Here is a 56250-nt window from a genome sequence, read left to right as displayed (position 1 = left end):
CATCTTCTGCTTGAACAGATCGGCGAAGGTGCCCAGTCCCTTCTTGCCACCACCGACGGGCTGCTGGCTCTTCGTCCACGCCTCGACCTCCGCGCGCTCCTCGGCCCGCTCGGCGGCGGTGATGGAGAGGCGGATCTTCCCGGAGGCGTCGATGTCCACGAGGGCCACCTTCAGCTCCTGGCCGAGCGAGAACTTCTTGCGCAGATCCGTGCCACGCTCGGTGCCCGTCTCGGAGGCGGGAATGAGACCCTTGCCGCCCGGGAACACGAGGAACACGCCGTAGGGCTCGATGCGATCCACCTTGCCCACCACCACCTGGCCCACCTTCGGGCGAGGCGCCGCGGGCTCGGCGGGCTTCTTCTCCTCGGCGGCGGCGGCCGGACGCTCCTCGGCGGGGCGCTGGGCCTCCTCCTCGGTGATGCGGCGCAGGCCGATGCGCTTGTCGTTGGCGTCGATCTTCTCCACCTGCACCCAGATGGTCTCGCCCACCTGCACCACGTCGCGCGGGTGCGCGATGCGGCGCTCGGACAGCGCGGAGATGTGCACCAGGCCGTCCACGCCCGGACGCAGCTCCACGAAGGCGCCGAAGGGCTGCAACCGCACCACCTTGCCCTGCAGACGGTCGCCCTCCTTGATCTCCGCGAGCGCCGTCTTGAAGGGATCCTCCTGACGGGCGCGCATGGAGAGGGTGATCCGCTCCTTCTGCTTGGACTTGTCCGGCGAGTTGGGCTGCGCGGGCTCCATGCGGAGGATCTCCACCTCCACCTCGTCGCCCTGCTTCACCACGTCGCTCGGGTGGGCCACGCGCATGTAGGACATCTCGGAGACGGGGATCATGCCCTCGACTCCACCCAGGTCCACGAAGGCGCCGAAGTCACGCACGCCGGTGACCCTGCCCTTGACCACCTTGCCCTCGGAGAGCGTCTCGCGCGTCTTGGCGGCCAGCTGGCGCTGCTCCTCCTCGAGCAGGGAGCGGCGCGAGAGCACCACGTTGCGATCCCGCACCTCGGTGACGCGGAACGTGAGCTTCTCGCCGATGAACTGATCCGGCTTCTCCACGAAGCGGATGTCGAGCTGGCTGATGGGGCAGAACGCGCGCACGTCGCCGATCGCCACCTCCACGCCGCCCTTGTTCACGGAGAGGACCATGCCCTCCACCGGCATGCCGGAGGCGCGGGCCTCGGCCAGCATCGCCATGTTGGCGCTGCCCTTGGCCAGCGCGCGGCTGAGCAGGATGCCCCGAGCGCCCGCCTCGATGACGTGCGCCTCGATGGTGTCACCCACTCCGTAGCGCAGCACGCCCTCGTCGTCCTTGAGCTCGCGCAGCTCGATCATCGCCTCGCTCTTGGCGTTGGACAGCGACACGAAGGCCGTGTCCGCGCCGAGCTGGAAGATCGTGCCCGTCACCTTCTCGCCGATGCGCACCGAGCGCCGGGCCGGCACGCCGCCCTCCTTCTGCTGCGCCTCGAACATCTCCGCGAAGGACTGGGACTCGGGGACCTCCTCATAGAGCGCGCTGCTGGGAGCCGGCGCGGGAGGAGCCTTGGGAGCCGGGGTCGCCGAGGCAACCGGAGCGGCCGTCTCGGCCGGGGCCTCGGTCGGGGCCTCGGTGGTCACCGCGGTCTCGGCCGGAGCGGTCGACGACGGAGCCGGAGTCACCGGGCCACGCGTCTCCACCGCGCCCGAGGCGCGCTTCACGACCACCATGGGGCCCTGGGGCCGACGCTCGCCGCCCCTGCCACCGCGGTCGCCGCCACGGCCACCCCGATCGCCACCACCGCGCGGCCGGCGCTCCTCACGGGGCGCGCCCTGACCCTGCTGGGCACCCGCCTCGCCCTCCGGCTTCGCCGGACGGGCCTCGCGCTCGCCTCCCCGCTCACCGCGCGGGCGATCCGAACCGCGGTCCCGGTCACGGCCACCGCGCTCCTCGCGCTCGCCGCCACGGCCCGCCGGGATGCCGAGCATCACGTCGCCAAAGGTGGCCTTGGGCTTCTTGGGACCGAAGCCCCCCGCACCACCGCCACCAGAACCCACGGAACCGTTCTTCTCGTCGCTCACTGCCGGGACCTTCCTGAACGAATCAACGAAATCCAGCGCCGGGAGACCGTGCCCCCTGCTGGGGAAAAAGGCGGCGCACTCTATACACGCGCAGTGCTTGGACGGAAGACGCATGTGGTCATCTTCCGCAAGTCCCGCCCGCAACCCCTCCATAACGCGACACGTTGGAGGCGCCATCCCCCACGTCTGGCGGTGGGCATGCCCGCCTGCTCCCGGGAGACAAGGGTCAAACTGACAACGGTGGGGTGTAGGGAAAAACCCTCACCCCGTGCTTTCTCACGCGCGGAGACGAAGCCCGCCACGGACCCGGCCTGGGGAGGCGAAATACCCTCACCCCGACCCTCTCCCGGAGGGAGAGGGAGGGGATGCCCGGTTAGCGGGCCCTGCGACGGAGGACCCTCTGGAGGACGGACTTCGCCTCGGGGATGCCCAGGGCGCCCGTGATTCCGAAGTAGACCGCCCCGAAGGGCAGCACGACCGCCAGGAACACGAGCAGGGGGTGGAGGTTCGGCGGGGGGAGGAGGCTCCCTCCCCACTCCGTCACCCCGGGCATGGGCCCCAGCACCTTCGTCAGCGCCACCTTGACGCCCAGCCCCGTCAGCCCCGCCGCGATGGCCGCCCCCCACAGCTTCGGCATTCCCTCTGGCATCCGGACGTGTCCGATCCGCGGGGCGAGCGTCCGGCGCAGCATCTGCGCCTCGAACCAGGCCATCAGCCCGCCCGCGAGGGGAAGGAAGGCCGTCCCGAGGTACTCCGGAAGCCCCACCAGCCCTGGCAGCCGCAGCGCCAGGAACCAGGCCAGCGCCGCACCCACCACCACCCGAATCACCGCGAAGCGCAGCGGCGTGCGCGTGTCCTTCAGCGCGTAGAACGTCGAGGCATACAGGCGCCCGAGCGCGGAGGCCACCAGGCCCACCGACGAGCCCATCAGCACGTACCAGAGATAGCGCGTGTCCGAGGCGGTGAACCGGCCCGTCTGCAGCAGGGCCCCCGCGACCACGTCCCCGATGAGGAGCAACGCCGCCGACGAGGGCACCACGAAGAAGGCGATCCGGCGCGCCCCCGCCTCGAGCCGCGCGCGCAGCTTGCCAGCCACCTCCTCCCCTGCCCCGGCCGCGCGCGACATCTCCGGCAGCTCGGCCGCGGAGATCGCCATGCCGAAGAGGCTCACCGGGATGAGGTAGATCGTCTGCGCGTACGTCAGCGTGGACAGCGCCCGGTCCGCGATGAGCGACGCGTACGACGTGTCCACATAGGCGCTGATCTGCACCACACCGCGCCCGAGCACCACCGTCGTGAAGCTGCGCAGCACCTGGCGCACGGACTCGCTGGCCGTGGACAAGGTGGGTCGGAAGTGCCCGAGCACCTTCATCACCGAGGGCACCTGCACCAGGAACTGCAGCAGGCAGCCCGCCACCACGCCATAGGCGAGCACCTCCGCCAGCGGCGCCCCGGTCAGCCCACGCATGCCCGCCACCACCAGGGTGGTGATGATGGCCGCGTTCCACACCACCGGCGCCAGGTAGGACAGGAGGAACTTCCGGTGGCTGTTGAGCACTCCCAGACACCACGCGGACATCACCAGCATGCCCGTGCCCGGGAAGAGGATGCGCACCAGCTGGATGGCCATGCTCCGCGCCTCGCCCTCGAAGCCCGGAGCGATGGTGTCCACGAAGAGTGGCGTGGCCAACAGGCCCACCGCCACCATCACGCTGGTGGCCAGCGCGAGCAGCCCGAAGACCGCTCCCGCGACCCGATCCGCCTCCTTCGAGTCCCCCTTCCCCAGCAGCCCCGCGTATACGGGAATGAACGAACCGGAGAGCACGCCCTCCCCGAAGAGGTTCTGCAGGAAGTTGGGGATGCGCAGTGCGGCCTTGAACACCGCGGCGACGATGCCATTGCCCAGGTAGTGCGCGAAGACGCGCTCGCGCACCAGGCCCACCAACTTCGATGCGAGGATGCCCGCCGCCACGAACAGCGCCCCGCTGCCTCTCGCCGCGGGGCGCGCGGACACGGGGCGGGTTTCGGGCGTGGGAGGGACGTCGGAACGAGGGGCGGGGACGGTCAAGCGTCCGGGACTCTACGCGGAGCGTTCACCCGCTAGAAGCATGAACTCGGCCACCATGGTTTCCCTTGACGGTTCCCCCTGCAGGCCGCAATGGTCAGCCCTCCCATGGCTGGTCCCCCTACCAACGACCTCTCGACCGATGTCGCGCTCGTGCGCCGTGTACTGGCGCGCGAGCTGGAGACCATCAATGAGTACGAGACCCACGCCCGTGCTTCCTCCAGCCCCGAGGTGCGGGACTTCTTCCTGCACCTGGCCGCAGAGGAGAAGGAGCACGTCGCCGAGGCCGTCCACATGCTGCGCCTGCTGGATGCCGGTCAGGAGGCGCACTTCAACAAGCCCGTCGTCGCGGGTCACTTCCAGGGAGCCATCGAGGGCCAGCCGTCCGCCCCTCCCGCTGCCACTCCCATCCCGGCGGCTCCGGCCGAGCCGGCCCAGCCCGCGCGCAATGGGCGCAATGGCCAGGCCGAATCGCCGACCCTGCTTCCTCCTCAGCGCATCGTGTACGGCGTGCCCGCGCCGCCGCCCAGCCCGGGCACCCATCCCTTGACCGTCGGCTCGCTGCGACGCAGCCGCTGAACGCGTACCTCCCTGGAGCATCCTCATGCCTGACTTCCTTGGACATGCCGAGAACCCATTGCGCGAGGACGAGTGGGCTCGCCTCAACGAGACCGTGATCCAGGTCGCCCGCCGCGCGCTCGTAGGCCGCCGCATCCTGGACATCTATGGCCCGCTGGGCGCCGGTGTGCAGAGCGTCCCCCATGACGAGTACACCGGCGTCAGCCCGGGCGCGGTGGACATCGTCGGCGAGCAGGAGACGGCCTCCGTCTTCACCGACGCGCGCAAGTTCAAGACGATCCCCATCATCTACAAGGACTTCCTGCTGCACTGGCGCGACATCGAGGCGGCCCGTCTGCACAACATGCCGCTCGACGTGTCCGCCGCCGCCGGCGCCGCCGCCCTCTGCGCCCAGCAGGAGGACGAGCTCATCTTCTACGGTGATCCCAAGCTCGGCCACGAGGGTTTGATGAACGCCACGGGCCGCCTCACCGTGCCGCTCGGGGACTGGACCACGCCCGGCGCCGGCTACATGGCCATCGTCGAGGCCACCCGCAGGCTCAACGAGTCCGGCCACTACGGCCCCTACGCCGTCGTCCTCTCTCCCCGCCTCTTCTCGCTGCTGCACCGCATCTTCGAGAAGACGGGCGTGCTGGAGATCGAGACCATCCGTCAGCTCGCCGCCGACGGCGTCTTCCAGTCCAACCGGCTGCGCGGTGACTCGGGCGTGGTCGTCTCCACCGGCCGCGAGAACATGGACCTCACGATCGGCATGGACATGGTCACCGCCTACCTGGGGGCCTCCCGGATGAACCACCCCTTCCGGGTGCTCGAATCGCTCATCCTGCGCATCAAGCACCCCGACTCCATCTGCACCCTGGAAAGCGAGCCGAACCGCGGTTAGCTCCCCCCGGAGCGCCCCACCGCCAGCCCCCATGGCGAAGATCCTGGTCATCGACGACGAGGCGAACCTCCGCAAGGTGCTCGCCACCATCCTGCGCCGTGACGGCTACGACGTCACCGTCGCGGCCGATGGCGAGCAGGGTCTCGCCGAGTTCAACAAGAACGGCGCGGACATCGTGGTCACCGACCTCGTCATGCCCAGGGCGGGAGGCATGGAAGTGCTGCGCTCCGTCAACGCCGCCAACCCCGACGTGCCGGTCATCATCATCACCGCGCACGGAACCGTGGACTCCGCCGTCGAGGCCATCAAGGCCGGGGCCTTCGACTACATCACCAAGCCCTTCGATCAGGCGGAGCTCTCGGCCGTCATCGCCAAGGCCGCCAAGGCCCACGATGTCGCCCAGCGCTCGGTGCGCGCCGACGCCAAGGCCCGGGCCGCCATCATCGGCGAGTCGCCCCAGCTCCACGAGGTCTTCAAGATCATCGACAAGGTGGCCGACACCCCGTCCACCGTGCTGATCACCGGCGAGAGCGGCACCGGCAAGGAGCTCGTCGCCTCGGCGCTGCACGGCGCCTCCAGCCGCCGCGACAAGCCCTTCATCAAGATCAACTGCGCCGCCATCCCCCACAACCTCCTCGAGTCCGAGCTCTTCGGCTACGAGCGCGGGGCCTTCACCGGCGCGGTGACATCCAAGCCCGGCCGCTTCGAGCTGGCCGACGGTGGCACCCTCTTCCTGGACGAGATCGGTGAGATCCCCGTCGAGATGCAGGTGAAGCTGCTGCGCGCGCTCCAGGAGGGAGAGTTCGAGCGCGTGGGCGGCATCAAGACGACGCGCGTGGACGTGCGCCTCGTGGCCGCCACCAACCGGGATCTGCAGGCGGAGATCGAGACCGGGCGCTTCCGCAAGGATCTGTACTACCGGCTGGCGGTGGTGCCCATCGTCCTCCCGCCGCTGCGCGAGCGCCGGGGGGACATCCCCATGCTCGCGGGGCACTTCGTGGAGAAGTACAACCGCAAGCTCAACAAGAAGATCGAGGGCATCACCGACGACGCGATGGCGCTGCTGCAGGGCTACAACTGGCCCGGCAACATCCGCGAGTTGGAGAACCTCATCGAGCGCGTGCTGCTCTTCGCGGACGGGCCCTCCATCACCGCGAAGGATCTGCCGGAGTCCATCCGCCAGGGCTCCACGCCAGCACCTGTCCTCTCGGTTGCTCCCCTCGAGGCCTCCACCGGAGAGGGAGGCCTCAAGGACATCGTCCGCATGAAGGCGGCCGAGCTGGAGAAGGACCTCATCACCAAGGCCCTGGAGGAGACGGGCGGCAACGTCACGCGAGCAGCCAGGCTGCTGCAGATCAGCCGCAAGTCCCTCCAGACGAAGATGAAGGAGTTTGGCCTGCGTGACACGACCGCCCAGGACGGGCGTGACGAAGGCATCGACGACTGAAACCGGACGGCGAAATATCGCCGCGAAACCATCGGTTCGGTCCCGGCGCACAACCCCTTTCTACTCTGGGAGCCTGAATGCGGCCGCCTCTTCCCACCCTCGGACCTCAACCGAAAAAGAGCCCCGTGGGGCCGGTGATGGTCGTTTCCCTGCTTCTCGGCCTGAGCGCCGGAGGCGTGTGGTGGTGGAAGCAACGACTTGCCTCCGAGACGCCCGCCACCGCGGCGGCCGGGTCAAATGACACCGCCCCCGTGGCCCAGGGCGCCGTGGACGCCGCGACCGCCTCCGCCCCAACGGCGGTCGCCGCTCCCTCCTCCGATCCGCTCAAGGCCGCCGGGCTGTCCCGCGCCGTCATCCGCGTCGAGGGACCCCTGGAGACGGCCGTCACCGCGGCCGCCGGCCCCGAGGTGGGCCCCGCGCTCGCCCAGGTGGTGACGCGTACGCTGGTGTGGTGGGTGGACGTTCCGGGCGACATCCGCCGCGGTGACACCCTGGACGTGCTCTACGAGGTGCGCCCCAACGAGGAGCCCCTCGTGCACGCGGTGCGCTTCACCAGCAACAAGACGGGCCAGACGCACAAGGCCTACCGCTTCCAGGCCGAGGGCGACAAGAACCCCCGCTACTACCTGCCCAGCGGCGAGGAGTTGGAGCTGCGCCTGGAGAACTCGCCCCTGGACGACTACGAGCAGGTGACGTCACTGCTGCGCGATGGCCGCCGGCACAAGGGCGTGGACTTCAAGACGCCCGTGGGCACCCCCGTGAAGGCGCCCTTCACCGGCATCGTCCGCCGCAAGAACTGGAGCTTCCGCTTCAACGGCAACTGCATCGAGCTGGAGGAGGTGGGTGGCAAGCGCCGCCGCGCCCTCTTCCTGCACATGGACGAGCTGCCGCGCTCGCTGAAGGTGGGAGACCGTATCGCCGCGGGCGCCGTGCTGGGCCGTAGCGGCAACAGTGGCCGCTCCTTCGCGCCCCACCTGCACTACCAGCTCGAGGCCGCCAACGAGCGCATCCTGGACCCCTACGAGAGCCACCGCACCTACCGGCGCTCACTGGCGCCCGCCCAGCGCGCGGCCTTCGAGGCCGAGATGCGTCGGCAGGACGCGCTGCTCGGCACCACGGTGGCGGGCGGCTGAGTCCATCCGTTTCTTGACACCCCTCCCTGCGGCGGCTAGCGTCCCCGGACAATTTTTCTCAACATTTCTCGGGGGTTAGGCGGTATCGGCCGGACGCCCGAGGATGTGGTTCCGGAGGTCGGATGTCCAGGCTTCGCGCCGTTGTCGCCGCGCTGACGCTGGGTGCGCCGTTCGTCGCCACCGCGGCGGATATCACCCGCGTCGCATCGTCCTTCGAGGACGATGATCCGTTCGGGATGTTCATCGACGTGGGCTTCGAGCACACGCAGCGGCGCACGAAGATCCTCCGCGAGGTCCTCCCGTTGGGGGAGGCGCGTCAGCTCACTCCCGAGCTCTGGTACAAGAGTCACGACACCCGGCTGAACCTGGACCTGGCCTTCGGCATCTACCAGGACGTGGAGCTGTCGTTCGGGCTGCCCATCATCCTCGCCTGGAACGAGGACTGGAGCTACGTCTCGGGCCGGAACGCGGGCAACTCCTCCATCCCCAGCAACACCGTCCGCAACAACTGTGAGGACGGCAGGCCCTGCGTGGCCGACAGCCCGGAGCCGCTCTTCGCCGTGCCCCTGGAGTCGTTCCGCGGCGGCCTGGGCAACATGCGCTTCGGGCTGGCGTGGTCCGTCTTCAACCAGCGCAAGGACGACACCAAGCCCACGTGGGTGGTGGGGCTGGACTACGAGGCGCCCACGGCGGCGCAGCTCAACCCGAGCATGGTGACGGCTTCGGACGACCGGGGAGCCGTCGGCGACCGGGTGCACAAGTACACGCTGTACACGGCGCTCTCGCGGAAGATCGGCCTGGCGGATCCGTACTTCAAGATGCACTACACCATCCCGGTGCGGGGCCCGGGCTTCTACTCCAACTGCGACAACCGCAACGTGGAGCCGCAGAACCTCGGCCACCCGGACAACTGCGGCACCCCGGGATGGGATCGCAAGACGACGGGCATCCTGCCGGCGCACGTGGCTGGAGTGACGTTCGGCTCCGAGTTCCAGGTCTATGACCAGCCCCGTCGCAAGTTCAAGATGGACCTGCGCGCCATCACCAACTACGTGTCCGAGGGCCGCTACTACAACGAGCTGAGCGGCGCGCTGCGCAAGCTGCTCTACACCGGGGACTACGTACAGATTGGCGGCCAGCTCGCCCTGACGGCACAACTCTCCGACGTGGTGTCCGTCCGGGGCTCGGGCATGCTCCTGTACAACACGGACCATGTCCTCACCGACGAGAAGATCGGCAAGGACATCAACGCGAACGGTTCGGTGGACATCACGGACGAACCCGCGGAGCTCAACCCCAATTTCGATTACCGCACGGACTTCGTCTCGCGGCGCTTCTACGCCTCCGAGAGCAAGGACTTCCGCGTGGACATCACCGCCACCTTCCGGTTCTAGGGTGACGGCCCTTCCTCCCTCTCCCCCTGGGAGAGGGTCGGGGTGAGGGTCTTCACTGCTTCTTGAGTCCCAGTCCCAGCCGGTACACGTCCTGACCAGACCAACCGGCGCGACGGGCCAGCTCGGTGCTCAGAGGTTTGAGCTTCTCCCCTCGCCCGAGCCCCGCCTCCAGCGCACGCCGCAGCTCCTCCTCGGACCAGCGGCGCTCGCCGGTCCGCCCCTCCACCAGCACCACCACCTCGCCCCGGGGCTCCTCGGTGGCGTAGCGCTCGGCCAGAGTGGCCAGTGAGCCGCGCACGAACTCCTCGTGCACCTTGGTCAGCTCCCGGGCCACCACCGCGCGCCGGTCCCCCAGCGCGTCCTTCAAGTCCACCAGCGTCTCCGCCAGCCGGCGCGGTGACTCGTAGAGGGCGATCGTGGCCGACAGCGGGGCCACCTCCTCGAGCATGGCCTGACGCTCGGGGCCCTTGCGCGGCAGGAAGCCGAGGAAGTGGAAGCGCCCGGTGGGCAGCCCCGAGGCACTCAGCGCCGCCACCAGCGCCGTGGGCCCCGGCACCGGCACCACCGTCACTCCGCGCTCGAGCGCCTCGGCCACCAGCTTCTCGCCGGGGTCGCTGATGCCCGGACTGCCCGCGTCCGTCACCAGCGCACAGTCCTCCCCGGCCTCGAGCCGATCCAGGATGCGGCCGGCGCGCTGGCCCTCGGCGAAGGCCGGAAGGCTCACCGTGTCCGCGGAGATGCCAAAATGGTCCAACAGCACGCGCGAGTGCCGCGTGTCCTCGCAGGCCACGAAGGCCACCTGCCGCAGCGTCTCCAGGGCGCGCGTGGAGATGTCCCCCAGGTTCCCAATGGGCGTCGCCACCAGGTAGAGCGTTCCGGGCATCCGTGCCTCACATGCCAGCGTCGAAGGCGCCCGGCAGATGCTCCACCGTCGCGCGCTCGCCGCGGCCCACCACCGAGATGACGTCGAAGCGGAGCATCCTGTCCCGCAGCCGATGGACCGCGAGGTAATGCAACGCGGCCTTTACCACCTTGCGCTGCTTGCTGAAGGACACCGTGTGGGAAGGATCCCCCCACACCGCCGTGGAGCGCATCCGCACCTCCACGAAGCAGAGGGTCTCCCCGTGCTCGGCCACCACGTCCAGCTCCCCGTGGCGGCAGGAGTAGTTGCGCGCGCGCACCCGGTAGCCCTGCTGCTCCAGGAAGCGCACCGCCACCTCTTCTCCCTCGTCCCCGTACTCCTTGCGATCCACCGCCGCCCCTCCCCGTCCCATCCCAACCTCCCGGACCTCCGACACGGAGGCCCCGCGCTACAGAGTGACAGTCCCGTCCGACATCTGCGCGAAGCCGGCGTGCGGGGTGACGTGCAGCACCTGCGTCAGCGTGCCCAGGTGCTTGAGCATCCGCGCCAGCAGCGGCATCCGGGTCTCGTCCACCCCCACCAGCGCGTCCTCCACGAGCAGCGGCAGCTTCACCCGGGCGCTCACCTTCTCCACCACCGTCAGCCGGAGGCTGAGGAAGAAGAGGTCCACCTCGCGCGGAGCCAGCTCGCCCACGGGCATGCGCCGGCCCGAGGCGGCCACCACCATCGTCCGCCCGTCCCTGTCCCACTCCACGCCGACGTAGCGGCGCTCGGTGAGCGCGCTGAAGTACTGCACGCACCGCTCCCGCATCATCCCCACCACCGCGTGCACGTCCGTGGCGAGCAGATCACCCGTCAGACCGAGCAGCAGGGGCGACGGATCCTCCAGGGGCTCCATGCCCGTGCCCATCTCGGCGCCGGGCATCAGCCCCGCTCCGGCCAGCTGCGGGTTGCGGGCGAGCGCGATGGATTCCTTGAGCCGGAGGATCTCCCGCTCCACCTCGCGCACGTCGCGCACGAAGGAGCCCTTCTCCGCGATCTTCGCGTTGAGCAGCTCGATCTGCTGGCGGATCACCGGCAGCTGCTCGACGGCCTCGACGAGCTCCGGATGCCGCTCCATGGCGACGAGCTCGGCGCGCAACTGGGCCACCTCGGCGCCGAGTTGCTCGCGCCGCTGGAGCCGGGGGGCGATCTCCCTGGGCGTGTCCACGTCGAACACTTCGAGAGCCTTGCGCACCGGCCCCGCCTCAGCCTCGAACTCCTCGAGGATCTTCTTCTCGCGCACGACGAACATCTCGCCGCGGCGGAGGATCTTGTCCTTGTACTGCAGCTCGTCCACGTAGCGCAGGGCCAGCACGGCCGCGAAGCCGAACGCGGGGATGTCCAGCAGCGCCACGTACCGGCCCGCGTTGGTGAAGAAGAAGCCGGCGATGAAGCACGCCACGCCCGCGGCCACGGCGATCCAGAAGTTGCGGTTGCGCACGAGCGGCTCCACGTCTGGCAGACGCGCCGCCTCCTCCTCGGCCACCTCGCGCTCGGAGTTGAGCCGCGCGAGCGCCTCGTCTCGCCGGGCGAGGGTCCGCGAGTAGCGCTCCGCGCGGGCCACGATGTCCTGGGGCAGACCAAAGGACTCGGGCGTGGGCTCGGCGGACCAGGCCGCCTCCGTCTCGCGCAGCTTCTCCTTCAATCCGTCGGTGCTCCGCAGCTTCGACTCCAGATCGAAGACCTGCGAGTTGAGCCCGTCCACCTCGAACTGGAGGTTGTCGACCTCCTTGCAGAAGACGAGCTCCTTCTCGAGCTCACGCAGCTTCGCCTCGGCGGCGGGGATGTCCGACGCGGGCAGCACCGTCTGCAGGCCCAGCCCCGAAGCGGAGATCGCCATGCCTCCGGACGACGGCGAGCGCAGGGCCGGCATGCCGGGAGAAGACGGCGAATGCAGGGCGGGCAGGCCCGGAGACGATCCCGCCGAGCGAAGACCCAGGCCCGAGGTCGAGGCCGGACGGCCCGCCCCCCGGGGCCGGCGCGAGGGCAGCTGCGCCGACTGGAGACAGAAGAGCTGCTCGAAGGTGGTGCGCGGCGGCAGCCCCACCTGGCCCCGGAGGAACTGATTGGCCTCGGCGGTGTCCTGCGTCACCAACTCCGGCTGCTTCGTGCTGGGATTGAGCCGATGCAGCGAACCACCACCGCCCAGCTCGCGCAGCACGCGGTAGGTGACGGAGTCCTGCCCCACCAGGGTGAGGGCGGCCTTGCCCGGCTTCTGCGCGGAGGCGGCGAAGGAGGCATCACCCCCGCGCCCGTCCGCGTAGAGCAGCGCGAGCGCCAGACCGGCCAACGGGCTCACGTCCGCGGGCGGCTTGAGCACCAGATATCCGGGCTTCAGGGCGAAACGGCCCGCTGGGGCGAACCCGCGGACGTTCTGGACGGCGACTTCGACGAAGTGCATGCGCCCCCCATTCTATCGCGCATGGGCATGAAAAAAGGGAGCGCCCTTGGAAAAGGAACGCTCCCCTGGAAGGAACCGGCCAACGAGGGCCGGAGCCGGATCAGGCCCTCGCCTGCTCGGCGGCCTTGCCGGCCGAGGTGGCGCGGCGCATCTCGGCGTCCTCCTGGCTCTCCACGCGGGAGGCCTTGCCCTTGAGGGCGCGGAGGTAGAAGAGGCGGTTGCGGTTCACGTTACCGCGGGTGAGGACCTCGATCTTCTCGTAGCGCGGGCTGTGCACGGGGAAGATGCGCTCCACGCCCACGCCGAAGGAGACCTTGCGGACGGTGAAGGTGGCGCGGTTGTGGCCCTTCGTCTTGCGGATGACCACTCCCTCGAAGGCCTGCACGCGCTCCTTGTCGCCCTCCTTGATCTTCCAGTGGACGCGAACGGAGTCACCGGTGCGGAACTCGGTAACGTCCTTGCGGAGGTTCTTGGCCTCCACGTACTCGATGGCGCTGCGACGCATGACTTGACTCCAGTACTCCCCTGATGCTCGGACTCGGGGTATACGAAACTTGAGAGCGGGCCGTACTACCAGAGAGCCGGGGGTCGGACAAGCCCGCAGAACACCGACCATTGTCCGGAAACCATTGGAGGGGCTACAACTCCTCCTCTTTCTTCTGCAGCAGCTTCGTGTCCGCCTTGCCGAGCTCCAGGCGGGCGAACAGATCCGGACGCCGTTCCCGGGTGAGCTGCAGGGCCTTCCAGCGGCGCCAGCGTGCGATGCGCGCGTGGTCGCCAGACTGAAGGACGGCGGGCACCTCGGCGCCGCGGAAGACGGGCGGCCGGGTGTAGTGGGGGTGCTCCAGGAGCCCTTCCTCGAAGCTCTCGGTAACACTGGAGGACTCGTTGCCCAGCACCCCGGGTAGCAGCCGGGCCACCGCGTCCACCACGGCCAGGGCGGCCACCTCACCCCCGGTGAGGATGAAGTCCCCCAGGGACAGTTCCCCGTCCAGATAGGGCATGACGCGCTCGTCCACGCCCTCGTAGCGGCCGCAGACGAGGATCAGGCCGGGCTCCTTGGCCAGCTCGCGCGCCTTCGCCTGGGTGAAGGCGGGGCCGCGAGGGCTCATCAGCAGCACCTTCGCCCCGGCGGGAGCGCGGGCCCGGGCGGCCTCGATGGCGGCCACCAGGGGCTCGGGCTTCATCACCATGCCGGCGCCGCCCCCGTAGGGCGTGTCGTCGGTGACGCGGTGCTTGCCCTCGGCGAAGTCCCGCACGTAGGTGACGGTGACGCCGAGCAGCCCCTTCTCCCGGGCCTTCCCGAGGATGCTCGCGCTCAGGTAGCCCGAGACGCTGTCCGGGAAGAGGGTCAGCACCTCCACGGGATACATCAGTCCTCGCCCCCTTCCCGCTCCTCCCCGCCGACCTCCAGGTACTCCGGGGGCTTCACCACGAGCCGCCCACCCGCGATGTCCACGGTGGAGACGAAATCGTCGGCGAAGGGCACCACCAGCTCTTCCTTGCCTTCGGCGCGGATGACGAGGTTGGGCACCTCGCCGGTGCTCCAGAGCTCCTCCACGCGGCCGAGCACGTTGCCGGACTCGTCCACGGCGGTGAGCCCCACCAGGTCGCCCTGGAAGTACTCGTCCTCGGCGGGAGGCTCGAGGTCCTCACGGAAGGCGAGCACCGTGGCCCCCACCAGCGCCTCGGCGTCGTTGCGGCCCTCCACCTCCTCGAAAACGACGAGGACTTCCTTGGGGGTGGGGCGGACGGACTCGATGCGCAGGACGCGCTCCACGCCAGCACGCGTGCGCACGAGCACACGCTCGACGTAGTCGAGCGTCTCGGACTCCGGATCGAAGGGGCGAACGGCCACTTCTCCCCGGAGACCATGGGCGCGGGCCACATAGCCCAGCTCGAGATGGGGTTTGAGCGTCACTGGCCTTGAGGGGCGGTGGCGGGCGCGGGGGCCGCGGCCTGGGGCTGCTGGCGCCGGTCGTCCTGGATCTCCAGGCGGACCTTCTGGCCCTGCTTCTGGGCCGCGGCACCGAGCAACGTCCGGAGGGCACCCACAGTGCGCCCATCGCGGCCGATGACCTTGCCCACGTCCTCGGGGGCGACCTTCAGCTCATAGAGCCGGGCCCCCTCCACGTCGGACGCGCGCAGGCTCACCTGATCGGGTTGATCGACCAGGGCCCGCGCGAGATAGATGATGAGTTGCTCCACGCTGTCCGCTCAGCCCTGCGAGGGACTAGGCCGTGGGCTTGGCGGCGGCGGCGCGCTTGTGGCGCTTGATGAGCTCGCCCACCGTCTCGGAGGGGGTCGCGCCGGCCTTCAGCCAGTGCTCCAGGCGATCCGCGTCGAACTCCACCTTGGCCGGGTTGTGGTTGGGGTCGTAGGCGCCGACGGCCTCGATGAACTTGCCGTCCCGGGGGTTCCGGGAGTCGGTGGCCACCACGTGGTAGTACGGCTTCTTCTTGGCGCCCGCGCGGGCAAGACGGAGAACAACGGCCATTTCTGATGCTCCAGGTGAAAACTAAAGGTGAAACGAAGGTGATCAGCTTGGAGGGGGGCGCTCTTAACGCCGCCCCAACCGGATTGTCAAGGAAGCTCGGGGTTTTGCGCCGTTTCTGACGCATTTTCTCCGCCCCGATTGGCCAGCTGCCCACAGGCCCCGGCGATGTCCCGGCCCCGGTTCTGCCGGATGAAGGCGGCGATATGCCCCTCGGTGAGCAGTTCCCGGAAGCGCTCGGCCCGCTCGTCCATGGTCGTCTTGAAGCCGAGCCCGGGGTTCTCGTTGTAGGGGATGAGGTTGACCTTGGCGGGGATGTCCTTGAGCAGCTCGATGAGGCGGTAGGCATCCTCGTCGCTGTCGTTGAAGTCCCGCAGGAGGACGTACTCGAAGGTGATGCGACGGCCCTGGCGCAGGGGGAACTTGCGGCAGGCGTCGAGCAGCGCCGCGATGTTCCACTTGCGATTGACGGGCATCGTCTTGGAGCGCTGCTCGTCGGTGCTCGCGTTGAGCGAGATGGCGAGCTTCACGTCCGTCTCCTGGCCGAAGCGCTCGATCATCGGCACCAGGCCCACGGTGGAGACGGTGATGTGGCGGTGGCTGAAGTTGGGCCCGTCCTCGGACTGGAGGATGGAGAGCGCCGTCTTCAGGTTCTCGAAGTTGTGCAGGGGCTCGCCCATGCCCATGAAGACCAGGTTGGAGAGCGGGCGCAGGGTCTCCAGCTTCTCGTTCTTGCGCACCTCGCGGTTGACCGCGTGCACCTGGGCGACGATCTCCCCCGGGGTGAGGTTGCGCTTGAGACCCAGGGTGCCCGTCATGCAGAAGCTGCACGCCATGGCGCAGCCCACCTGGGTGGACACGCACAGCGTCTTGCGGTCCTCCGAGGGCATGTAGACGGACTCGATGTAGCGACCATCCCGGGTCTTCCACCGGTACTTGATGGTGCCGTCCACCGAGCGCTGCTCGGCGTCCTTCACCAGGGGGACGATCTCCGCGCGCTGCTTGAGCTTCTCGCGCAGGACCTTGGAGAGGTCCGTCATCTCGTCGAAGGACGTGGCGCCGCGCTGGTGGATCCACCGGTAGAGCTGGCCGGCACGGAACGCACGCTCGCCCAATTCCTCGGTGAGGAAGCGGGTGAGGCCCTCCAGCGTGAGACTGGAGACCTCCACGAGCTTCGCGGGCGCGGGGGCCTGCGCGGGCACGGAGGTGGCCGTGATGTCGGCGTTGGCGCTGGTGGGCTCGGGCTGCATCATCATGATTCCAACGAGGGGAGTGTGGGCGTGACTTCCCACAGGATGGGACGCGGAGTCAAAGGAGCGCCCGTCCCCTTCCCTGCTTTTCGTGGGCTGCCGGAAAAGACGACCGGCCCGGCCACCCGCGGAGGAGCGCGGGAGCCGGGCCGGGGTCCTGGGCTCGAGGCCCTACTGCCTACTTCTTGGCCGTCCAGTCGTAGCCGTGGATCTCGGTCTCGCGGAAGAAGTACGCGATCTCGATCTTCGCGTTCTCCAGGCTGTCCGAACCGTGCACCGTGTTCTGGTCGATGCTGGTGGCGAAGTCGCGGCGGATGGTGCCCGGGGCGGCGTTGGCCGGGTTGGTGGCGCCCATGATGTCGCGGTTGGCCAGGACGGCGTTCTCACCCTCCAGCACCATCAGCACCACGGGGCCGGAGATCATGAAGTTCACCAGGTCCTTGAAGAAGGGCCGCTCCTTGTGGACGGCGTAGAAGCCCTCGGCCTGGGCCTGGGACAGCTGCTGCAGGCGGATGGCGACCGGCTTGAGACCCTTCTCCTCGAAGCGGGAGATGATCTTGCCGATGACGCCCTTCTGGAGCCCGTCGGGCTTGATGATGGACAGCGTACGCTCGATGGCCATTGTCGTGGTCCTCGTGTGACGTGTGAGAGGTGGGACTAGCGCTTCTTGTTGGGAGCGCCGCGCTTGACGGCCTCCTGCAGCGTGGTGCCGAGCTCGGCGGGGCTGGCGGACATGAGGATGCCCGCGGACTCCATGGCCTTGATCTTCTCCGAGGCCGTGCCCTTGCCACCGGAGATGATGGCGCCGGCGTGGCCCATGCGCTTGCCCGGAGGAGCCGACTGGCCGGCGATGAAACCGGCGATGGGCTTGGTGAACTCGCGCGCCACGTACTCGGCGCCGCGCTCCTCGGCGTCGCCGCCGATCTCGCCGATCATGATGACGGCGTCGGTCTCCGGGTCCTCGTTGAACAGCTTCAGCACGTCCACGAAGTCCGTGCCGTTGACCGGGTCACCGCCGATGCCCACCGCGGTGGACTGGCCCAGGCCCAGCTGGGTGAGCTGGAACACGGCCTCGTAGGTGAGCGTACCGGAGCGGGACACCACGCCGATGCGACCCGGCTTGTGGATGTGGCCCGGCATGATGCCGATCTTGCACTGGGCGCCCGGGGTGATGACGCCGGGGCAGTTGGGGCCGATCAGGCGCACGCCCGGCCTACCCTGCAGGTAGCGCTTGGCCTTGATCATGTCGTTGACGGGGATGCCCTCGGTGATGGCGATGATGAGGGAGATGCCCGCGTCGGCGGCCTCCATGATGGAGTCGGCGGCGAAGGGAGGCGGAACGAAGACGACCGAGGTGTTGGCGCCGGTCTGCTTCACCGCGTCGGCCACCGTGTTGAACACGGGGACCTTGCCCTCGAAGTCGGTACCGCCCTTGCCCGGCGTGACGCCGGCGACCAGCTTCGTGCCGTACTCCAGCATCTGCTTGGAGTGGAACGAGCCCGCCGAGCCGGTGATGCCCTGGCAGAGGACCTTCGTGTTCTCGTTGACGAGGATGCTCATGGCTTGAACCTTTCTCTGCCCTACTTCAGCGCGGCGACGGCCTTCTCGGCGGCCTGGCGGAGGTTGTCGGCGGGGGTGATGGCGAGGCCGGAGTTGCGCAGCAGATCCTTGCCCTTCTCCACGTTGGTGCCCTCGAGCCGCACCACGAGCGGAACCTTGAGCTGCACTTCCTTCGCCGCGGCGATGATGCCCTCGGCGATGACATCGCACTTCATGATGCCGCCGAAGATGTTGACGAGCACCGCCTTCACGGCCGGGTCGGCGAGGATCAGCTTGAAGGCGGCAGTCACCTTCTCCTTGCTCGCGCCGCCACCCACGTCGAGGAAGTTGGCCGGAGCGCCGCCCACCAGCTTGATGGTGTCCATGGTGGCCATGGCCAGACCCGCGCCGTTCACCATGCAGCCGATGTTGCCCTCCAGCGCGATGTAGGCCAGGTCCCACTCCTTGGCCTGGGTCTCGCGCGGATCCTCCTCGGCGATGTCGCGGTACTCGAGCAGATCCTTGTGCCGGTAGAGCGCGTTCTCGTCGAAGTTCACCTTCGCGTCGAGCGCCACCACGCCGCCATCCTTGAGGATGACCAGCGGGTTGATCTCCACCAGGGAGGAGTCCGTCTCCACGTACATCTTGTAGAGCGCGGCGCAGAACTGGACGAACTTGTTCACCGTGGGACCGGTGAGGCCCAGGCCGAAGGCCAGCTTGCGGCCCTGGAAGTCCTGGAAGCCCACCGCCGGGTCCACCGACTCGCGGAGGATCTTCTCCGGGCTGTGGGCGGCCACTTCCTCGATCTCCACGCCGCCCTCACGGGAGGCCATGAAGGTGATGCGCGAGGTGGCGCGATCCAGCGTCACGCCGAGGTACAGCTCCTGACCGATGGCCAGGCCCTCCTCGATGTAGACCTTGTGGACCGTCTGCCCCTCGGGCCCGGTCTGGATCGTCTTGAGCTTCATGCCCAGCATCTGCTTGGCGAGGTCCTTCGCCTCGGCGGGGCTCTTGGCGAGCTTCACGCCGCCGCCCTTGCCGCGACCGCCCGCGTGGATCTGCGCCTTCACGACGACGACCGGGGTCGCCAGCTCCTTGGCGGCCGCCTCGGCCTCATTGGGCGAAAGCGCGAGGATTCCCCTCGGCGTGGGGACGCCATACTTCCGGAAGAGTTCCTTGCCCTGGTACTCGTGGATCTTCATCGAGGCTCCGGGTGACGCGAGTGACGCGAGACTGGCACCCGGGAATCAGCCCCGGGGCGGGACGATGCGGGTGCCTCTCTCGCGCAGAATGGCCCGCTTGGCAAGGCCCTATTGTCAAGGGCCAAACCCGCGGACCGGAAAGAACCGAGGCCCCGGCCCGGCGAGGAACAGCCGGACGCGGGGCCTCGTGAAACGACCATGTGACTGACACCTACTACCCTGCTGCTAGCCCGGCCCGCTCGTCGACTTCTTCTCCTCGCCCTGGTCGAAGAAGATGTCCTTGACGATCTGCTTGGTCACCTCGCGGTTCATCACCGCGATGGAGGTGGTGAGCGGGATCTCCTTCGGGCACACCTTCACGCAGTTCTGCGCCTTGCCGCAGTCCTGGATACCGCCCGGCCCCATGAGACCCCGGACGCGCTCCTCGGCGTTCATCTTGCCGGTGGGGTTCATGTTGAAGAGCCGGGCCTGGCTGATGGCGGCGGCGCCGATGAAGCCGTTGTCGATCGTCACCTGCGGGCACGCCTCGAGGCAGCTGCCGCACGTGATGCACGTGGACAGCTTGTACATCACCGAGTGGTCCCCCTGGGACTGGCGCGGACCGGGGCCCAGGTTGTGCGTGCCGTCGATGTTGATCCACGCCTTCACGCGCTTGAGCGCGTCGAACATGCGGTCACGGTTGACCGCCAGGTCGCGCGTGACCGGGAACTTCTTCATCGGCTCCAGGGTGATGATGGGCTCCCCGTCACCGATGATGCGGTCGATCAGCGCCGAGCAGGCCATGCGGACCCGCCCGTTGATGTTCATGGCGCAGCTGCCGCACACCTCCTCGAGGCAGGCGGCGTCCCAGATCACCGGGGAGACCTTGCGGCCGTCGGTGGTGACCGGGTTGCGCTGGATCTCCATCAGACAGGAGACGACGTTCGCGCCCTTGCTGTACGGGACGCGGAACTCGTCGAAGTGCCCCGCCCCATCCGGACCGTTCTGCCGCCAGATGCGGAAGGTGACGTGCTTCGTGGTGGTGCTGACAGGTGCCTGCGCGGTCGCGGTGTCCATGTCGTTCCCTCCTTACTCAGGCGTACCAGCGCGGCTCGGGGTCGAGCACGGGCGTGGGAAGGTCTTCGTAGCTGATCTGCGGGCCCTCGGCCGAGTACCTGGCCATGGTCGTCTTCGCCCACTTCTCGTGGCGCTTCTTCCACAGCGCCATCCAGTTGGGATCCTTCGTCGGATCCTTCGTCTCCGGCTCGGGCAGCGAGAACTCCGGCTTGTAGTGGGCGCCGCGGCTCTCGTCGCGCAGCAGCGCGCTCTTGGCGATGACCTCGGCCAGCTCGAACATGTTCCAGAGCTGGTTGGCGTACGAGATGCTCCGGTTGCCCACGTTGCCGGTGTCGAGCGCGTTGAGGTTCTTCCAGCGCTCCTTGAAGTCGCGGATCTTCTCCACGGTCTTCTTCAGGCGATCGTTGTAGCGGACGACGGTGCAGTTCTCCGTCATCAGATCGCCCAGCTCGCGGGAGAGCCCGTACGCGTTCTCCTTGCCGTCCATCTTCTTGATGGTGGCGAAGCGGTCCTCCCAGAACTTCTTCGACTCGGCGAAGTACTTCTGGTTGTCCGCGTCGGTGGCACTCTTGGCGTTGTTCTTGGAGAAGGCCACCATGGCCGGGCCGCCGATCATGCCGCTGTAGATGCAGGAGAGCAGCGAGTTGGCGCCCAGGCGGTTCGCGCCGTGGTAGGCGAAGTCCGCCTCGCCCGCGGCATAGAGGCCGGGGATGTTCGTGGACTGGTTGACGGGGCTGCCGACCAGCGGCGTCTGCGTCTGCGGATCCGCCTCGAAGCGCACGTACAGACCGCCCATCGAGTAGTGCATGCCCGGGAAGATCTTCATGGGCACGTGGCGCGGGTCATCACCCACGAACTTCTCGTAGATCTCCATCACGCCGCCCAGCTTGGCGGTGAGCACGTGGGCCGGGATGTGCGTGACGTCCAGGTACACGGCGTCCTGGCCGCCCAGACCCATGCCCAGCTCGCGGCACACGCTGAAGATCTCGCGGGTGGCCACGTCGCGCGGCACGAGGTTCTTGTACTTGGGGTACTTCTCCTCGAGGAAGTACCAGCGCTCGCTCTCGGGGATGTCCTTCGGGTCGCGGGTGTCGCCCTTCTTCTTGGGCACCCAGACGCGGCCACCCTCGCCACGCACCGACTCGCTCATCAGGCGCAGCTTGTCCTCACCCGGGATGGAGGTGGGGTGCACCTGGATGAACTCGCCGTTGGAGTAGATGGCGCCCTCCATGAAGGCGCGACCCGCGGCGGTTCCGGTGTTGATGATGGAGTTGGTGGAGCGCCCGAAGACGATGCCCGGGCCACCCGTGGCGAGGCACACGGCCTCGGCCGGGAAGGTGCGGATCTCGTTGGTCCGCAGATCCATGGCCACGCTGCCGATGCACCGGCCCGTGCCGTCCTTCACCATGCCGAGCCACTCCCAGTACTCGTACTTGGTGACGCGGCCCTCTGACTCCCAGCGGCGCACCTGCTCGTCCAGCGCGTACAGCAGCTGCTGGCCGGTGGTGGCACCCGCGAAGGCCGTGCGGTGGTGCAGCGTGCCGCCGAAACGGCGGAAGTCCAGGAGACCCTCGGACGTCCGGTTGAAGGTCACGCCCATGCGGTCGAGCAGGTAGATGATGCCCGGGGCCGCGTAGCACATGCCCTTCACGGAGACCTGCTCGGCGAGGAAGTCTCCGCCGCGCAGCGTGTCCTTCACGTGGATGTCCGGGGAGTCACCCTCGCCCTTGGTATTCACCGCGCCGTTGATGCCGCCCTGGGCGCAGACCGAGTGGGAACGCTTCACCGGCACGAGCGACAGGATATCGACCTGATAGCCGGCCTCGGCGAGCTTGATGGTGGTCATCAGTCCGGCGAGTCCGCCGCCCACCACCGTGAACCGCGCTGCTGCTGCCATGCTGCGTCTCCTTGGTGACCGGAGGGCCGGACGCCCTCGGGCATGGACGGCGCCGCAACCCGACTTCGCGAGCGAACGCGCCGCCCAGACCTCCGGTTCAATACACTTTCTAGTTAACTGGCGAATTCAGCGAGCCGCAAAGATTACCGGAGCGAAGGGATAAGAGCGCTCCATCTCCGGCATCAGCCCCGCTCAGTCCGGCCCGCGCGGCGGCTCGCACCGCGCGGGACCGGGCCGGCTCGCGGCGGGAAGGACTACAGCTTCACGCCCTCGACGGTCTTCTTCACCGAATCGAAGGACTTGTTGAGCTCGGCCTTCTCGGCCTCGTTGAGCTCCACCTCGACGATCTTCTCCACGCCGCCGGCGCCGATCTGCACCGGGACGCCGAAGAAGTAGCCGTTGATGCCGTACTGGCCCTCGAGCAGGGCGGCGGCCGGCAGGACGCGCTTGCGGTCGAGCAGGTAGCTCTCGGCCATGGCGATGGAGCTGGCGGCGGGAGCGAAGTAGGCGCTGCCCGTCTTGTAGAGGGCCACCAGCTCGGCGCCGCCCTTGCGGGTGCGGTCGATGATGGCGTCCAGCTTGTCCTTGGCGATGAGCTGGGTGAGGGGCACGCCGCCCACGGTGCTGTGACGCACGAGCGGAACCATGTCGTCACCGTGGCCGCCGAGCACCAGGGCCTCGACGTCGCGGATGGAGCTGCCGAGCGCCTCGGCGACGAAGCACTTGAAGCGGCTGGTGTCGAGCACGCCCGCCATGCCGACGACCATGTTCTTGGGCAGACCGGAGATCTTCTGGAGCGCGAACACCATGGCGTCCAGCGGGTTGGCCACGTTGATGACGAAGGCGTTGGGGCAGTGCTGCTTGATGTTGCCCGCCACGTCCCGCATGATCTTCAGGTTGACGTCGAGCAGGTCCTCGCGGCTCATGCCCGGCTTGCGGGGCACGCCCGCGGTGATGATCACCACGTCCGAGCCGGCCACGTCCTTCCAGTCGGTGGTGCCGGTCACGCGGCAGTCGTAGCCGTCCACGGCGGAGAGCTGATTGATGTCCAGCGCCTTGCCCTTGACCAGGCCCTCGGCCGCCGGGATGTCGTAGAGGACGACGTCGCCGAGCTGCTTCTGCACCGCGAGCAGGGCCAGGTTGCCGCCAATCTGACCGCCGCCGATGAGGCCAATCTTCTTCTTGGTGTGAGCCATGTGGATTGTCTCTCCGTGACGACTACATGTTCTTGATGATGGCCTGCCCGAACTCCGAGCACTTCACCTCGGTCACGCTGCCCTGCCCCTCCTGACGCATCAGGCGGGCGAAGTCGTAGGTGACCGTCTTGTTAGCGATGGCCTTGTCCATGCCCGTGATGATGAGGTCGGCGGCCTCGTTCCAGCCCATGTGGCGCAGCATCATCTCGCCGGAGAGGATGACCGAGCCCGGGTTCACCTTGTCCTGGTCCGCGTACTTGGGCGCGGTGCCGTGGGTGGCCTCGAAGACGGCGTGGCCGGTGACGTAGTTGATGTTGCCGCCCGGCGCGATACCGATGCCGCCCACCTGCGCGGCCAGCGCGTCCGACAGGTAGTCACCGTTGAGGTTGAGCGTGGCGATGACGTCGAACTCGTCCGGACGCGTCAGCACCTGCTGCAGGGTGATGTCCGCGATGGAGTCCTTGATGAGGATCTTCCCACCGGCCAGCGCGGCCTTCTGCTCGGCGTTGGCGGCGTCCTCACCCTTGGCGGCCTTGGTGGCCTCCCACTGATCCCAGGTGTAGACCTTGTCGCCGAACTCGCGGGCGGCCAGCTCGTAGCCCCACTTGCGGAAGGCGCCCTCCGTGAACTTCATGATGTTGCCCTTGTGCACGAAGGTCACGCTCTTGCGCTTCTCGCGGATGGCGTACTCGATCGCGGCGCGGATGAGCCGGTCGCTGCCCTCCTTCGACACGGGCTTCACGCCCAGGCCCACGTTCTCCGGGAAGCGGATCTTCCCGAACTCCTTCGGGAACTCCTTCTTCAGGATCTCGAGGAACTTCGCCGCGTTCGGCGTACCCGCCTCGAACTCGATACCGGCGTAGATGTCCTCGGTGTTCTCCCGGAAGATGACCATGTCGACCTTCTCGGGGGTCTTCACGGGGCTCGGCACGCCCTTGAAGTAGCGCACGGGCCGCAGGCAGACGTACAGGTCCAGCAGCTGGCGCAGCGCCACGTTCAGCGAGCGGATGCCACCGCCCACGGGCGTGGTCAGCGGGCCCTTGATGCCCACCAGGTACTCGCGGAAGGCGGCGACCGTCTCGTCGGGCAGCCAGTTGTTGACCGTCTTGAACGCCTTCTCGCCGGCCAGCACCTCGAACCAGGAGATCTTCTTCTTCCCCTTGTAGGCCTTCTCCACGGCCGCATCGAACACGGCCTGCGAGGCGCGCCAGATGTCGCGGCCGGTGCCGTCACCCTCGATGAAGGGGACAATGGGGTGATCCGGCACGAACAGCTTGCCGTTCTGCAGGGTGATCTTCTCGCCGCTCGGAGGGGCCATGAAGGAAGCTCCTGACTTGGGGATGGGGGTGACCTATCGGGCCGCGGATGCTTTGCAACACTGGCCCCCCGCGTCAAGGATGTTCGGCTGCCGAGCGTGCGGCCTGACTTATCGGATCCAATCCCCATAGGGCCTTCCGCCTGGAGCTCCGCCGCGGCCCCTCCCCGCTTCGACCCTACCTCCCAGAACAGGTGCGCCCGCGCTCAGCACCGCTCCACGTCCCACCAGCCGAAGTACATCGTCCGTTGCCCGGTGAGCTGCACCCAGCCGGGCGCATGGGTGTAGGCACGGGGAAGGAGCTTCGAGGCCTCCAGGGCCCGGGCTGTCTCCTCGAAGGACTCGAAGTACAGCGTCACCTCCGTGTCCGCGGTCTGGACCTGTCGCCGGGCGTCCTCGTGCCCCTCCAGCCCCGGGCGGCGCTCGAGCACCGTGAAGAGGAAGCGCCCTCCAGGCTTCAATGCTTCGGACACGTGGCGCAGCGTTCGCGGCAGATCGTCGCAGAAGTCGAGGCACCCCACCGCCAGCGCCACGTCGAAATGGCCGAGCTCCTCCGGGATGGGGTCGCGGTAGCTGTGCACCCGGTACTCGCCCGTGGGCCGACCCCTCCGCGCCAGGTCGATCATCTCGGGTGAGAGATCCAGGCCCACGACCTGTACGGTCGGGTCCAGCGCCCTCGTCAGGTGCCCCGGGCCACACCCCACGTCCAGCACCCGACAGCCGGGTACCACCGCCTCCGCGAGAAACCCCTCCACCCTCCCCTCGTACCGGTGCAGCGAGGGGAAGAAGGCCTCGTAGGCCTTGGCTATCTCTCCGTAGACCTGACGGACGCGCTGTTCCTGTGTGTCGCTCGACATGTCCAAGGTTTATCAGGAGGTCTACGGCCCCGGTTCCCACGAGGGTCATCGCAAGCGCCAGTGAGCAACACAGGGCGGGAAATACCCTCACCCTCGCCCTCTCCCAGGGGGAGAGGGGACTTCCACGGGGCCGCGGATCACCGGGTCATTCCGCTCCTCCCAGAACCGGGACACACACACCGGCGCGAACCGCGTGGACCGCCCGCTCACTCGAATTCGAGCGCGCGCTGGAAGTCCGCCGGGTTGGTCGCCGCGCTCTGCGCCGTCTCCAGGGTGATGATGCCCTGGCGGTAGAGCTGGCTCAGGTGTTGATCGAAGGACTGCATGCCGAACATGTCCCGGCCCTTCTCGATTACGTCCTTGAGCTCACTGGTCCGATCCTCGCGGATGTACTGCTCCACCGACTTGGTCTGGACCATGATCTCCAGCGCCACCGTGCGACCCTTGCCGTCCGCCTTCGGCAGCAGCCGCTGCGAGATGGTCGCCTTGAGGCTGTCGGCCAGGCGCATGCGCACCATCGCCTGCTCCTCGGCGGGGAACACCGACACGAGGCGGTTGATGGTGCGCGAGGCGTCCGTCGTGTGCACCGTCGAGAGCACCAGGTGGCCCGTCTCCGAGGCCTTGAGCGCGATGTCGATCGTCTCCGTGTCGCGCATCTCGCCCACCAGGATGACGTCCGGGTCCTGGCGCAGCGCGGCGCGCAGCGCGATGGCGAAGTTCTCCGTGTCCGGGCCGATCTCCCGCTGCGAGATGGAGGACTTGTGGTTCTTGTAGATGAACTCGACCGGATCCTCGATGGTGAGGATGTGCAGGTTCTCGGTGCGGTTGATGTGATCGATCATCGCCGCGAGTGTCGAGCTCTTGCCCGAGCCCGTCGCTCCCGTCACCAGCACCAGTCCGCGATCATTGCCGGCGATCGTCTTGAGCACCTGTGGCAGCCCCAGCCCGTCGATGGTGGGGATCTCGTCCGGGATGATGCGCAGGATGCACGCCAGCGTGCCCCTCTGCCGGTAGATGTTCACCCGGAACCGCGCCACCCCCGGCAAGCCGTAGGAGGTGTCGTACTCCTGCAGGTTGTCCACCTGGGTCTTCGTCAGCGGATCCTGGATGATGTGAAGCGCTACCTGCTTGGTGTGATCCGGATGCAGCTTCTCCATCTTCAGCGGCCGCAGCACGCCATTGACCCGGTAGATGGGCGGATCGCCAGGCCGGAAGTGGATGTCCGAAGCGCCATTCTGGACGCCGACCGTGAGCAGCTTGTTGAGTGTTGCCTGATCCAGGGGGAGTACCTCTCTCGTCGCGCGGGGATTCTAGGCGAAAGCCCCCCGGGCCAGCCAGGAACCTGACCGGATTCCCCCTCTCGGGTTTCACCGCGCCGTCACAGCGGGGGCCTCTGGCATGAGGTATGAAATCCAGGTAGAAAACTCCGCTGCCCGCGCCCCGCTCCGCAGAGGTTCCCCTGTTCCAGGTCAAGATCGATCAGTCGAAATCAATCGTGGAAGTCACCCTGGAAGGCACCGTTCGCGCCGATGAGATGCAGCAGTTCGTCGAGCAGTCCCTGAACGCGGTGCGCTCGCTCGCCCAACAGGGGCGCGTCGTCGTCGCCCTGGCCGACCTGCGCCACCTCCGGACCACCTCTCCCGAGGCCGCGGAGCTCCTCCGCCAGGGCCAGGAGGCCGCGATGAAGGCGGGCATGAGGCGCATCGCCGAGCTCGTCAACAGTGAGCTCACCACGCTCCAGCTCAACCGCATCGCGCGCGCCAGCGGCATGGACAGCATCCTCCGCCGCTTCCAGGACGAGGAGGAGGCCCGGCACTGGCTCCTCGAGGCCCGCGACGAGCTCGACGCGGCCTGACTCAGGCCGCTCGAGCCCGCTGGCGCAGCACCGTGCGCTCCACCTTGCCCATGGCGTTGCGCGGCAGCGCCTCGATGTTCAGGAAGCGCGCGGGCACCTTGAAGCCCGCCAGGGACTCGCGACACCACGCCCCCAGATCCTCCGGCAGGGGGGCTCCGTCCCGTGTCGCCACGAAGGCCACCGGCACCTCGCCCCAGCGTCCGTCCGGCACTCCCACCACCGCGGCCTCCCGCACCACCGGGTGCGAGGCCAGCACCGCCTCCAGTTCCGCCGGGTAGATGTTCTCCCCTCCCCGGATGATCAGGTCCGTCCGCCTGGAGAGCACCGTGAGCCGCCCCCGCTCGTCCAACACCCCCATGTCCTTCGTCCGCAGCCAGCCGTCCCGCAGGGTCTCGCTCGTGGCCTCCGGCCGGTTCCAGTAACCGGCCATCACCGTGGGGCCTCGCACCTCGATGTCCCCTTCCCTTCCCGGGCCCAACGCCTCGCCCCCGGGCCCCACGATGCGAAGCTCCAGGCCCGGCAGCGGGCGGCCCGCCGTTCGTCCATCCGCCTCGTCCGGGTGCTCCGTGGTCACCTGCGAACACGCCTCCGTCAGTCCGTAGGTCTGCAGCGACAGGATGCCCGCCGCCCTCGCTCGCTCCAGCAGCGGCGCGGGCACGGGCCCTCCGCCGATCAGCGCCAACCGGAACGTGGATGGCACGGGGCGGTCCTTCCGTGCGTCCAGCACCCGCTCCAGCGTCGTGGCCACGAAGCTCGCGTGGGTGACCCCCTCCTCGTCGATGGCCCGGTTGGTGTCGTTCTCCTCGAAGCGCTCCCTCAGGACGAGGCAGCCTCCGTCGTACGCGGTGCGCGTGAGCATCGCCAGGCCCCCCACGTGGAAGAGCGGGAGCGTTCCCAGCCAGCGCGGCGCGGGGTGTGGGCCCAGGTTCGCCTCGGAGAAGCGCGCCGACGCCCGGAAGTTCCCCTCCGTCAGCACCGCGCCCTTCGGCCGGCCCGTCGTCCCCGAGGTGAAGAGGATCACCCGTGGCGTCTTCGTCTCCAGGGGCTCGCAGTGGGCATCGGGAGCACCCAGGGCGTCCGCGAAGGACTCCAGTGGCTCGGCGCCGGGAAGGCGCTCGGCAAGGCTCGTGAGTGCCAGGGTGAGCCGCGGGGACACGTCCTCGGCCAGGGGCTGGAGCTCCGCACGCGTGAGCCGCGCGTTGAGTGGGGCCAGCACCGCTCCCAGTCTCCCGAGCGCCAGGAAGAGGTGCACTCCCGCCGCGTGGTTCGTCGCCAGCAGCGCCACCCGCTCTCCCGCCGCGACACCTCGGGACCTGAGCGCCCCCACCCACCGGCCCACCTCGAGGTCCAGCGCCCGGTACGTCCACCTCCGCCCCGCGAACGTGAGCGCCGGTGCGTCCGGTCGCGTCTCCGAGCCGGCTCGGATGGGGCATGTCCACTGCATCAGTTCACTCCCTGGCCCGGCGTCCGCGGCAGCTCGATGCGGCCCCGCACCGGGCGGAATGGATGGCTCCCGGGCTCATCCTTGAAGAGGTGTCCCACCCCCAGCCCCGACGCGTACCTCCCCGACGGCAACGCCGCCGCCAGGTGCGCCGCTCCCGCTCGCGCGATCACCCCGTCCAACGAACTCGTCACGTACGCCTCCAGGCCCTTCTTCGCCGCCTCGCGCGCCAGTGACAGCGCCGGCAACAGGCCTCCCAGCACCATGGGTTTGAGGACCAGGATGCCCACCGTACGCGGGTAGTCCAGGAGCGCTCGGAGCACCTCCGGCAGCGCCAGGGACTCGTCCGCCGCGAGAGGGCACGGTGCGTGTTCACTCAGGCGCGCGAGGGCTTCGTGATCCTCGGCCGCCACGGGCTGCTCGCACAGCTCGAGGTGGTATTCGCCCAGCCGAAACAGCGCCGGTCCCGCCTCCGACTCCGTCCACCCTCCGTTCGCGTCCACTCGCAGGCGGATGTCCCGGCCCACCGCATCCCTCACCGCCGAGAGTCTCGCTACGTCCTCCGCCAGCGGCCGGCCCGCGACCTTGAGCTTCAGCGTCTCGTAGCCCTCCGCGACCGCTCGCCTTGATTCCTCCGCGAGCGCCTCCGGCGATGAGGCTCCCAGCAGCGCGTTGACCCGCACTTCTTCTCGGGCTTCGGCCGAGAGGAGTCGGCACAGTGGAACGCCCTGGCGCTGGGCGAGGAGATCCAGCAGGGCTTGTTCCACCGCGTGTCTGGCCGCCGGGGTCCTCAGGGTCAGGCCCAGGGGGTGGCACATACCCTCACCCCGACCCTCTCCCAGAGGGAGAGGGAGTTGATTGATCGACTTCAGGGCTCGTTCGCAGTCGCTCGGTGATTCCGTTCCGAACTCCCGTAGCGGCATCGCCTCGCCCTGTCCAACCCGCCCCTCCTCGTCCCGCAAGCGCACCACGAAGCCCTCTCGTGCCGCGTAGGTGCCCCTCGCCGTCTTCAAGGGGTTCACCATCTCCAGCCGCAAAGGCTCGAGGGTCACCTCCGTGATGCGCATTTGGCCTACCTCAGCAGCAGCCCCGCCGAGAACAACACCCCGAACACCAGTTGCAGTCTCGCCGTCCCGCCCAGCGCCGGGTTCAGCGCCGCTCCCTCCGCCCCCAACACCCGCTTCAGCGGCGGCACCGCCACCGGCACGCTCAACAGCGCCAGCAGCACCCACGGGCTCGCCAGCCCCAGGCCCCACATCGCCAGCGGCGTCGCGAAGGCCGCCACGAGCAGCAGCACGTACTCGACCTTGCCCATCATCGTGCCGAAGCGCACCACCAGCGTCCTCTTGCCCGCCTTCACGTCCGTCGACGCGTCACGCAGGTTGTTCACCACCAGCAGCGCCGTGCCGATCGCCCCCACCGGGATCGCCGCCCACCACGCCGCCGGGCCCACCGTCAGCGCCTGCACGTAGAACGTCCCCGGCACCGCCACCAGCCCGAAGAAGATGAAGACGAACACGTCCCCCAGCCCGTTGTACCCCAACGGAAACGGGCCTCCCGTGTACGCGTAGCCCGCCAGCACCGACGCCAGCCCGATCGCCACGATCGGCCACCCTCCCTCCACCACCAGGTAGATGCCCGTCACCACCGCCAGCCCGAAGCACAAGAGCGCGCTCGCCAGCACCGTCCCCGGCGCGATCAGCCCGCTCTGCGTCACCCGCGTCGGCCCCAGCCGCTCCGCCGTGTCCGCGCCCTTCTTGAAGTCGTAGTAGTCGTTCGTCAGGTTCGTGCCGATCTGGATGAGCATCGCGCCCACCAGCGCCGCCAACGCCGGCAACCACCGGCCCACGCCCAGCCCGTAGGCGAGCGCAGTGCCCACCATCACCGGCACCAGCGCCGCCGTCAGCGTCTTCGGCCTCGCGGCCATCAACCACGTCTTCAAGGTGGGGCGAGGTGCCTCCACCGCGGGAGCTATCGCGTTCATGGGATGAATCACTTTCGGCAACTAGCCGTGGCCCCCGGCCGCGCTCTTGTCGGGCGTGGAGCTCTCGAATTCGGGCGCTTCGTACCAGGGGGTCTGCAGGAAGGAGAGCACCTCGCGGGCGTACTCCTCCGGCGCTTCCAGATGCGGGGCATGGGTGCAGTCCTCGAACGTGCGCCGCCACACCACCGGCAGATCCTCCGCCATCCGACGGGCGATCTGCGTGAACTTCTCGTCCAGCGCTCCCGTCAGCAACAGCGTGGGCAGCCGCTGGCGCTGCAGCTCCGGCCAATAGTCCGGCTGCACCGCCAGGCCCAGGCACTCCAGTGCCCCCACCAATCCATCCGCCGTGCACTCGAGGCGCCGGGCCCGGACGGATTCCTGCTGCTCGGCGGGCAACTTGCGCACGCCCGCGAAGAGCGGCAGCGACTCCCAATACGCCACGAAGGCCGGCACGCCCTTCTGCCGGATCATGGCCGCCAGCTGCGCGTCACTCACGCGCCGCTCCGTGCGGTGCTGGCGGCGGTGCAATCCCGGCGAGCCGCTCTCCATGATGAGCCGCCCGAAGCGCTCGGGCCGGGTCAGCGCCGCGGCCAACGCGAAACGCGCGCCCTGCGAATAGCCCAGCAGGTTCGTCCTGGCCACGCCCACCTCGTCCATCACCCCGAACAGCGCCTCGATCGTCTCGAGGAAGCCATCGCGGCCGGTGCGCGTGGGCAGCGGCGTCTGGCCGTGGCCCGGCAGGTCCACCGAGATGACCCGCACCTTGTCGCTCATCAGCGGGCGCAGGTGCTCGAACGAGGAGCGGTTGCCCGTGAATCCATGCAGGAGGAGGAGCGGGTGCGGACCCTCTCCCCACGTCTCGTACGCCATCTTCAGAGCCATGGGCCTTCTCCCAGTGCGGTGGCCATCCTCGCGAAGAGTTGCCGGTGCAGATCCACGTTCCTCGCGCGCTCCGCCACCTGGACCTCGACCAGGTGGAGACCGCCCTTGAGTCCCTCGGCCACGGCCGAGCGCAGCGAAGCGGGCGAGTCCGGGCGCCGGAAGCGGGCCTGGTAGAGCGCGGCGGCGTGCGACAGGTCCACGCCATGCGGCGTGCCCCACAGGGTCTCGTACTGCGAGCGCGCCTGCTCGGCCTGCGCGATGGGAAGGAAGGAGAAGATGCCTCCACCGTCGTTGTTCACCACCACCACCGTCAAGGGCACCCCGCTTCGGCGCGCCGTGAGCAGCCCGCCCACGTCGTGCAGGAAGGCCAGGTCTCCCGTGAGCAACACGGTGGGACGCCCCGAGGCCGCCGCCACCCCGAGTGCGCTCGACACGATGCCGTCGATGCCGTTGGTGCCCCGGTTGGCCAGCACCCGCAGCCTCCGGCCCGTCGAGGGCGCGAAGGCATCCACGTCACGGATGGGCATGCTGCTGGACACGAAGAGGTTCGCCCCGTCCGGCAGCGCCGTCACCACCTCGTGGGCCACGCGCATCTCCGTGAGCGACGGGTCCTCCGAGAAGGCCGACTCCAACGCCGCCCGCGTCCACTGCTCGGCCCAGAGGAAGCTCCGCGCCCACGGACCCAGGCCCCGGGAGAGCCCCTGGGACAGCGCCTCGCAGGCCGCCACCGCCGAGCCCTCCACCACCCGCGCCGCGGCGTGCGCTGGATCGAAGAGCGCGCCCTCGTCACTGAAGAGCACCACCTCCGCACCCGAGCCGTCGATCCACGCCTGCGATCCCTTGGGCGTCAGACCTCCACCGAAGCGCAGCACCAGCTCCGGCCGGTGTGCCCGGGCGAAGGGCTCGTGTCGCAGCATCGCGTCGTAGAGCGACACCGTGGCCGGACCGCCGCCGTAGCGCGCCTGGGAGGCGGCCTCGGCCAGCACCGGATAGCCGGTGGCCTCTGCGAGCGAGGCGATGGCCTCCGCGAAGCCGTCGTTCTCGTCCCGAGGGCCGCAGACGATGACACCGCGCTCGGTGGCGGCCACCCGCGCACGCACCGCCTCCAGGGCCTGGGCATCCGGCAGACGCGAGGGAGGGTGGATGCGCGTGAGCGGCACGCCCGGCCTGCCCTCCCGGGCCCGCGAGGACAGGTGCTTCGCGTCGAAGCTCCCCGGCGTGGGCGCGAGCGGCTCCCGGAACGGCACGTTGAGGTGCACCGCGCCCCTGGGCGCACGGCAGGCCATGGCCACGGCCCGGGCCACGGTGGCACGCAGGTGAACCAGCGCCGCGTCATCCGCCTCCGGCAGACCCACGTCCGCGAACAGCCGCGCGTACTCCCCGAAGAACCGCGCCTGGGGCACCGTCTGCGGCGCGCCCCACCCCTGCGACTCCAGGGGCCGGTCCGCGGTGAGGACCACCAGCGGCACCTGCGACATGGCCGCCTCGATGACCGCCGGGTAGAAGTGCGCCCCCGCGGTCCCGCTCGTGGCCACCAGCACCACCGGCGCGCGCGACTGCTTCGCCAATCCCAACGCGAAGAAGCCGGCGCAGCGCTCGTCGATGATGGACCAGGTGCGCACCCCCTCGGTGCGAGCACTCGCCAACGCCAGTGGAGAGGAGCGCGAGCCCGGACACACCACCGCGTGCCGCACACCCCCGCGAACCAGCTCCTCCAACAATGCCCGCGCCCAGAGCTGATTCAGGTTGGCGTCAGACATGTCCTCCTCCGAGGGCCCGCAGCATGGCCAGACTCTTCATCTCCGTCTCGCGCCACTCCGCTTCGGCGCTGGAGCCCGCCACGATACCAGCACCCACGAAGAGTCGGGCCTGGGATCCTTTGATGCGTGCCGAACGCAGCGCCACCATCTGATGCGCCCGCCCGGGTCCTATCCAGCCAACCGGTCCCGCGTACCAGCCCCGGTCCAGCTCCTCGTGCTCGACGAGGAACTCCAGCGCACGCTCCCGAGGCGTGCCTCCCACCGCGGGTGTGGGGTGCAGCGCCGCCACCAGTTCGGCCACGCCCACTCCCTCGCGAAGCTCGGCGCGAATGCCAGTTCGTAGGTGCACCACGTTCTTCAGGGTGAGCAGCGCCGGCTCGGCGTCCGACTCGAGGTGCTCGGCCAGCGGCTTGAGCGCCTTGAGGATGTAGCGCACCACCGCCTCGTGCTCACGGCGATCCTTCTCGCTCCCGCCCAGTTCTCCGGCCTGGGTGGGCGACGCGGACCCGGCGAGTGCCTCCGTCTCCAGCCGGCGCCCCTCCAGCCGGCACAGCGTCTCCGGAGTGGCGCCCAGGAAGGCCGTCCCGTCCGGCGCACGGAAGAGGAAGGTGGCACAGCGCGGGTTCTGCTCGCGCAGCCGGGCCAGCACGTCCACCCGATCGAAGGCGCGCTCGCCCTCCACCTCCACCGCCCGCGCCAGCACCACCTTCTGGAGTCCGCCGGAGCTGATCGTCTCCACCGCGCGCGTCACGCGCCCCTCGAAATCCGGTCGGGACGAGGACAGCCTCAACGCCTGGGTTCCACTCCTGGGGTGGCGGTAACCGGCCGGAAAGGCCGAGCCCACCCGGGCCAGCAACGAGCGCACCACGTCCTCGGCCCCCGGGCCCTCGGGCGCGAAGGCCGCCACCGCCAGAGCCGTCCCCTCGCGCCACACCACCACCTCCGGCAGCGTCCACCGCCCGAAGCCGAACGGCCCCCAGCCTCCATCTCCGCCCGCCTGGGAGAAGCGCATGCCTCCGAACCAGGGACCCGGCAGCGCGCTGGGAGACCCACCCAACCACCGCACCGAGTCCGGCGCCGACAACGCCTCGAGCACCGTCAGCACCCGCGCGGCGCTATCGGCCTCCACCGATGCCGCCTCACCCCACCCGGCCATCGCCTCACCCGCGAGCGGCCGCTCCCAATAGATGGATGGCTCGCCCAACACCTCCGCCCCCGCGAGCGGATCCACCGCGGCCAGGGAGATCATCCCCGCCACCCAGTGGCCTCCGTCAGCGGGCACGAGCGTCGTCATCACCGGTCCTCACGAGGCTCCACCACCAACCAGGGCAGCAACCTCTTGTTGTTCTGTACGCCGGTTTGGCTATACAAGCATCACGGGGTTCAAAACAACGTGAACTCCACATGGGACGGGAGGCGCCCGTGAGTGGCAAACCAGGTGAGGCGGGCGGAGGGACGTCCCGAGAAGGCCCGCCCCGGGTGCTCATCGAAGTGCACCCCCGGCCCGAGCAGGCCTTATGTGATGGACAGCAGGTCCTCACGCCGGAGTGCTTCCAACAATTGATGCGGCGGCTGCCGGGTGTGCTAGACGCCGTGGACCGTCACCTTTGGAGGCCGGAGATCCCGGCCCATGTCGCGGGGGCTCGATGAGCACCGAAGTTCGTCAGATGTTCTCCTCCATCGCCACGCGGTACGACGTGACGAACGAGGTTTTGTCGTTCGGCGTCCATCGTCTGTGGCGGCGCGCGGCCGTGCGTCTGAGCGGAGCCCGGGAGGGCAACGCCATCCTCGACTGCGCCACGGGTACCGGCGATCTGGCGCTGGCCTTCAAGCGCAAGGTCGGCGCCTCGGGCCGGGTGGTCGGCACCGACTTCTGCAAGGAGATGCTGGACAGCGCTCCGGCCAAGGCCGCCCGCGAGGGACTCCAGGTGGAGTTCCAGGTGGCCGATGCCATGGATCTGCCCTTCGCGAGCGACTCCTTCGACGTGGCCTCCATCGCCTTCGGCATCCGCAACGTGGATGACCCGGTGAAGTGCCTCAAGGAGATGGCCCGCGTGGTCCGCCCCGGCGGCCGCGTGGTGGTGCTCGAGTTCGGTCAGCCCACCGGATTCTTCGGCGCCCTGTTCCGCGTCTACAGCAAGGTCGTCATGCCCACCATCGGGGGCCTGCTCACCGGCAACCGGGCGGCATACGAGTACCTGCCCCGCACCTCGGCCGCATTCCCCGCCGGGGACAAGTTCCTCTCCTTGATGGATCAGGCTGGCGCCTATCAGGAAAGGGTGGCCCACCCGATGATGTTCGGGACATCCTACGTCTATGTCGGGACCGTCCGCTGAGCAGAGGCGTCAGCTCATCGAGAGAATCCTCGCGGCCGTGGATCCACGGCTCGCGCCCGGGCTGCGGCAGGAGATCGCCCAGCCCGGCCCTTCCCTCCTGCCCTCCGAGGGGCAGACCGTCGTCATCGCCGGGCACCGCGCCGCGGGCAAGACGCGGCTGCTGCCCCTGGTGAGCGAGGTGCTCGGCAGACCAGGAGTGGACCTGGATGCCGAGCTCGCGCGCCGCTCGGGCCGCTCCCTCCGGGATTGGGTCGTCGAGGACACCGACGGATTCCGCTCGGCCGAGCGCAGCCTTCTCCTGGAGCTGCCTCGCGGCTCCGTCGTCTCCGTGGGCGGCGGGTTCCTTTCGAACCACCCGGACGCCCTCCATCCTTGTTACACACTGCTCGTGCCCGTCTCCTTCGAGACCTACCGCGAGCGACTCCTCGCCGACACCACCCGCCCCCGGCTGCGGCCCGGCATGTCGCTGGAGGAGGAGATCAGCACCCTCTACGAGCAGCGCCAGGTGCTCCACGCTCGCGTGCCCACCGTGAGCCTCGCCGAGTTCCTGCGCGCCCTCACCTCCCTTGGGAGCCAGCCATGACGTCGGCCCGCCGCGTCGTCACCCTCCCCCCGACCCTGCGAGGCACCGAGGCCCTGAGCTTCGCCACCGATGTGCGGAGCCGGGGGGCCGATGTCCTGGAGGTCCGGACGGATCTACATCCCGCGGAGGTGGTGGACGCGGCGGCGCTCGCGGGCATCTTGGATCTACTTGTCTCCGAGCGCGGCACGCCCCTGCCCCCGGCCTGGGTGGCCGCCGCCCGGTGGGTGGATCGGGATGTCGTCCACGCGGGAGCGTTGGATGCGCCCGCAGGGAAGCTGCTGGCCTCCCACCACGCCGAACGGCCCCTGTCCACCGAGGAGGCCCTGCGCCTGTGGGACGTGGCGATTCCCACCGGGGCCCTGGTGAAGCACGTCGAGCCGGTCGGGGAGTTGTCCCAGGCCCGGGTCGCGATGCTGCTGGAGACCCAGTCGCGGCTGCGGGCCCGGTTTGGTGAAGGCCGGGTGACCCTGCTCGCCATGGGGCCCGTGGCGCTCCCCATTCGCGCCGTGCTCGCCCGGCGTAATGTGCTCGACTACGTCGCCCTGGGCGGTGATTGGAAGGCGGCTCCGGGACAGCGGTTGCTCGCGGATGCGGTCCGGGAGGCGAGATACCCTCACCCCGTCCCTCTCCCGGAGGGAGAGGGAGTGGTGACTCGGTTGGGGATTCTGGGGACCTCGATCGCTCATTCGCGCTCGCCTCGCATCCACCGCCAGCCCTTCGATCGCATCGACATCCCCGAGGATGCTCCCGTCGAGGCCCTCGTGGATGCGCTGCTGCCCCACTATCGCGGCTTCGCCGTCACCAGCCCCTTCAAGATCCGCCTCGCCCGGCACACCGGCTCGCCCCTCGACGCCATCAACACCCTCGTCCGCCGCCGCGACCGCTGGGAGTCCTTCAACACCGACACCGAGGGCGCTCGCACCGTCCTCGAACGGCTCGAGGCCCGTGACGTCTTCGTCCTCGGAGACGGCGGTGCCAGCGCGGCCATCCGCTCCGTGGCCCCCGAAGCCGGGTGCCAGCTGCGCTTCCTGAAGCGCTCGGAAATCTCCTCACCCCTGGGCGGTTGCGGTATCTGGACCTGGCCCGATCGCATCACCCCACCGGACGCCCTCCGCTTCGAGGGAGCCCGCGTCGCCGTCATCGCCTACGGAGCCCCGGCACGCCGCATCGCCGCCGAAATCACCCGCCGCGGGGGGACCCCGCTGATGCTCGGCGCGGCCTGGTTCATTGCCCAGGCCCGTCGGCAGCGTGCCCTCTGGGAGACCGCCTCATGAATACCTTCGGTACCCTCTTCCGCCTCACCACCTTCGGCGAGAGCCACGGCCCGGCCCTCGGCTCCATCATCGATGGGTGCCCCGCCGGCGTCCCCCTCGAGCGCGAGCACATCCAGGTCGCGCTCGATCGCCGCCGGCCCGGCCAGTCCTCCCTCACCACCGCTCGCGCCGAGCCCGATCAGGTGGAGATCCTCTCGGGTGTCTTCGAGGGCAAGACGCTCGGCACGCCCATCGCGGCCATCGTCCGCAACACCAACCAGCGCTCCGGGGACTACGAGAAGCTCAAGAGCGAGGATCGCCCCGGTCACGCCGACGCCGTCTGGCGCGAGCGCTTCAAGCACCGGGACCACCGGGGTGGCGGGCGCACCAGTGGCCGCGAGACGCTCTGCCGCGTCATCGGCGGTGCCGTCGCCGAGGCCTACCTCTCCCAGGCATTCCCCCAGGTGCGCACCGTCGCCTGGGTGTCCCAGGTGGGCAACCTCGTGTCCGCCGTGCCCGACGCGGGCCTCACCCGCGCCATGGTGGATGCCCACCCGACCCGCTGCCCGGATCCGGTGGCCCGCGAGGAGATGTCCAAACGTATCCTCGCCGCCAAGGAGGCCGGTGACAGCCTGGGCGGCTCCATCGATGTCCGCGTGGACGGCCTGCCCGTGGGCCTCGGCGAGCCCATCTTCGGAAAGATGAAGGCGCTGTTCGCGCACGCGCTCGGCAGCGTGGGCGCCGTGACCGGAGTCGTCTGGGGTCCGCCGGATCTGCTCTCGCGCATCGAGCAGCCCGGCAGCGTCTTCCACTCCCAGAAGGACACCTACGGTGGCATCCAGGGCGGCCTGGCCAATGGCGAGCCCGTGTCCCTGCGCGTCTACTTCAAGCCCCCCGCCACGCTCGCGGACCACGCGAAGTCCGGGCGACATGATCCCTGCATCATGCCCCGCGCGGTCCCCGTGCTCGAGGCCATGGTCTCGCTCGTCCTGGCAGACCTCATCCTGCAACTGAACGCCCGGCCCCACTCCGTATGATCCAATTTCCTCCTGGCACCTACCGTCACGCCACCGATCGGTGGGGCTCCTTCAAGCGTCAGTGCACGACCCTCCCCGAGGGCAGCCTCGCCGTCGTGGATCGCACCGTGGCGCGCCTGCATCCCCACGTGCTCAAGGCCCTCCAGGCGCGCAAGCCACGCGCCATCATCCAGCTCACCGGTGGCGAGAGCGCGAAGAGCTTCAAGGCCCTGGAGCAGGTGCTCGTCGCGGGCCTCTCGATGCCGCGCTCGGGCACGCTGATCGCCATCGGCGGAGGCACCATCGGCGACGTGTCCACGGTGGCGGCGCACCTGCTCAAGCGGGGCGTGCGGCTCGTGCAGGTGCCCACCACGCTGCTGGCGGCGGTGGACAGCAGCCTGGGTGGCAAGGGCGCGGTGGACATCACCGTGCGCGGGCGCGTGGTGAAGAACCCGGTGGGCGTCTTCCACTACGCCGAGGAGGCGTGGCTCTGCCCCGAGTTCTTCGCCAGCCTGTCGGACACGCAGCGCCGTGAAGGCGCGCTCGAGGCCTGGAAGATGGTGGCCTGCCTCGACGAGGAGCTCTTCCACGCCTACTCGCGCCGGGCGCCCGCGCTGGAGCGGATGGTGAAGGACGCGCGCCGCCTCAAGGAGGCCGTCTGCGCGCAGGATCCCTACGAGCTGCAGGGCCTGCGGCGGATCCTCAACTTCGGACACACCTTCGGCCACGTGCTGGAGAGCGTCTCGCGCTTCCAGCTGTCGCACGGGGACGCGGTGGGACTCGGGATGCTGTGCGCGCTCGACGTGGGCCGCGCCATGGGCATCACCCCCGACGAGGTGGCCTGGCAGGTGGAGGACGCGCTCCATCAAGGGCCCGGAGTGCTCGGCCGTGAGCGGACGGCGGACCTGTTCTCGCGCGCGAAGTTGAAGGACGTGTCGTCCCTGCTCTCCGCGGACAAGAAGGCCGGCAGCGCCGGGGAGCTGCGCATGATATTGATCACCGACGTGGGTAAGGCCGTGGTGCGCGACGTCTCCGAGGATGTGTGGCGCGCGCTGTGGCCGGCCTGGACCCAGGGAGTGCGCCCATGAGTCAGATCCATGTCGATCCGAGCCACCTCGTCCCCGAGGTCCTCACGCCCCCCATCTCCAAGTCGGACGCGCAGCGGGCGCTGGTGCTGGCGCACCTGACGGGAGGGTGGCCCCTGCCCGTCCTCCAGGAGGAGCCCGAGCACTACCTGCCCGCGGACGTGCGCGTGCTGCGCCGCGGCATCGAGGCCCTGCGCCAGCCTCCGGGTCCCGTGCGCGACGTGGACTGCGCGGATGGCGGCGCCCCCTTCCGCATCCTCGTCACCCAGTCCGCGGTCACGCCCGGTGCGCACATGCGCCTCACGGGCACGCCCCGGCTCGGCGAGCGGCCCCATGGCCCCCTCTTCGACTCCCTGCGCGAGGCGCTCGGTCCCTCCGGACTGGTGCTCACCGAGGGCCACCCCTGGCCCGTGGAGATCCGCGCGCCGACGGCCACCGGCAAGCCCGTCTTCCGGGTCCCCGGGGCGCAAAGCAGCCAGTACGCCTCCAGCCTGCTGCTGGGCTGCGCGGCCCTGTACCTGCGCGAGCGCCGCCCCTGGAGCGTGGAGATCATCGGCGAGTTGACGAGCGCGGGCTACCTGGAGCTCACCGTCTCCTGGCTGCGCCGCTTCGGCTTCACCGTCCTGGAACACGACGGCCGCTTCGAGGTGACGGACTACCGTGCCCCCGAGCGCCCCCCGGCGATGCCGGGTGACTGGTCTTCCCTGGGTTACCTGTTGCTCATCTCCTGGCGCACCGGGGGAAGCGTGGAGCGGGCGGACCTCTCCAGTGCCCACCCGGACCAGGCCCTGGTGCAGTTGGTGGAGCGAGCGGGCCTCGAGGCGGTCCCCGGCCCCCGGGACACCCTGCGCATGACGGGGACGGCCCGGGACGGGCTGGTGGCCTCGGGCAAGGAGTGCCCGGACCTGCTACCCACCCTGGCCGCGCTCGCGTGCGTGCTTCCCCGCCCCTCCACCCTCACCGACGTGGGCATCCTGCGTCTCAAGGAGAGCGACCGGCTGGAGGGCATCCGCACACTGGTGGACGCATTCGGCGGGAAGACCGTCCTGGATGGCGAGACGTTGACAATCCACCCTCCTACCTCCCATCCGCCGCGCTTCTCCATGGACAGTAAAGGAGATCACCGTCAAGCGATGGTCGCGGCTACTCTCTCTGTTGTGTCAGGTGTTCCCCTGACCCTCACCGGACCTGAATGCGTAGAGAAGAGCTTCCCTGGCTTCTGGCGACAATTGGAACGCACTGGGGTCCGACTCACGTCGTGAAACGGGTGTTGCCCAGGGGGAAACGCGGCCTCCCCGGGTGTGGTTCTTTTTTGTTGAAAGCACTCTGCCGCCTGTGAAAAGTCCCGCCCATGCCCAAGGACACGCTGACCATTACGGACAACCGTACCGGGAAGACGTACGAGGTCCCGATCGAGAACGGTTGTATTCGGACCAACGCTCTCAGGCAGATCAAGGTCTCGGAGGAAGACTTCGGTCTGATGGGTTACGACCCCGCGTTCCTCAACACGGCCAACTGCAAGAGCGCCATCACCTTCATTGATGGCGACAAGGGCATCCTCGAGTACCGGGGTTACCCCATCGAGCAGCTCGCGGAGCGCTCGTCGTTCCTCGAGGTGGCCTACCTGCTGCTCAACGGGGAGCTCCCGACGCAGAAGCAGCTCGACGAGTTCACCTACCTCGTGACGCACCACACGTACGTGCACGAGAACATCAAGACCTTCATGGACGGGTTCCGCTATGACGCGCACCCCATGTCCATGCTGTCCTCGACGGTGGCGGCGCTCTCGGGCTTCTACCCCGACGCCCGCAACACCAAGGACGAGCGCAGCCGCCGCATCCAGATGACGCGGCTCATCGCGAAGATGCCGACCATCGCGGCGTTCTCGTACCGCCACAGCATGGGCCTGCCGTACGTCTACCCGGACAACGAGCTGTCCTATGTGGGCAACTTCCTGGCGATGATCCGGAAGATCGGCACCAGCACGTACAAGCCGCACCCGACGCTGGAGAAGGCGCTCGACGTGCTCTTCATCCTGCACGCCGACCACGAGCAGAACTGCTCGACGACGTCGGTGCGCACGGTGGGCTCTTCCGAGGTGGATCCGTACTCGGCGGTGGCCGCGGGCGTGGCGGCGCTCTACGGCCCGCTGCACGGTGGCGCGAACGAGGCCGTGCTGCGCATGCTGCGCGAGATCGGCCACGTATCGAAGGTGCCGGACTTCATCAAGGCGGTGAAGGGCGGCGAGGGCGAGAAGAAGCTGATGGGCTTCGGTCACCGCGTGTACAAGTCCTACGATCCGCGCGCGAAGGTCATCAAGCGCGTGGCGGACGAGGTCTTCGAGGTCACCGGCAAGAACCCGCTGCTGGAGATCGCGGTGGAGCTGGAGAAGATCGCCCTCCAGGACGAGTACTTCGTCAAGCGCAAGCTGTACCCGAACGTGGACTTCTACTCGGGCCTCATCTACGAGGCGATGGGCTTCCCGGTGGAGATGTTCCCGGTCCTCTTCGCCATTCCGCGCACGGTGGGTTGGGTGACGCAGTGGGAGGAGATGGTGAAGGATCCGGAGCAGAAGATCGCCCGTCCGCGCCAGGTGTACACGGGTCCCAAGCGGCGCGACTTCGTGCCGATGAACGACCGCAAGTAGGACTCAGCAGGGCAAGAGGGTGTTCGGGTTCCGAGCACCCTCCCCCTCTGGGAGAGGGCCGGGGTGAGGGTCTACGGATCCACGCCCTGGCCCTTTCGACGTTTCAGGACGCCCGGGCCTCGGAGTCCTCCGCCTCGGCATACAGGGACGCGATGAGCGCCTCGTGGCGCGCCTCGATGACCTGGCGGCGCATCTTCATGCTGGGGGTGAGCTCTCCACTGGCGATGGTGAAGTCCTCGGGGAGGATGGCGAAGCGCTTGATCGTCTCGAAACGGGCCAGGCGCGGATTCACTTCGCGCTCGATGGCCTCGTGCAGGTGCTGGCGCAGGCGGGGATCCGCGGCGAGCGTGGGAAGGTCCTCGGGCCAACCGTACTGACGCGCGAGAGCACGGGCGCGCTCGGGCTCCAGGGTGAGGAGGGCCACGAGGAACCTGCGGCGCTCGCCGATGACGACCGCGTGACCCACGGGTGGCACGGCCTTGAGGAGCATCTCGATGTGGGCGGGGGCGGTCTTCTTCCCACCGGAGGTGACGATGAGTTCCTTCTTGCGACCGGTGATGTGGAGGTAGCCCTCGGGGTCGAGCTCGCCCACATCACCCGAGTGCAGCCAGCCCCCCTCGAGCAGCTCCGCGGTGGCGGCGGCGTCCTTGAAGTAGCCCTGGCAGACGCCCCCTCCGCGCACGAGGATCTCCCCATCCTCGGCGATGCGGACCTCCACGCCCAGGATGGGACGGCCGAGCGAGCCCAGGCGCGTGGCCCCGTGGACGTTGAAGGTGGTGGGCCCGCTCACCTCGGACTGGCCGTAGACCTCGCGGATGACGATGTCGAGCGAGGTGAAGAACTCGAGCACGTCCCGGCCGATGGGGGCCGCGCCACTGGAGAAGAAGTGGGTGCGCTCGAAACCCAGCTTCGCCAGCAGCGCGGGGAAGACGGTGCGCCGGGCGAGCTGGTACTGCCCCTCCAGGTGCACGGGCACACGCTCCTGACGCAGCGCGCGGGCGTGGCGCTCGCTGGCCACCCGGCGCGCCCAGCCCACCACCTTCTGGCGGGCCGCCGGCTGCTCGCGGAGGGCCTCCTCGAGGCGGGCCTTGAACTTCTCCCAGACGCGCGGCACGGCGAAGAAGAGCGTGGGCCGGGCGTCGCGCAGATCCTGGGGCAGCGACTCCAGGGACTGGGCGAAGTAGACCTCGGCGCCGACCATCAACGGCCCGTGGAGGCTGACCATCTGCTCGGCGATGTGCGCCAGTGGCAGGTACGAGAGCACCACCTCGTCCTCCTCCGACATCCCCGTGATGCGCATCAACCGTTCAGCCGTCCACACCAGGTTGTGATGGCTGAGCATGACGCCCTTGGGGTTGCCGGTGGTGCCGGAGGTGTAGATGAGAGAGGCGAGCCCGTCGGGCTGGAGCGCGTTGACCGCGCCCCAGTAGGGCCCCTCGTCGACGTGGGTGCCGCGCGCCAGCACGTCCGCGTAGTGCAGCACCCCCTCGGGCAAGGGGGCCGAGGGGGCATCCAGGAGGAGGATGTGCCGCAACCGGGGGACCCGCTCGCGTACGGCGAGCGCGGTGGCCAGGTGCTTCTCGTTCTCCACCACGAGGTGCCGCGCCTCGCAGTGGTCCACGATGTACTGGAGCTGCTCCGGGCTGCTGGTGATGTAGATGCCCACCGGCACGCCTCCCAGGGCCATGGCGGCCAGGTCCGCCACGAGCCACTCCTCGCGGTTGAAGGAGAGGATGGGCAAGGCGCCTCCCCGCTGGAAGCCCAGGGCGTGCAGCCCGAGGGCGAAGCGCTTCACCCGGACGGCATAGTCGTGCCACGAGGTGGGCACATAGGTACGGCCCTTCCGCGTCCAGAGCGCGGGGCGGTGCTGCCGCCGGCTGGCCTGATCCTGGAGCGCGTGCACCATCGTCCGGGGAGTGTCCATAGGGATTTCGAGGCTACTGAAACGGGGAGCACGCTCGCCACGGACGTTGACAGGCAACCGGAGCCCTATGTATTCCGCGCGACTCACATGACGATCGATCTCACCTGCCAGAAGTGCGAGGGCACCTTCGAGCTGGACGCTCAGGACATCATCGAGGGGACGGAGAAACTCGTCTGCCCTCATTGCGGTCAGAAGGCCCCCACCAACATCCAAGAGGACTTCGTCTCGGCGCTCACCGAGATGAGGACCCAGGTGGCCGCACTGGGCAAGCGTTTCGCCGTCTCCATGTCCCTGGAGACGGAGGAGCTCGAGGACGAGCTCGACGAGGATGAGGAGTCCGACGAGGACGAGGAGTCCGACGACGAGGAGCTCGACTTCGACGAGGACGAGGACGTCGAGGACGAAGAGGACTACGACGAGGACGAGGACGAGCGCTGAGGCGCGCCTGTCTACTCTTGTCTTTCGTCTCGTGCAGGACGTAGGCAGTGGGCGGCTGGGGAGCAGGCGAGCACATTCGAGTGCCCTCCCGCCCCCGGGGTACATGCACACGTTTGCAGGGTGAAAACGCACATCCCTGCCGGCTTCGTCCTTGCTCCGCTGTCCGCCGCGCTGCTCGCCCTGGGAGCGCTCCTACTCCCGGGTTTCGGCGCCCCACCCGCCCCCCGGGTCGCCGCAGCTGTCGATGACAGCAAGGCCTGCGTGCCCAAGCAGGGTGGAAACCCCGCTGCCTGCAAGGAGCTGGTGGAGCTCGAGGTTCGGGACGTCATCCCACTCGCCGAGGCGCAGACGCACGCCGTGGTGCTCACCACGTCCGATGGGGCCATGGTGCTCCCCATCTTCGTGGACGAGTCGGCCGCAGTGGCCATCGCTTTCCGGCTCGCGCACCTGCGCCCGCCCCAGCCGCTCTCGCAGGATCTGCTCGGCTCGATGGTGACGGAGCTGGGCGCCAGGGTCACCGAGGTGCGCATCGATGATCTACGCGACGACATCTACACGGGCCGCATCTTCCTCGAGCAGGGCAAGCGCAAGGTGACCCTGGATGCCCGGCCCTCGGACTCCATCGCCATGGCGCTGGATGGACAGGCGCGCATCATGGTGACGCGCAAGGTGCTGGACGAGGCCGGCATCAGCCGCGACGAGATCGACTCGCTGAAGGAGGGCGGCCCCGGCGTGGGTGGCAGCGGCCCGCCGGACATGATGGAGCCGATGGATCCGCACCACGGCATGCCGCCTCCGGGCCTCGCCCCGAAGCTGGTGCCCGACAGGATGGACGAGATCAGCCTCTGACGACCGCGCGACTCGCGGACGAAAAAAGGCGAAAGCCCGGCCCCCCCTCCCAGGGAAGCCGGGCTTTCTCGCAACGTAGGGAGAAAAAACCCGTGGATGAGAAGACCGCCGCGCCGACGCCGTCGCACTCGCCCGCGCACGGCGCCAAGTATTCCCGAGTACGTAAAGCTGTCAAGGTGCCGCCAGACGCCTAGGATGCGCGCCCATGCGCAAGGCGAAGATCATCTGCACGCTGGGGCCGTCCTCGGACTCCGCCGAGGTCATCGAGGGACTCATCCGCGCCGGTATGAACGTGGCCCGGCTCAACTTCTCTCACGGGACGCACGACCAGCACCGCCAGCGGGTGAAGCTGCTCCGCCGCGCCGCGAAGAAGCTGGGAGTGCCCGTGGCCATCCTCCAGGACATCCAAGGGCCGAAGATCCGTCTGGGCCGGTTCCAGGGTGGGTGCCTGGAGGTGAAGACGGGCCAGACGGTGGTGGTGACCACGCGGGAGCTGATGGGCCACGGGAACATCATCCCCACGCCCATCCGCTCGCTGCCCAAGGACGTGGAGCCGGGCCACCCCATCCTGCTGGACGACGGGCGGGTGAGGCTGCTCGTGGAGAAGGTGGAGGGCCGGGACGTCACCTGTCGCGTGGAGTTGGGGGGCCTGTTGAAGGATCACAAGGGGCTCAACCTGCCAGGGGCTCATGTGTCGGTGCCCACCATCACCGAGAAGGACATGGAGGACCTCGCGTTCGGACAGGAGGTGGGCGTGGACTACGTGGCGCTCTCCTTCGTGCGCAAGGCGGAGGACATCCGGCAGGCGCGCAAGCTGGTGGCCCAGCGAGGCACCCCGCTCATCGCGAAGATCGAGAAGCCGCAGGCGGTGGAGGACCTGGAGGCGATCGCCCGCGAGGCCGACGGCATCATGGTGGCGCGCGGGGACCTGGGCGTGGAGATGCCCCTGGAGAAGCTGCCGGCCATCCAGAAGCACATGGTGCGCACGGTGAACCGGATGGGGGGCCTGGTCATCGTGGCCACGGAGATGCTGGAGAGCATGGTGAACAACGCGAGGCCCACGCGCGCCGAGGTGTCGGACGTGGCCAACGCCATCCTGGACGGGGCGGACGCGGTGATGCTCTCGGGCGAGACGGCGGCGGGCAAGCACCCGGTGCAGGCGGCGGCCACCATGGCGCGGATCGTCGAGGAGACGGAGTCGGGGGTGGTGAGGGAGCTGAAGCACTCGCCCTTCCCGGACGCCAAGGACGACATCTCCACCGGCGTGGCGGCGGCGGCGGTGGCGGCGGCCGAGCAGATGGGCATCAACACCATCGTGGCGTACACGGAGCGCGGCCTGACGGCGCGGCTCATCTCCGAGTTCCGCCCGAGGGCGCAGATCATCGCCCTGACGCCGAACCCGGACACGGTGAACCGCATGGCGCTCTACTGGGGCGTGAAGGCGATGCAGGTGGGCCGCTGCCAGTCGACGGACGCGATGCTGCGGCAGGTGCGGCGGCTGTGCCATGAGCAGGGCGTCTGCACGAAAGGCTCGCCCGTGGTCATCGTGGCGGGCGTGCCGCTCAACGAGCCGGGCCGCACCAACATGATCTCCGTGCACCGCATCTGACTTGCCGGGACGGTCCCCGGTGCTTCACGCTCTCGCGAGCAGGAGCACCGGAGGAGCGATGGCAACGATTGCGGGGTGGGTGCTGCTCGCGGCGACGGCCGCGTCCGGAGCACAGCCGACGGACGTCACGCACGAGGCGGTATGCGGGCTGAAGGCGCTGTTCACCCTGGAGCGCTCACACCTGCAGGAGAAGGATCGGTACGAGCTGTCGACCGAGAAGCTCGGATTCCTGCCCCTCCCCTGCCCGGATGCGACGCGCCCGCCCACCTCTGGAGACAACTCGCTCGGGGGCTGCCGGTTCGTCTTCACGATCCTCGCGGTAGGCCAGGATCTCGAGTCGATCAATGCCCCCGAGGCGCTCCGGGCCGAGGCCGTCGGTGTGGGCCTCGGGGTGAAAGGCCTGCGTCTGGTGTTGGACGGCCAGGGCCGCATCTCCCGAGCGCACACGGGGACACCCATTCCGGAGCCCGACTGCGAGGCCTGGCGCCGCGAGGCCGACCCGCTCTGGCGCTATCACGACGCCGTCTCCGAGCACGACTGCACGGGTGGGCCCTATGATCCCAGCCACCCGTGCACGCAGGGATTCGAAGACCTGGCGGCGCTGGCTCGTGCGGGCGTGGGGGTGGCGCGGAAGGAGTACGCCGAGCACCCCACCGCGCGCGAGCTGGTTCCAATCGAGCCCCCTACTCCGGCCATGAGCCTCTGCGGGTTGCTGGCCTCGCCCGAGCGGAGGGCCCACGCCGCCGACACCTTGGAGCGCGGCGGGCAACTCCTGACCACGGTGCTCGCGCCCCGTTGCCATACCGAGGGCCTGCGCGTGGCCCTCCCCCGAATCCTCCGCCGCTTCGGCGCGGTGTGTCCCGGGGAGCACTGCCTGGAGCTACTGGCCCTGGCCCGCGACGCACAGCTACCCGGGCAGGCGGAGCTCCTCCGAACCCACACGTCCCAGGTGGCGGACGCCGTCCTCCAGCATCCGTCGGACACCCGCCTGGAATACCTCCACCGCGTGACGGGATTGTCGTACGTGGACCTCTCGCCGCTCGACCAGGCACTGGAGGGGAAGTGGGAAGGGCTGCGGCAGGTGGGACAGCTCAAGCGCGAGCCCCTGGTACTCGCGCTGCTCGAACGGGCGCGGCGGGTGCACCCGGAGCTCGCCCCGCGGGTGGCGCTGCTGCACGAGCTGTGGGGCCGGGAAACCGCGAGCGACGCGACCTTCCGCGCCTGGACCGTCTCCGCCACCTGTGGGGAGTTGGGTGACGCCCGGGAGCTGAACCTCACGCTCCCCCGGATGCGCTTCATCGTGGAGACCCAGACGCGCTGCCAGGGAAGCCCGGTGGGCATCCTCGAGCGCTACACCGCGACGCTGCCGCCCCGGGACTTGATGAAGCTGCTGGAGCCACTACCGGCTGAGCACCTCGTCTGGATGCGCGCTCATCTGGGGTTGGATGATCCAAAGCGGGCCGAGGCGCTGGTGGACTGGGTGGTGGACCGGCAGCCGAAGCTGCTCGAGGCCCTCCGCATCACGGTCCCCGTCGCGCAGCGGCTGCTCTCCCCTCGAAACGTGGACCGGCAGGGCGGTCGCGTCAAAGTGCTCGAATCCCTGCTCCGAGGCTACAGCGGCAAGTATGGACCGATCGAGGCGGACGCCTGGCGTCTCCTCTACAAGGAAGCGCTCCAGGGAACACCTTCACCTGAGCTCGTACGCGATCTGGCCTCGCGTCGAATTCCGCCGGAAGAGAAGAAGACGTTACTGGCGGGCGTGCTGCGCTCTCCGGACGTGTGTGTTCGTGCCGCGGCGGCCGCTGGTCTGGCGGAAACGAAGGTGGACGGGATCCCACGCGACGCGGCGCGGGCCTACCTCGAGGAAATCCGCCCACGGTTCCTCTGCATCCAGCGCATCGCGGAGCGACTGGGATCGCCTCCTCCCGGCAAGCGGATCTTTCCGCTTATCGGCTGCGGCGCCGACCCGGTGCCGGCCCTGGAGCAGCCCAAGCCTCCGCCGCCACCCCAGCCGTTGGAGGACTACTGCAGCCGCCTGGGGGAGGAGTCGAAGGACTGCTGGAGCGCATGCGACGGAATCGTCCTGGACGAGGAGGCGCACTCCCGGCTCGAAACCGCCGCCGGAGAGTCGGTCCCCTACCCCGCGGCGCACCGGGCCTGCGCATACAACGGGCCCTGAGCCACCGCGTCCACGGGATCCATCCACAAGTCGACGCTGGGAGACCGCGCCACACCCATGGCGCCCAGCGCTCAACAGTCGAGAATCGCCGTCTCCGGAGAGCACTCCGCACCCGGAATCCAATCCCTACCGTTGGCGCCCTTCTACCCCTACCGGACTGGGAGGCCCCGACGTGAAACATCTCAGACACCTCATCCCAACCACGCCCGTTGTCGTAGCGCTCCTCTGGATTGCTGGCTGTGCCGCCCTGGCCCAGGAGACGGCCAAACCCAGGAACAAGCAGCCCGCGAGCGGTCCGGACATCCTCGAGTCCGCGCCCACCAACACCTCCGAGCCCCGCCCCACCGCCGAGGGCAAGCCGCTGCCAAACCGGGACGAGGTGATGCGCAAGCAGCGCCAGTACCTCGAGCAGCGCTACGATCTCTCCGGCCGCACGCACCCCACCATCCGCATGTCCGGCGGGCGCAAGCCCATCCCCGTGGGCCCCACGGCGCGTCTGCCCCAGGGGGTGACGTGGGAGTCGCTCGGCCAGATGTCGCCGGAGGAGATCCGCCAGAAGAAGATCTTCCCCTACACGCCCCTGTGGCACCCGCTGCAGGAGGTGGGCGGCATGGTGTTCCCGCCCGTGCAGACGAAGGTCGTGGACGGCCTGGAGCGCGTGGACGTGGGCTTCGATCTTCCGGATGCCTACCTGCCCGAGTTCCCCCCCGCCCTCTTCGTCACCAACCGCCCCGACCTGGGTGACGTGAGCAAGGGCCAGCTCATCACGCTGCAGAACTTCGAGACGCTCTTCCAGGACGTGCTGACGCCCTTCCAGATGGAGGGCATGCGGCTGCTGCTGCAGAAGACGACCGCCCAGCGCCACAACCTCACCCTGGATCGCTCCACGGCGAAGCCGGTGGAGGGCGTCTCCTGCCTGGATTGCCACGTGAACGGCCACACCACCGGCCAGTTCCACCTCACGCCGGACGTACGGCCCCAGAGCGAGCGCTTCCGCCTGGACACCACCTCGCTGCGAGGCGTCTTCGCGCAGACGCGCTTCGGCTCCAAGCGCACGCTGCGCTCGCTCGAGCAGTTCGTCCAGACGGAGGAGAACTCCGCCTACTTCGACGGCGACATCTCACTGGCCGAGCGCAAGGGAGCGCGTCACTTCACCGACCGCGAGCAGATGGCGATGGGCCACATGCAGAACATCATCGACTTCCCGCCCGCGCCCAAGCTCGACATCCAGGGGAAGCTGGATCGCACCAAGGCCACCGAGTCCGAGGTCCGCGGCGAGGCCGTCTTCAACAAGCACTGCGCCAGCTGCCACCCGGCCCCGTTCTACACGGACAACCTCGCGCATGATCTACGGGTCGAGCGCTTCTACAACCACGTGGGCTCCACGCCCATGGGTGCCAAGGGCCGCGCCGAGGGCCCCATCAAGACGTTCACCCTGCGCGGCATCAAGGACTCGCCGCCCTACCTGCACGACGGTCGGCTGCTCACGCTCGAGGATACGGTGGAGTTCTTCAACCTCGTGCTCCAGTCGCGCATGAGCCAGCAGGAGAAGGCCGACCTCGTCGAGTTCCTGCGCGTGCTGTAGCCGTTGCCTCCGAGCGGCGAGAGAGGGGGGGGCAACCAGGAGTGTTGCCCCCTTCCCCGCGCTAGCTCGCGGAGGCGAGCCAGGGCGTCGTCTGCGAGAAGTCGTAGATGCGCTCGATGGCGATCTGCTTGTAGCGCTCGACCTTCACGGCGCGCCGGGCGCACTCCCAGACGAGCTCCACGGGCGGACGGTCCGGCTCCTTCTTCTTGCGGCGCTTCACCTCGGCCTTGATGGACTTCAGGGCGATGCGAGGGTGGAAGCAGAAGGCCGAGGAGAACAGCAGGTGGCCGGCGAAGGGGATCAGCCGGGCTTCCAGCACGTCGCCCGTCTCGAGCCCCACCATGTGGCGGCGCTCGGTGACGTCGAAATCCTTGCCCGAGAAGAGCTCGCGCAGACGCACCAGCCCCTTGCCCAGCTTGCGCACCTCGAAGAGGCCATGGACCGTCTCCGTGAAGCAACGGAAGGCGTTGGCCTCCTCGGGCGGGGCGCTCTGCAGCCGCAACTGGTACAGCTCCGCCGCGGGCGTCAGCTTGGAGATCGGCGAGACGCGGTCATACAGGTAGTAGTCCAGGAAGGACGCCATCCGGAGCTCGAAGAGCTTGTCGTCCTCGAAGACCTCGCCGGTGAGGCGGAAGTACTCGGCCTTGGCGTCGAGCAGATCCGGCTTGCGCGACTCCTGGCTCCCGAAGGCGATGAGCTGATCGAGATAGGGTTGGTACGACAGCGGCGAAAGAGGGGATTCCATGGGGCTGCGAGATCCTACTCTCCGGCCATCAGCTTCGCGAAACGTGAGAAGAGGTACCGGGCGTCATACGGACCGGGCGAGGCTTCCGGGTGGTATTGCACGCTGAAGGCGCGGGCGTCGGGAATGACCAGGCCCTCCACGGTGCCGTCATTGAGGTTGACGTGGCTCACCACCGCCTTGCCCTTCACGCTCGCATCGTCCACCGCGAAGCCGTGGTTTTGCGAGGTGATTTCGACCTTGCCGGTGGTCAGGTCCTTGACAGGCTGGTTGGCGCCCCGGTGGCCGAACTTCATCTTGTACGTCCGGCCGCCCAATGCGAGGGCGAGGATCTGATGTCCCAGGCAGATGCCGAAGACGGGCACCTTGCCGAGCAGCGAGGCCACCACCTTGTCCGCGCCCTTCACCGCCGCGGGGTCTCCCGGGCCGTTGGCGAGGAAGATGCCGTGGGGCTTCTCGGCGAGCACGGCCTCGGCGGAGGTGCCGGCGGGCACCACCTTCACGCGGCAGCCCACGTCCACCAGGAAGTGGAGCATGGAGCGCTTGAGGCCGTAATCATAGGCCACCACGTCGAAGCGCAGCTCCGGAGCGGGCCGCTCGGGCTCGCCGAGCAGGTTCGGGGTCGGCGTGGTGAAGAGGTAGGGCTCGTGGGTGGACACGCCGGTGGCGAGATCCAACCCCTCCATGCCGCGAGCCGTCCGGGCGCGCTCCACCAGGGCGTTCGGCGAGTGGCCCTCGGTGGAGATGACGCCCATCTGCGCGCCGTGCGTGCGCACGTGCCGCACCAGGCGCCGGGTGTCGATGCCCTCGATGCCGACGATGCCGTGGCGCTTGAGGTAGGCGTCGAGCGTCTCCTGGGCGCGCCAGTTGGAGTGCTGCTCCGAGGAGTTGCGCACCACCATGCCCACGGCGTGGGGCTTCTGCGACTCCTGGTCACCGGGGTTGGCGCCCACGTTGCCCATCTCGGGGTACGCCATGGTGACGATCTGCCCGACGTAGGAGGGATCCGTGAGGATCTCCTGGTAGCCGGTCATGGACGTGTTGAACACCACCTCACCCACCGTCTCGCCGGAGGCGCCAATCGCGCGTCCCTCGAAGGTGGTGCCATCCGCCAATGCCAGCACTGCCCGCTTCATCACCTGGACTCCTTGATGTGACCGTCCTCGAAGACGAGCCGTCCGTCGACCCAAGTCTGGGCGACCCGGCCCGGTAAGCGCCGGCCATGGAAGGGGGTATTCCGGCTGCGGGAGAAGAACCGCGCCGAGTCCACCGTCCACTCCACGTCCGGCTCCACGACCGTGATGTCCGCTGGGGCTCCAGGGGCCAGATGGCCGCCCGGCAGCCCGAATGCTTTCGCCGGCCCGTCCGTCAGCAGGGCCACCGCCCGCTGCAGGCTCAGGGCACCCTCGCGTACCACGGCGAGCGTGAGGCCCAGGGCCGTCTCCAGGCCCACCACGCCATTCCAGGCCTTGTCGAACTCCACCTGCTTCTCCAGCACGCCGTGGGGCGCGTGGTCCGTGGCGATGGCGTCGATGGTGCCGTCGGCGAGGCCCTCGCGCACGGCCTCGATGTCGCGGCGGGTGCGCAGGGGCGGATTCATGCGGGCGTGGGTGTCGTAGGCGCCCACGGCCTCGTCATCCAGGGTGAAGTGGTGCGGGGTGGCCTCGGCGGTGACGCGCAGGCCCCGGCGCTTCGCCTCGCGGATGAGGCGCACGCTGCCCTCGCAGGAGACGTGGGCGACGTGTAGCCGGCCCTTCGTCTCCTCCAGGAGCACCATGTCGCGCGCCACCATGGCCACCTCGGCGGACGGAGGGATGCCGGTGAGGCCCAGGCGCGTGGAGGTGCGGCCCTCGTTCATCACGCCCTTGCCCGAGAGCGTCAGATCCTCCTCGTGCACCATGACGGGGAGATCGAAGAGCTGGGCGTACTGGAGGGCGCGGCGCATGAGGCCGGCGTTCATCACCGGGCGGCCGTCGTCGGTGATGCAGACGCAGCCGGCCGAGACGAGCGCGCCCATCTCCGCCATCTCCTCGCCCTGCAGCCCCTTGGTGATGGCGCCCGCCAGGTACACGTGGCACAGCCGCGCCTCGCGGGCCTTCGCCTTCACGTACTCGGAGACGAGCACGCTGTCGTTGACGGGCTTCGTGTTGGGCATGGCCACCACCGCGGTGAAGCCACCCGCCACCGCCGCCATGCACCCGGTGAGGATCGTCTCCTTGCCCTCCTCGCCCGGCTCGCGCAGGTGCACGTGCAGGTCGATGAAGCCCGGCAGCACCAGCCTGCCCGAGGCCTCCACCACCCGCGCGTCCTGCACCTGCAGCGGCGCCTCGGACACCTCGGCGACGCGGCCGTCACGCACCAGCACATCCCTCACACCGTCCACGCCGTTGCGCGGATCGATGACCCGCCCGCGGCGGAAGAGGATCGTCGAGCTCATCGGCACACCTCCTCCAGGATGGCGCGGCGGACGGCCACCCCGTGCGCCACCTGCTCCAGGATGACACTGCGGGGTCCATCGGCCACGGCGGGGGCGATCTCCACGCCCCGGTTCATGGGGCCGGGGTGCAGCACGAGCGCCTCCGGCTTGAGCCGCTCGGCGCGGGCGGCGTTGAGACCGAACATGCGGGAGAACTCACGCGCCGAGGGGAAGAAGTTCTCGCTCTGCCGCTCCGTCTGCACGCGCAGGCACATGACGGCGTCCGCGCGGGGGAGGACGGAGTCCAGGTTGGAGGTGACCTCGGCGCCCAGGGACTCCAGACCGGGAGGCAGCAGCGTGGGAGGGCCGCACAGCACCACCTTCGCGCCCAACGTGGTGAGGCAGTGAAGGTTGGAGCGGGCCACGCGGCTGTGGCGGATGTCGCCGACGATGAGCACCGTGCGCCCATCCAGGCTGCCCCAACGGCGGCGCAGGGTGAAGGCGTCCAGCAGGGCCTGCGAGGGGTGCTCGTGCGTGCCGTCCCCGGCGTTGATGACGGCGCAGCGCACGTGCCTGGCCGCCAGGTGCGGGGCCCCCGAGGAGCGGTGCCGGATGACGAGCGCCACCGGGCCCGTGGCCTCGATGTTGCGGACGGTGTCCAGCAGCGTCTCGCCCTTGGACACGGAGGAGCCCGCCGTCGTCCAGTTGAGCACCTCGGCTCCGAGGGCGTGCGCCGCCATCTCGAAGGAGGTGCGGGTGCGGGTGGAGTCCTCGAAGAAGAGGTTGGCCACCACCTTGCCTCGCAGCACATGCGAGGCGTCCGGCCCACCGTGCAGGTGTGCCTCGGCCCGGTCGAGCAGCGCCTCGATGTCAGCGCGCCGCAGACCCTCGATTCCCAACAAGTGTCTCATACGTGCCCTGGCCCCTACTGCCCGGGAATGCCGTCCTTCACAACGTGGAAACGCACCGTGTGGACACGATCCGTCGGTACGAGGCGCACCTGCCGCTCGTAGTCCACCTCGATACGAACGCTCCCGGTGACGTCGCTGCGCTCGATGAGGATCTGCTCATCCGTCAGACCGAGCCCGGGCTTGAGCACATCGTTGTCGAACTGGTCGACCTCCCAGTGGCTGCCCATCTGGCTGGTGCGCTCGATGATGGTGTTGCGCAGCATGGAGTCCGTGGCGCGCTGCGCGGCCCGGTTGTGGGCCGCCGCGACGGCTTCCTTGACGTCCATGTTGTCGATGTAGACGGGGGTGAAGATCACCCCCAGGTACACGCCCCCCACGAGGAGAGCCAGTAACAGCAGGCCACCAAAGCTGACCTTCCCGGAAGGATGACGCATGAGGCCCCCGCGTAGCAGCGGCATACGCGGGGCGTCAAGCTTCCGGAGGGTTTTCAACGCACGGGCTCGAAGAGGCGGTCGGTGCGCAGCCCGGTCCCCTCGAAGAGGTTGCTGAACCACCCCCCGTACCCGAGCGCCATCCAGACCACCATGGCCTTGCCCTTGATGTGGCCATAGGGCACGAACGCCACGCCCCTGCCCGCCCCCAGGCCGTAGCGGCTGTCGAGGCTGTTCTCCCGGTTGTCACCCATGACGAAGACCTGCCCCGGGGGAACGACGAAGGGCCCCTCGTGCTGGACGCGGGCGCGCGGGGTCTCCTGGAGCACGGCGTGCGCCTTGCCGTCCAGGTTCTCCTCGTACAGCCGCATGTGCTCGGGGAACCAGGGCATGTTCTCGTGCTTGTTGTAGACGATCAGATCGTCGTTCACGAGTGTGCGCGACTGGGGCACGCCGTTGATGTGGACCTCGCCGTCGATCAGCTCCACCGAGTCCCCGGGAATGCCGACCACGCGCTTGATGAAGTCCAGTTCCGGCTGCACCGGGTTGTTGAAGACGATGACGTCGCCGCGCGCCGGCGGGCGGACGATCACGAACGGCACATAGTTCGTGTAGGGCAGCCGCACCCCGTAGATGAACTTGTTGATGAAGACC

At 68.9% G+C, this 56250-nt stretch carries 51 protein-coding genes (2 of these 51 running past the window's edge); 18 read left to right on the top strand and 33 right to left on the bottom strand.

The genetic code is table 11. The annotated features are described in order from the left end of the window. On the bottom strand, nucleotides 1-2058 hold the 5' portion of the coding sequence (locus tag JQX13_RS39500) for a S1 RNA-binding domain-containing protein (RefSeq protein ID WP_203404579.1). It extends 9 nt beyond the left edge of the window; only the first 2058 of its 2067 coding nucleotides appear in the window; it begins with the start codon at nucleotides 2056-2058; its stop codon lies off the left edge, out of view. 373 nt (nucleotides 2059-2431) lie between these two features. Then, nucleotides 2432-4072, bottom strand: a complete 1641-nt coding sequence (gene murJ, locus JQX13_RS39495) for a murein biosynthesis integral membrane protein MurJ (RefSeq protein ID WP_239014123.1) — start codon at nucleotides 4070-4072, stop codon at nucleotides 2432-2434. A gap of 159 nt (nucleotides 4073-4231) precedes the next feature. Between murJ and JQX13_RS39490 the strand changes: the two genes are divergently transcribed. The 5 genes from JQX13_RS39490 to JQX13_RS39470 all read left to right on the top strand — a co-directional run bounded on the left by JQX13_RS39490 (nucleotide 4232) and on the right by JQX13_RS39470 (nucleotide 9559). Further along, complete coding sequence (locus JQX13_RS39490) at nucleotides 4232-4702, top strand: ferritin (RefSeq protein WP_203404578.1); 471 nt, start codon at nucleotides 4232-4234, stop codon at nucleotides 4700-4702. Nucleotides 4703-4727: 25 nt separating this feature from the next. Beyond that, nucleotides 4728-5585 carry a family 1 encapsulin nanocompartment shell protein gene (locus JQX13_RS39485; protein ID WP_203404577.1) on the top strand — a complete coding sequence of 286 codons (858 nt, stop codon included), beginning with the start codon at nucleotides 4728-4730 and terminating at the stop codon, nucleotides 5583-5585. A gap of 31 nt (nucleotides 5586-5616) precedes the next feature. After that, nucleotides 5617-7032 (top strand): sigma-54-dependent transcriptional regulator, encoded by a 1416-nt coding sequence (locus tag JQX13_RS39480; RefSeq protein ID WP_203404576.1) that lies wholly within the window; start codon nucleotides 5617-5619, stop codon nucleotides 7030-7032. 137 nt (nucleotides 7033-7169) lie between these two features. Continuing rightward, complete coding sequence (locus JQX13_RS39475) at nucleotides 7170-8165, top strand: M23 family metallopeptidase (RefSeq protein ID WP_239015453.1); 996 nt, start codon at nucleotides 7170-7172, stop codon at nucleotides 8163-8165. Between the two features lie 122 nt (nucleotides 8166-8287). Continuing rightward, nucleotides 8288-9559: a hypothetical protein gene (locus JQX13_RS39470; protein ID WP_203404574.1), complete on the top strand. Its 1272-nt coding sequence runs from the start codon at nucleotides 8288-8290 to the stop codon at nucleotides 9557-9559. A 52-nt stretch (nucleotides 9560-9611) separates the two neighbouring features. Here the strand turns inward: JQX13_RS39470 and rsmI are convergent, their stop codons facing one another. The 18 genes from rsmI to JQX13_RS39380 all read right to left on the bottom strand — a co-directional run bounded on the left by rsmI (nucleotide 9612) and on the right by JQX13_RS39380 (nucleotide 26950). Then, complete coding sequence (gene rsmI / locus JQX13_RS39465; protein ID WP_203404573.1) at nucleotides 9612-10442, bottom strand: 16S rRNA (cytidine(1402)-2'-O)-methyltransferase; 831 nt, start codon at nucleotides 10440-10442, stop codon at nucleotides 9612-9614. Nucleotides 10443-10449: 7 nt separating this feature from the next. After that, nucleotides 10450-10833 (bottom strand): YraN family protein, encoded by a 384-nt coding sequence (locus JQX13_RS39460; RefSeq protein WP_203404572.1) that lies wholly within the window; start codon nucleotides 10831-10833, stop codon nucleotides 10450-10452. A gap of 36 nt (nucleotides 10834-10869) precedes the next feature. After that, complete coding sequence (locus tag JQX13_RS39455; protein WP_203404571.1) at nucleotides 10870-12864, bottom strand: ATP-binding protein; 1995 nt, start codon at nucleotides 12862-12864, stop codon at nucleotides 10870-10872. 100 nt (nucleotides 12865-12964) lie between these two features. Beyond that, complete coding sequence (rplS, locus tag JQX13_RS39450) at nucleotides 12965-13369, bottom strand: 50S ribosomal protein L19 (protein ID WP_203404570.1); 405 nt, start codon at nucleotides 13367-13369, stop codon at nucleotides 12965-12967. 133 nt (nucleotides 13370-13502) lie between these two features. Next, the gene (gene trmD, locus JQX13_RS39445) at nucleotides 13503-14237 is read right to left on the bottom strand and encodes a tRNA (guanosine(37)-N1)-methyltransferase TrmD (RefSeq protein ID WP_203404569.1); all 735 of its coding nucleotides are present in this window, start codon (nucleotides 14235-14237) and stop codon (nucleotides 13503-13505) included. After that, on the bottom strand, nucleotides 14237-14785 hold the full coding sequence (gene rimM, locus JQX13_RS39440; protein ID WP_203404568.1) for a ribosome maturation factor RimM: 549 nt from the start codon (nucleotides 14783-14785) through the stop codon (nucleotides 14237-14239). Before rimM ends, trmD begins: the two co-directional genes overlap by 1 nt. Beyond that, a complete protein-coding gene (locus JQX13_RS39435; protein ID WP_203404567.1) occupies nucleotides 14782-15072 on the bottom strand; it encodes a KH domain-containing protein in 291 nt (96 codons plus the stop codon). Before JQX13_RS39435 ends, rimM begins: the two co-directional genes overlap by 4 nt. 25 nt (nucleotides 15073-15097) lie before the next feature. Further along, nucleotides 15098-15361, bottom strand: coding sequence for a 30S ribosomal protein S16 (gene rpsP / locus JQX13_RS39430; RefSeq protein WP_203404566.1), 264 nt, complete (start codon nucleotides 15359-15361; stop codon nucleotides 15098-15100). An 86-nt stretch (nucleotides 15362-15447) separates the two neighbouring features. After that, nucleotides 15448-16611, bottom strand: coding sequence for a 23S rRNA (adenine(2503)-C(2))-methyltransferase RlmN (gene rlmN / locus JQX13_RS39425; protein ID WP_430384227.1), 1164 nt, complete (start codon nucleotides 16609-16611; stop codon nucleotides 15448-15450). Nucleotides 16612-16786: 175 nt separating this feature from the next. Further along, a complete protein-coding gene (ndk, locus tag JQX13_RS39420) occupies nucleotides 16787-17230 on the bottom strand; it encodes a nucleoside-diphosphate kinase (RefSeq protein WP_203404565.1) in 444 nt (147 codons plus the stop codon). A gap of 35 nt (nucleotides 17231-17265) precedes the next feature. Continuing rightward, nucleotides 17266-18168, bottom strand: coding sequence for a succinate--CoA ligase subunit alpha (gene sucD / locus JQX13_RS39415; RefSeq protein WP_203404564.1), 903 nt, complete (start codon nucleotides 18166-18168; stop codon nucleotides 17266-17268). 20 nt (nucleotides 18169-18188) lie between these two features. Next, the gene (gene sucC / locus JQX13_RS39410) at nucleotides 18189-19349 is read right to left on the bottom strand and encodes an ADP-forming succinate--CoA ligase subunit beta (protein ID WP_203404563.1); all 1161 of its coding nucleotides are present in this window, start codon (nucleotides 19347-19349) and stop codon (nucleotides 18189-18191) included. A gap of 225 nt (nucleotides 19350-19574) precedes the next feature. Further along, entirely contained in the window at nucleotides 19575-20405 is an 831-nt protein-coding gene (gene sdhB / locus JQX13_RS39405) for a succinate dehydrogenase iron-sulfur subunit (RefSeq protein ID WP_203404562.1), read from the bottom strand. A gap of 16 nt (nucleotides 20406-20421) precedes the next feature. Then, entirely contained in the window at nucleotides 20422-22302 is a 1881-nt protein-coding gene (gene sdhA, locus JQX13_RS39400; RefSeq protein ID WP_203404561.1) for a succinate dehydrogenase flavoprotein subunit, read from the bottom strand. Between the two features lie 254 nt (nucleotides 22303-22556). Beyond that, nucleotides 22557-23498 carry a malate dehydrogenase gene (gene mdh, locus JQX13_RS39395; RefSeq protein ID WP_203404560.1) on the bottom strand — a complete coding sequence of 314 codons (942 nt, stop codon included), beginning with the start codon at nucleotides 23496-23498 and terminating at the stop codon, nucleotides 22557-22559. Between the two features lie 22 nt (nucleotides 23499-23520). Beyond that, nucleotides 23521-24816 carry an NADP-dependent isocitrate dehydrogenase gene (icd, locus tag JQX13_RS39390; protein WP_203404559.1) on the bottom strand — a complete coding sequence of 432 codons (1296 nt, stop codon included), beginning with the start codon at nucleotides 24814-24816 and terminating at the stop codon, nucleotides 23521-23523. 203 nt (nucleotides 24817-25019) lie between these two features. Beyond that, the gene (locus JQX13_RS39385) at nucleotides 25020-25670 is read right to left on the bottom strand and encodes a class I SAM-dependent methyltransferase (RefSeq protein ID WP_203404558.1); all 651 of its coding nucleotides are present in this window, start codon (nucleotides 25668-25670) and stop codon (nucleotides 25020-25022) included. A gap of 206 nt (nucleotides 25671-25876) precedes the next feature. Further along, nucleotides 25877-26950, bottom strand: a complete 1074-nt coding sequence (locus JQX13_RS39380) for a type IV pilus twitching motility protein PilT (protein WP_203412417.1) — start codon at nucleotides 26948-26950, stop codon at nucleotides 25877-25879. A 215-nt stretch (nucleotides 26951-27165) separates the two neighbouring features. Here JQX13_RS39380 and JQX13_RS39375 point away from each other — a divergent pair, with 215 nt between their 5' ends. After that, on the top strand, nucleotides 27166-27525 hold the full coding sequence (locus tag JQX13_RS39375) for an STAS/SEC14 domain-containing protein (RefSeq protein WP_239014122.1): 360 nt from the start codon (nucleotides 27166-27168) through the stop codon (nucleotides 27523-27525). A gap of 1 nt (nucleotide 27526) precedes the next feature. Here JQX13_RS39375 and menE read toward each other — a convergent pair whose 3' ends face one another. From menE to JQX13_RS39345, 6 genes are read right to left on the bottom strand one after another with little or no spacing between them, the layout of a single operon-like run. Next, a complete protein-coding gene (gene menE / locus JQX13_RS39370) occupies nucleotides 27527-28969 on the bottom strand; it encodes an o-succinylbenzoate--CoA ligase (RefSeq protein WP_203404557.1) in 1443 nt (480 codons plus the stop codon). After that, a complete protein-coding gene (locus JQX13_RS39365; RefSeq protein WP_203404556.1) occupies nucleotides 28969-30033 on the bottom strand; it encodes a mandelate racemase/muconate lactonizing enzyme family protein in 1065 nt (354 codons plus the stop codon). The genes menE and JQX13_RS39365 overlap by 1 nt, the downstream gene beginning before the upstream one ends. Before the next feature lie 5 nt (nucleotides 30034-30038). Continuing rightward, the gene (locus JQX13_RS39360; protein ID WP_203404555.1) at nucleotides 30039-30950 is read right to left on the bottom strand and encodes a 1,4-dihydroxy-2-naphthoate polyprenyltransferase; all 912 of its coding nucleotides are present in this window, start codon (nucleotides 30948-30950) and stop codon (nucleotides 30039-30041) included. A 21-nt stretch (nucleotides 30951-30971) separates the two neighbouring features. Beyond that, entirely contained in the window at nucleotides 30972-31832 is an 861-nt protein-coding gene (gene menH, locus JQX13_RS39355) for a 2-succinyl-6-hydroxy-2,4-cyclohexadiene-1-carboxylate synthase (RefSeq protein WP_203404554.1), read from the bottom strand. Then, nucleotides 31823-33592, bottom strand: coding sequence for a 2-succinyl-5-enolpyruvyl-6-hydroxy-3-cyclohexene-1-carboxylic-acid synthase (gene menD / locus JQX13_RS39350; protein ID WP_203404553.1), 1770 nt, complete (start codon nucleotides 33590-33592; stop codon nucleotides 31823-31825). The genes menH and menD overlap by 10 nt, the downstream gene beginning before the upstream one ends. Continuing rightward, on the bottom strand, nucleotides 33585-34886 hold the full coding sequence (locus JQX13_RS39345; protein WP_203404552.1) for an isochorismate synthase: 1302 nt from the start codon (nucleotides 34884-34886) through the stop codon (nucleotides 33585-33587). The genes menD and JQX13_RS39345 overlap by 8 nt, the downstream gene beginning before the upstream one ends. 352 nt (nucleotides 34887-35238) lie before the next feature. Between JQX13_RS39345 and ubiE the strand changes: the two genes are divergently transcribed. From ubiE to JQX13_RS39310, 7 genes are all read left to right on the top strand, one after another. Further along, on the top strand, nucleotides 35239-35928 hold the full coding sequence (gene ubiE, locus JQX13_RS39340; protein WP_203404551.1) for a bifunctional demethylmenaquinone methyltransferase/2-methoxy-6-polyprenyl-1,4-benzoquinol methylase UbiE: 690 nt from the start codon (nucleotides 35239-35241) through the stop codon (nucleotides 35926-35928). Next, nucleotides 35909-36511 carry a shikimate kinase gene (locus JQX13_RS39335; protein ID WP_203404550.1) on the top strand — a complete coding sequence of 201 codons (603 nt, stop codon included), beginning with the start codon at nucleotides 35909-35911 and terminating at the stop codon, nucleotides 36509-36511. Before ubiE ends, JQX13_RS39335 begins: the two co-directional genes overlap by 20 nt. Beyond that, nucleotides 36508-37785: a shikimate dehydrogenase gene (locus tag JQX13_RS39330; RefSeq protein ID WP_203404549.1), complete on the top strand. Its 1278-nt coding sequence runs from the start codon at nucleotides 36508-36510 to the stop codon at nucleotides 37783-37785. The genes JQX13_RS39335 and JQX13_RS39330 overlap by 4 nt, the downstream gene beginning before the upstream one ends. Then, nucleotides 37782-38801 (top strand): chorismate synthase, encoded by a 1020-nt coding sequence (gene aroC, locus JQX13_RS39325; protein ID WP_203404548.1) that lies wholly within the window; start codon nucleotides 37782-37784, stop codon nucleotides 38799-38801. Before JQX13_RS39330 ends, aroC begins: the two co-directional genes overlap by 4 nt. Continuing rightward, complete coding sequence (locus JQX13_RS39320; RefSeq protein ID WP_203404547.1) at nucleotides 38798-39868, top strand: 3-dehydroquinate synthase; 1071 nt, start codon at nucleotides 38798-38800, stop codon at nucleotides 39866-39868. Before aroC ends, JQX13_RS39320 begins: the two co-directional genes overlap by 4 nt. After that, nucleotides 39865-41127 (top strand): 3-phosphoshikimate 1-carboxyvinyltransferase, encoded by a 1263-nt coding sequence (locus JQX13_RS39315; RefSeq protein WP_203404546.1) that lies wholly within the window; start codon nucleotides 39865-39867, stop codon nucleotides 41125-41127. Before JQX13_RS39320 ends, JQX13_RS39315 begins: the two co-directional genes overlap by 4 nt. Before the next feature lie 89 nt (nucleotides 41128-41216). Continuing rightward, a complete protein-coding gene (locus tag JQX13_RS39310; protein WP_203404545.1) occupies nucleotides 41217-42512 on the top strand; it encodes a citrate synthase in 1296 nt (431 codons plus the stop codon). A gap of 103 nt (nucleotides 42513-42615) precedes the next feature. On the opposite strand, the gene JQX13_RS39305 is transcribed toward JQX13_RS39310, so the two are convergent. Then, entirely contained in the window at nucleotides 42616-44436 is a 1821-nt protein-coding gene (locus JQX13_RS39305; RefSeq protein WP_239014121.1) for an AMP-dependent synthetase/ligase, read from the bottom strand. Between the two features lie 87 nt (nucleotides 44437-44523). Between JQX13_RS39305 and JQX13_RS39300 the strand changes: the two genes are divergently transcribed. From JQX13_RS39300 to JQX13_RS39280, 5 genes are all read left to right on the top strand, one after another. Beyond that, a complete protein-coding gene (locus tag JQX13_RS39300; RefSeq protein WP_203404544.1) occupies nucleotides 44524-44874 on the top strand; it encodes a hypothetical protein in 351 nt (116 codons plus the stop codon). A gap of 120 nt (nucleotides 44875-44994) precedes the next feature. Then, entirely contained in the window at nucleotides 44995-45723 is a 729-nt protein-coding gene (locus tag JQX13_RS39295) for a bifunctional nuclease family protein (protein WP_203404543.1), read from the top strand. 205 nt (nucleotides 45724-45928) lie between these two features. Then, nucleotides 45929-47332, top strand: coding sequence for a pyruvate kinase (pyk, locus tag JQX13_RS39290; protein ID WP_203404542.1), 1404 nt, complete (start codon nucleotides 45929-45931; stop codon nucleotides 47330-47332). 58 nt (nucleotides 47333-47390) lie between these two features. Continuing rightward, the gene (locus tag JQX13_RS39285) at nucleotides 47391-49511 is read left to right on the top strand and encodes a hypothetical protein (RefSeq protein ID WP_203404541.1); all 2121 of its coding nucleotides are present in this window, start codon (nucleotides 47391-47393) and stop codon (nucleotides 49509-49511) included. A gap of 172 nt (nucleotides 49512-49683) precedes the next feature. Continuing rightward, nucleotides 49684-51096 (top strand): cytochrome B6, encoded by a 1413-nt coding sequence (locus tag JQX13_RS39280; RefSeq protein ID WP_203404540.1) that lies wholly within the window; start codon nucleotides 49684-49686, stop codon nucleotides 51094-51096. 61 nt (nucleotides 51097-51157) lie between these two features. Here the strand turns inward: JQX13_RS39280 and JQX13_RS39275 are convergent, their stop codons facing one another. The 6 genes in view from JQX13_RS39275 to lepB are tightly spaced (at most 53 nt apart) and all read right to left on the bottom strand, a layout consistent with a single transcriptional unit that may run on beyond the window. Further along, nucleotides 51158-51841: a hypothetical protein gene (locus tag JQX13_RS39275; RefSeq protein ID WP_203404539.1), complete on the bottom strand. Its 684-nt coding sequence runs from the start codon at nucleotides 51839-51841 to the stop codon at nucleotides 51158-51160. A gap of 14 nt (nucleotides 51842-51855) precedes the next feature. Beyond that, nucleotides 51856-52974 (bottom strand): glutamine-hydrolyzing carbamoyl-phosphate synthase small subunit, encoded by a 1119-nt coding sequence (carA, locus tag JQX13_RS39270; protein WP_203404538.1) that lies wholly within the window; start codon nucleotides 52972-52974, stop codon nucleotides 51856-51858. Further along, nucleotides 52974-54275: a dihydroorotase gene (locus JQX13_RS39265; RefSeq protein ID WP_203404537.1), complete on the bottom strand. Its 1302-nt coding sequence runs from the start codon at nucleotides 54273-54275 to the stop codon at nucleotides 52974-52976. Before JQX13_RS39265 ends, carA begins: the two co-directional genes overlap by 1 nt. Further along, complete coding sequence (locus JQX13_RS39260) at nucleotides 54272-55165, bottom strand: aspartate carbamoyltransferase catalytic subunit (RefSeq protein WP_203404536.1); 894 nt, start codon at nucleotides 55163-55165, stop codon at nucleotides 54272-54274. Before JQX13_RS39260 ends, JQX13_RS39265 begins: the two co-directional genes overlap by 4 nt. A 14-nt stretch (nucleotides 55166-55179) precedes the next feature. After that, nucleotides 55180-55599 (bottom strand): hypothetical protein, encoded by a 420-nt coding sequence (locus JQX13_RS39255; RefSeq protein WP_203404535.1) that lies wholly within the window; start codon nucleotides 55597-55599, stop codon nucleotides 55180-55182. A gap of 53 nt (nucleotides 55600-55652) precedes the next feature. After that, on the bottom strand, nucleotides 55653-56250 hold the 3' end of the coding sequence (gene lepB, locus JQX13_RS39250) for a signal peptidase I (protein ID WP_203404534.1). Its footprint extends 659 nt past the window's final position; only the last 598 of its 1257 coding nucleotides appear in the window; its start codon lies off the right edge, out of view — the gene reads right to left on this strand; it ends in the stop codon at nucleotides 55653-55655.

Source organism: Archangium violaceum (assembly GCF_016859125.1).
Taxonomy (GTDB): domain Bacteria; phylum Myxococcota; class Myxococcia; order Myxococcales; family Myxococcaceae; genus Archangium; species Archangium violaceum_A.
This window is presented reverse-complemented; position numbering and strand designations above follow the sequence as displayed.

What these genes read in the sequence shown, in the direction of transcription:
- JQX13_RS39490 (WP_203404578.1), top strand. Translation starts at nt 4,232, where the DNA reads ATGGCTGGTCCCCCTACCAACGACCTCTCGACCGATGTCGCGCTCGTG.
- JQX13_RS39485 (WP_203404577.1), top strand. Translation starts at nt 4,728, where the DNA reads ATGCCTGACTTCCTTGGACATGCCGAGAACCCATTGCGCGAGGACGAG.
- JQX13_RS39480 (WP_203404576.1), top strand. Translation starts at nt 5,617, where the DNA reads ATGGCGAAGATCCTGGTCATCGACGACGAGGCGAACCTCCGCAAGGTG.
- JQX13_RS39475 (WP_239015453.1), top strand. Translation starts at nt 7,170, where the DNA reads ATGGTCGTTTCCCTGCTTCTCGGCCTGAGCGCCGGAGGCGTGTGGTGG.
- JQX13_RS39470 (WP_203404574.1), top strand. Translation starts at nt 8,288, where the DNA reads ATGTCCAGGCTTCGCGCCGTTGTCGCCGCGCTGACGCTGGGTGCGCCG.
- rsmI (WP_203404573.1), bottom strand. Translation starts at nt 10,442, where the DNA reads ATGCCCGGAACGCTCTACCTGGTGGCGACGCCCATTGGGAACCTGGGG.
- JQX13_RS39460 (WP_203404572.1), bottom strand. Translation starts at nt 10,833, where the DNA reads ATGGGACGGGGAGGGGCGGCGGTGGATCGCAAGGAGTACGGGGACGAG.
- JQX13_RS39455 (WP_203404571.1), bottom strand. Translation starts at nt 12,864, where the DNA reads ATGCACTTCGTCGAAGTCGCCGTCCAGAACGTCCGCGGGTTCGCCCCA.
- rplS (WP_203404570.1), bottom strand. Translation starts at nt 13,369, where the DNA reads ATGCGTCGCAGCGCCATCGAGTACGTGGAGGCCAAGAACCTCCGCAAG.
- trmD (WP_203404569.1), bottom strand. Translation starts at nt 14,237, where the DNA reads ATGTATCCCGTGGAGGTGCTGACCCTCTTCCCGGACAGCGTCTCGGGC.
- rpsP (WP_203404566.1), bottom strand. Translation starts at nt 15,361, where the DNA reads ATGGCCGTTGTTCTCCGTCTTGCCCGCGCGGGCGCCAAGAAGAAGCCG.
- rlmN (WP_430384227.1), bottom strand. Translation starts at nt 16,611, where the DNA reads ATGATGCAGCCCGAGCCCACCAGCGCCAACGCCGACATCACGGCCACC.
- ndk (WP_203404565.1), bottom strand. Translation starts at nt 17,230, where the DNA reads ATGGCCATCGAGCGTACGCTGTCCATCATCAAGCCCGACGGGCTCCAG.
- sucD (WP_203404564.1), bottom strand. Translation starts at nt 18,168, where the DNA reads ATGAGCATCCTCGTCAACGAGAACACGAAGGTCCTCTGCCAGGGCATC.
- sucC (WP_203404563.1), bottom strand. Translation starts at nt 19,349, where the DNA reads ATGAAGATCCACGAGTACCAGGGCAAGGAACTCTTCCGGAAGTATGGC.
- sdhB (WP_203404562.1), bottom strand. Translation starts at nt 20,405, where the DNA reads ATGGACACCGCGACCGCGCAGGCACCTGTCAGCACCACCACGAAGCAC.
- sdhA (WP_203404561.1), bottom strand. Translation starts at nt 22,302, where the DNA reads ATGGCAGCAGCAGCGCGGTTCACGGTGGTGGGCGGCGGACTCGCCGGA.
- mdh (WP_203404560.1), bottom strand. Translation starts at nt 23,498, where the DNA reads ATGGCTCACACCAAGAAGAAGATTGGCCTCATCGGCGGCGGTCAGATT.
- icd (WP_203404559.1), bottom strand. Translation starts at nt 24,816, where the DNA reads ATGGCCCCTCCGAGCGGCGAGAAGATCACCCTGCAGAACGGCAAGCTG.
- JQX13_RS39385 (WP_203404558.1), bottom strand. Translation starts at nt 25,670, where the DNA reads ATGTCGAGCGACACACAGGAACAGCGCGTCCGTCAGGTCTACGGAGAG.
- menE (WP_203404557.1), bottom strand. Translation starts at nt 28,969, where the DNA reads ATGCAGTGGACATGCCCCATCCGAGCCGGCTCGGAGACGCGACCGGAC.
- JQX13_RS39365 (WP_203404556.1), bottom strand. Translation starts at nt 30,033, where the DNA reads ATGCGCATCACGGAGGTGACCCTCGAGCCTTTGCGGCTGGAGATGGTG.
- JQX13_RS39360 (WP_203404555.1), bottom strand. Translation starts at nt 30,950, where the DNA reads ATGAACGCGATAGCTCCCGCGGTGGAGGCACCTCGCCCCACCTTGAAG.
- menH (WP_203404554.1), bottom strand. Translation starts at nt 31,832, where the DNA reads ATGGCTCTGAAGATGGCGTACGAGACGTGGGGAGAGGGTCCGCACCCG.
- menD (WP_203404553.1), bottom strand. Translation starts at nt 33,592, where the DNA reads ATGTCTGACGCCAACCTGAATCAGCTCTGGGCGCGGGCATTGTTGGAG.
- JQX13_RS39345 (WP_203404552.1), bottom strand. Translation starts at nt 34,886, where the DNA reads ATGACGACGCTCGTGCCCGCTGACGGAGGCCACTGGGTGGCGGGGATG.
- ubiE (WP_203404551.1), top strand. Translation starts at nt 35,239, where the DNA reads ATGAGCACCGAAGTTCGTCAGATGTTCTCCTCCATCGCCACGCGGTAC.
- JQX13_RS39335 (WP_203404550.1), top strand. Translation starts at nt 35,909, where the DNA reads ATGTCGGGACCGTCCGCTGAGCAGAGGCGTCAGCTCATCGAGAGAATC.
- JQX13_RS39330 (WP_203404549.1), top strand. Translation starts at nt 36,508, where the DNA reads ATGACGTCGGCCCGCCGCGTCGTCACCCTCCCCCCGACCCTGCGAGGC.
- aroC (WP_203404548.1), top strand. Translation starts at nt 37,782, where the DNA reads ATGAATACCTTCGGTACCCTCTTCCGCCTCACCACCTTCGGCGAGAGC.
- JQX13_RS39320 (WP_203404547.1), top strand. Translation starts at nt 38,798, where the DNA reads ATGATCCAATTTCCTCCTGGCACCTACCGTCACGCCACCGATCGGTGG.
- JQX13_RS39315 (WP_203404546.1), top strand. Translation starts at nt 39,865, where the DNA reads ATGAGTCAGATCCATGTCGATCCGAGCCACCTCGTCCCCGAGGTCCTC.
- JQX13_RS39310 (WP_203404545.1), top strand. Translation starts at nt 41,217, where the DNA reads ATGCCCAAGGACACGCTGACCATTACGGACAACCGTACCGGGAAGACG.
- JQX13_RS39305 (WP_239014121.1), bottom strand. Translation starts at nt 44,436, where the DNA reads ATGGACACTCCCCGGACGATGGTGCACGCGCTCCAGGATCAGGCCAGC.
- JQX13_RS39300 (WP_203404544.1), top strand. Translation starts at nt 44,524, where the DNA reads ATGACGATCGATCTCACCTGCCAGAAGTGCGAGGGCACCTTCGAGCTG.
- pyk (WP_203404542.1), top strand. Translation starts at nt 45,929, where the DNA reads ATGCGCAAGGCGAAGATCATCTGCACGCTGGGGCCGTCCTCGGACTCC.
- JQX13_RS39285 (WP_203404541.1), top strand. Translation starts at nt 47,391, where the DNA reads ATGGCAACGATTGCGGGGTGGGTGCTGCTCGCGGCGACGGCCGCGTCC.
- JQX13_RS39275 (WP_203404539.1), bottom strand. Translation starts at nt 51,841, where the DNA reads ATGGAATCCCCTCTTTCGCCGCTGTCGTACCAACCCTATCTCGATCAG.
- carA (WP_203404538.1), bottom strand. Translation starts at nt 52,974, where the DNA reads ATGAAGCGGGCAGTGCTGGCATTGGCGGATGGCACCACCTTCGAGGGA.
- JQX13_RS39265 (WP_203404537.1), bottom strand. Translation starts at nt 54,275, where the DNA reads ATGAGCTCGACGATCCTCTTCCGCCGCGGGCGGGTCATCGATCCGCGC.
- JQX13_RS39260 (WP_203404536.1), bottom strand. Translation starts at nt 55,165, where the DNA reads ATGAGACACTTGTTGGGAATCGAGGGTCTGCGGCGCGCTGACATCGAG.
- JQX13_RS39255 (WP_203404535.1), bottom strand. Translation starts at nt 55,599, where the DNA reads ATGCGTCATCCTTCCGGGAAGGTCAGCTTTGGTGGCCTGCTGTTACTG.